Origin of the sequence: [Scytonema hofmanni] UTEX 2349, assembly GCF_000582685.1 — a bacterium.
Taxonomy (GTDB): domain Bacteria; phylum Cyanobacteriota; class Cyanobacteriia; order Cyanobacteriales; family Nostocaceae; genus Hassallia; species Hassallia hofmanni.
In genome coordinates this window covers 376,664-420,309 of sequence record NZ_KK073768.1, presented here as the reverse complement: position 1 = coordinate 420,309, position 43,646 = coordinate 376,664, and the positions used below count along the sequence as shown (strand labels likewise).

The window sequence follows — 43,646 nt, the reverse complement described above, 5'->3', positions numbered from 1 at the left end:
ATGAGGAGGATGAGGAGGATGAGGAGGATGAGGAGGATGAGGAGGATGAGGAGGATGAGGAGGATGAGGGAGACAAGGGAGACAAGGGGGAATTTACTTCCCCTGCTCCCCCTGCTCCCCCTGCTCCCCCTGCTCCCCCATCTCCCCCTGCTCCCCCTGCTCCCTCATCTCCCTCCAGCCGGACTTCTAGCTTTATAGATCCCCCTTCTGGTGTAAACTTGACAGCGTTGCTCAACAGGTTGATCAGTACCTGACGCAGGCGGCGATCGTCTACTTGGATGCTGCCAATATTGTCATAAACGTGAGTATTGAGGCGAATATTCTTTTTCAAAGCCATTTGTTTGACAAAGGCGAGGCTGGCATCACAGAGGCTCCTGACAGAAACATCACTCAATTGCAGTTCCAGTTTGCCAGATTCGATTTTAGACAAGTCTAGAATGTCGTTGATTAGTTCTAGCAAATGTCTGCCACTGCGCTCAATAGTGGCGATCGCTTTTACTTGTCTTTCATTAATGGAACCAAACACACCTTCCAAGAAGCCCTCAGACATACCCAGAATGGCATTAAGAGGCGTTCGCAGTTCATGGCTCATGTTTGCAAGAAATTCGTCTTTGAGGCGGGTTGCGCGGGCAAGTTCCACGTTGGCGTTAGCAAGTTGCTCATTCGTCTGCCGCAGTTGTGCTTCCGCTTGTTTGCGTTCTGTGATATCTTCGTGAGATACCAGTAAGCCAATCACCTCACCTGCGCTATTAGTGAGGGGGACTTTATTAGTTCGCAGCCAGAGTTCTTCGCCATTAAGTCCTCTCGTTGGCTCCTCATACCCTAGTTTAGGTGTTTGGGTATTCATCACCATCGCATCGTCTGCACAGTAGAGGTGTGCCGACTTTGCCCAAGGTAATTCAAAGTCGGTCTTGCCGATGATCTCATCCGCTGTCAGTTGAGAATGGCGGATAAATGCTGGATTGCAGCCGAGAAAGCGCGATTGGCGGTCTTTCCAGAAAACACGTTGGGGAAATGTATCTAGTACCGTTTGCAGCATTTTGCGTGATTCTTCCAGTTTTTGCGCGATTTGTTTGCGTTCACGTAGTGCAGCTTGCTGTTCGCGGATATCAAATAGGGTGCTACGGCTATATAGATAGTTCCCATCTGCATCTTTGACGGCAGTAGCGCTGATCAGCACTGGTAAAACTGTGCCATCTTTACAAATCATGTCAAATTCTAAATCTTTTACCCAGCCCTGCTTTTTGAAGCGAGGATAGTTTTGCGCGAAAGCGAAGCAGCTGGGTTGGGTGAAAAAATTCACTAGGGGTTTGCCAATCATTTCCTCACGGGTATAACCCAACCATTGCAGTTCAGTCTCGTTGACCTTGATCAATATGCCTTCGCTGTTGATGGAATGGTAGCCACAGGGAGCATTCTCGTACAAATCTTCGACCTCACGGGCATATTTCGCCAGTGCTTCTTCAGCCTGTTTGCGTTCGCTGATATCACTTACCCGTACTAGATTCATGGTATGTCCAGCTACAGTAATGGGCTTGGCTGCAATGTTGCCCCAGAAAATTTTACCCTGAAGAGTAACATATTCAATCTCTCGACTCCATACTCCTTTCGACTGGATTTCTGTGATGATCGCAGCCATCTCATCAAAAGAAAATTGACGGCACTGGAGTTTATGTCCTTCAATCAAAATTAGTTCAGATTTGTCAGTAGCCTCAAATAATTCCACCGCCCGTCGATTACAATCTAAGGTGAGCAGCGTTTGCGAATCGACTAAAAACAGGGCATCAGCAGATTCGTTAAAAATTGCTTCTCGCAAATCCCTGTTGCGGACGAGTTCCTGTTCAGCTTGTTTGCGATTTGTAATATCATAGTTAACCCCAATCATCCGTACAACTTCACCCTGGTGGTCACGCTTGAGAATACCGTAGCCTTTGAGGAAACGAATTTCCCCAGTTGGTTGAACGACGCGGAACTCAACATTATATTCTTGCTTGCCTTGGAGAACTTGCTCCATAGTTTCCAGCATATAAGGGCGATCGTCCGGGTGCAGGCAGTTTAACCAAGCATCAAAAGAGTCGTTAAAATCAGTCTTGCTCACTCCATACAGTTCATACATGCGATCGTCCCAAATCTGCCTTGTCTGGACGAAATCATATTCCCAAATGCCGAACCCTCCTGAACTGATGGCTAGGGTTAGCCGTTCGGAGAGGTGATGCAGCTGTTCTTCAGCTTGTTTGCGTTCGCTGATATCTGTTAGTGTGCCGATGTAGCCGATAATGGTGTCGTTGGTGTTGATTTCGGGTAGTACTTGGACGCAGAACCAGTTGATGCTGCCATCCGGGCGTAGATGCCTGCCCTCACTCTGATAAAATTCCCTTGGGTCAACATTTCCTTGCTCAAATTTTAGAGACCATTCCCTCCCTAAACGCTCGCCGTCTTCTGGGTGCAAAGCCTGTACCCAGCCACCCCCCAATGCTGCTTGTGTTGGTCTACCAGTCATCTCACTCCAGCGATCATTCACATAGATGCAGCTCCCAAGGGCATCCAGCTGGAAAATAGCTACAGGAGCAGCTTCTGCCAGATGTGCATAACGGAGTTCGCTGTCTCGAAGGGCTGTCTCTATTTGTTTTTGCTGGGTAATATCTTTGGCAATACTTAGAAAGCCGATATTCTGTCCTTCCAAATCCTTCAGAATTTTCACCGACAGAAATACAGGGAAGCGGGAGCCATCTTTACGAATGTAAGTCCATTCGTTTTCATAGGTGCTTCCGTCTTGAGTAACGATAGTAAAAAATTCCCTACCGGGTGCAATTTCCCTACCTAATTCCAACGATAGTTTTGCTGCCCGTTGTTTGAGTTCCTCCGGGTCGTGAAATGTAGTTGGATTTATTTGCCGAACAACTTCATCGGCTGTGTAGCCCAACATTTTCTGGGCAGCCGCGTTGAAGGTTTGAATGCCCTCTGAGTTGTTGAAAATAATGGCATAGTCGGTGCCATCTAAAATGGCTTGTTGCAAACTAGCGATCGCTAACAATTGAGCTTCTGCCTGTTTGCGTTGTGTAATGTCAATGTGGCAACCAATTATGCGAAGGGGATTGCCGTCTTGATCCCATGCAATGACACGACCGGAACAAATGACCCAAACGGTAGAACCATTCTTATGCCGATATCTCACCTCATTATAAAAGGGGATTTGTCCACGACTTTGGACGTGTTGCTCGAAAAGTTCCAGAACACCCGGTAAATCCTCTGGAAAAATCAGGCGTTGCCAGCTCTCTGGTGTATTTGGCAACTCATGATCTTCATAGCCGAACATCTGCTTAAAAGTTAAGCTCAAATACTCCTGATTGCCCGGAATATCCCAGTCCCAGTAACCTGCTAGACCGACTTCGAGAATCTGCTCCAGAATATGTAATTCAATTCGCAGCATCTCTGCTTGCTGCCGCTCCTCCTCTGAGAGTTTGCGTTCTGTGATGTCCACTACCACGCCCAGCATCCGCAGCAGTTGTCCAGTTTGATCGTAAACTCCCCGTCCTTTTACCGATACCCAGTGAATGCTGTCATCAGGGCAAACAACTCGGTATTCCACAGCATAATCGGTTTGTGTGGCGATCGCCTGCCTCAGTTTCTGCTCAACCCATTCTTGATCTTCTGGATGTAGTTGATTAAGCCACTTTTCATAAGTCCAGTTCACATCACTCAGATCGGAACCAAAACAGCGAATTGCATTCTCACTAGCAAATATTTGATTAGTGATTGGGTTCCATTCCCAATAGCCAATACTAGCAAAACTCAGGGTAAGCTTGAGTTTCTCTTCGCTGGTTCTGAGGGCTGCTTCTGTCCGTTGGCGTTCTGCCAGTTCTGCCTGTGCTTGCTCATAGGCACTCCCCTGCTGAATGGCGATCGCTATTTGCACTGCCAGCTGATCCAACAAATCTAGTTCAACCGCTTGCCAGTCACGAGATGCATTACATTGGTGAGCAATTAATAATCCCCATAATTGCTCTTTGACCAAAATCGGTACTACCAGATTGGCTTTGACTTCAAATTGTTCTAGAAGATGCAAATGACAATTCGTTAAGCCAGCCTGATAAACATCGTCGATTACTCGTTTTTTACCTTGACGATAGTCACTTCCGGCTCTTTGTTGAAAGCAGGTGTCTTGAATCTGCTTCCCCAGAGCCACTGTCCAACCACCAAGCACTGACTCTGCGACAATTGTGCCGCTCATATCCGGCTGAAATTGATAGACCACTACTCGATCTGCTTTCAAAAACTGCCGCACTTCTGTGGCTGTGGCACGTAGAATCTCTTCTAGTTTCAGAGACTGACGAATCCGTAGGGCGATCGCCGCAATCAGTTGTTGTTGTTCCCGACTTTGTTCTAACTGCCGGATTAGATGCATCCGTTCAACGGCATGATGAATTGCGCTTTGAAGAACTTCAGCCGTGAGTTTATCTTTAACCAGATAATCCTGAGCACCGCTTTTCATCGCACGGACAGCAATAATTTCATCGCCTTGTCCTGTCAGCATAATGAAAGCAGTTTGGCTATGGCTATGGCATTGTCGGAATTGTTGAATAAACTCCAGCCCATCCCCATCGGGCAACAAAAAATCTAGCACAATCACATCTGGTATCTCTTGCTGACACCATGTCATTGCCTGTGTTACCGTCTCAAACTCAAAAATGCGATAGTTATACAGGCTATCCTGCTGCAATAAGTGACACAATTTCAGCCGATCTTCAGCGCAATCATCAACCAGGAGAATTGTGAGGGGAGAGCGATGACTCATAAATTAAAAATATAAACGCGATCGCGCTTCCAGATAATTTTATTAAAAAAAGGCAGAGGCAGACGAAATTTATTACATATATTTATACTTCCCAAATAAAGGTTCTGCTATCTAATAGACATCTCCCGAAAAGACGTAGAGACGTAGCACTGCTACGTCTCATCAAGGGTTTCGGGCAACGCATAATTAATTAAATTCTGGAGATGTCTAATGTTTCATAATTTAGTAGACATCAACAGGATATTTTAGTTTCGAGGAACTGCGTTTTACTGTTGCGTGCTATGCACAATTGACATTACTGAAACCCGAAAAGCACAAGAGGAACTCCAGCAGACTCGCAACTTTTTACAGTCGATGATTAATAATCTGCCTGTGGCAGTCTTTGTTAAAGATGCTAAACCAGAAAGTTTTGGGACATTCAAGCTCTGGAATCATACCTACGAAAATATTTTTGGCATTACAGCAGAGCAGGCTATTGGCAAAACAGATTACGAGTTCTTCCCGAAATAACAAGCAAACTTTTTTCGCCAAAAAGACCTAGAAATTTTTGATCGCTTCTCGTCTTGAGCAACAGGCTTTGGTTGAACGCCAAGCTCAAGCTAAACTAGATGAACTCAGAATGAATATTGCTCACTCATTACCTCACGAACTAAATACTCCTTTAAATGGTATTCTTGGTATGTCACAGCTGTTAATAGAAAATTGTGACATCATACCTGGCTCTGAAGAAGTCGAAATTGCAGAATCAATTTACACATCTGCCAATCGCTTGAATGCATTAGTTAGAAGATTTTTATTATATAGTAATCTGGAATTAATAGCCAAAAATCCCGAAAAAATCCATGAAATCCAAGAAAAAAGAGATACATGTCTTGTTGAGACAATTATTAGTGAAGTCGCTCTCAAAAAAGCTACAGAAAATTGTAGACAAAAAGATTTAAAGCTAGATATCCAAGAATGTACCGTACAACTACCAGGAGAAAAATTGAGTATTCTTATTGAAGAATTACTTGATAATTGTTTGAAATTTTCTTTCCCAAGCAGCGAAATTCAAGTTATGAGTAAGATAGAAGGTAACAAATTTAATTTATCTATAATTGATAATGGCAAAGGGATGACAATTGAAGAGATTGATAAAATTGGAGCTTTTGTACAATTTAATCGAAAGTTATGGGAACAACAAGGTTCTGGCTTAGGGCTGGCTATTGTTCAGCATATAGTGAAATTATATGGTGGTGAATTTACAATTGATAGCATTCCTGAAAAAGGAACTATTGTAAATGTTCGTTTGCCTTGCTAGGATATAGTTGCAAATATAACCACAGTAAACTGCGATCGCTTTATTAGTAGCGACTTGAAATAGCTTATTATTAAGTCAGGTTAATTAAGTTTGATGCAAAAATGGCTGTCTGTGGTCGGAATTGGTGAAGATGGAATTTTGGGGTTAAATCCGGTTGCACGTAGCTTGGTGGAGCAAGCAGAGGTGTTAGTGGGAGGCGATCGCCATTTAAATATGCTCCCAGAAAGCGATCGTCGCGAAAAGCTAGTTTGGGCTTCACCTTTAAATGATACTATAGAAGAAATTATCCGCCGTCGTGGGCGATCGCTTTGTGTTCTCGCTAGTGGTGATCCGATGTGTTTCGGAATTGGGGTAACGCTACTACGGCGAATTCCCATTGCAGAGATGACGATTATTCCAAGTCCCTCAGCCTTCAGTCTTGCTTGCGCTCGTTTAGGATGGTCGTTAACAGAGGTAGAGACTTTAAGTTTAACAGGTCGCGATCCTTCTTTATTACATCCGGTGATTTATCCAGGAGCGCGTCTTTTGATTCTCAGTGAAGGCAGAAAAACCCCCGCTATTGTCGCCGAAATGTTGGTAAAACGCGGCTTTGGTAATAGTCAAATTACAGTTTTAGAACGGATGGGAGGAACTCACGAACGCATCGTTAAGGGTGTCGCTGCATCTTGGAATATCAGCGAACTTGCCGATTTAAATACAATTGCCGTTGAATGTATTGCAGATTCACCAGTTATGCTGCTTAAGCGCACTCCCGGATTACCCGATACAGCATATCATCACGATGGACAACTTACCAAACATGAAGTTAGGGCAATTACCTTAGCTGCACTTGCACCCATACCGGGACAATTATTGTGGGATGTGGGTGCGGGTTGTGGTTCGATAGGGATTGAATGGATGCGGAGTCATTATCGTTGTCGAGCGATCGCGATCGAACAAAATCTATCACGATTGCGCTACATTACCGATAATGCCGCTGCTCTGGGTACACCAAATTTGTGTATAATTCAAGGTGAGGCGCCTGCTGCACTTGAAGATTTAGAAGCACCTGATGCCATATTTATTGGTGGTGGTGCTACAGCAGAGGGAATATTTGATATTTGTTGGCATTCTCTTAAATCTGGTGGACGCTTCGTTGCTAACGCTGTAACTGTTGAAAGCGAACAAAAGCTGCTGCAATGGCACAATCAAGTAGGTGGGACATTAACTCGCATCGCAATTCAACGAGCGGAACCCGTCGGTAAATTTTTGGGTTGGAAAGCGATGGCGCCTGTTACACAGTGGGTAGTGGTGAAGTAAGGGACTTCCAAAAACTAAAATCAGCAATAAGATAATCATTTAATACTATCAGTTGAAACCCTTTTATCTCTGGTTCACAATAGAGATAAATGTTGTGAGAGTTACCTTTAATGGCAGAACTACTTTCAAGAATTACAGTTAATCCTCGACAGTGCGGCGGTCGCCCCTGCATCCGAGGGATGAGAATTCGAGTGTCAGATATACTCGATTTATTTGCAGCAGGTCTAAGTGCAGAAGAAATTTTAGAAGAAATGCCTGATCTTGAGGCGGATGATCTCAAGGCATCACTTTTATATGCCTCACGAAAACTTAATCACCCGGTTTTAGTGGCATGACAATCTGGGTAGATGCACACCTATCCCCGGCAATTGCAACCTGGATTACCAGCACATTTGGCGTTGAAGCAGTAGCCTTACGTGATCTTGGGCTAAGAGATGCTGAAGATCCTGAAATTTTCTCCTCAGCAAAAGCCCAGAAATCCATTGTGATGACTAAGGACAGCGACTTTGTGGATCTGGTTGAGCGGCTTGGTTCGCCGCCACAAATTATTTGGTTGACTTGTGGCAATACCTCTAATGCTCGGTTGCGCGAGATTCTGAGCGAGACGTTACCTAGAGCCTTAGAACTTTTAGCGGCTGGTGAGACATTAGTAGAAATCAGCGCAAACAACAACAATTGTTAGTGAGGAAGAAGAATTGAGGAGCGATCGCGAGAAAAAGTTATTCGTGGCATATCTGTGAAACTGCTTTTGGACGAAAACCTTTCTGACAGAATCATTTTGCAAATAACGGATCTGTATCCTGATATCTTGCACAATTCCCAAAACCGCCTCAGAATAAATTCTGAGGCTAATAGTTAAAGTCGTCTAAAGACGACTAGATAAAGGTTTTAGTCCACAAAGCATGGACTTGAGCTATAAGCCCTGAGTTTTAACTCTGGGCGGGACTGGAGGCTAATTGAGAATGGTGCAAGATGTCAGCGACCAAGCTTCATCTGTACAAATCTTGCGGAATAATTACGCCATCATAAGTCAGTTTGGGAACACAGAGCAAGAAAGTATTTTGGTGCTGGCTTGAGGAGCGATCGCACCCTCCCCACCGTAATAGAAATATTGCTTATGAATTACCAAATAAGGTAAACGTTTCTACTTTCTCAAGTTCTCTTAAGTTTAAGCTGTTGAGAATACTAGCTTTGATCGGACGCTTTTCATCCCAAAAAATTAATGATGAAAAAAATCTAGTAGCTGAAGAAGAAGTCAAAAGCTGGAAAGTTTTACGTGCAACTTGCTCATCACAAAAACTGAGAAAGTAAATAGTATCGTCAAAAACTACAGGTTTATTGTTTATTTGCTTTATCAACCGAAAATCCAAGCTTTTGTAAAGTCCACAAATTGCAATTTTCCAAGGTGCGAAAGTATAGTTTCCAACTCCAAAAATAGAGTAGCGTGGATTATTATCATAAATTTTACTTTTTCTCTTATCTAAGTAATTAGCATGACTTTCTAAATAGTACCAAGTTTTAGGAGCAATGCTTTTTATAAGGTCTGTAGACTCACCAATATATTGTTGAGTAACGAGAGTATAACGCTTTGTATATGTTATTCGATTATTTGCTACGTCCGAACCTTTAAGCAGCGGAAAAAGGTAATTTTTTTCTATATCTACTATTTCACCCAATCCATTGATCAGATTATCGTTTACCTGATGAAACTCCATAACTTGTGAACAATCATGCTTAATACCAGAACGCCATTTAATTTCATTGCTACCATACAAATTACTTAATTCTTCAAAATCAGCTAAATTTCTGATAGTAATACCATTTTTATATCCAATTCGATAACTTTTTTTAGTTTCTAGATTCTCAAAAACATCAAATAAATAGTTATGTGAAGCAGAATCAAATTTACAAAATAATAAACAAGCCTCAACAGAAACACCAAAGTATTTCTTGGCATCAATTCCGAAGATACCTGCATAAGCCAGTTGCCGTTTGTTGGTATGAATATATTTTAGTAATTTTCTGGCAACAGATGTCTTGCAAATCATTGCTAAATAACCATTGCGGTTTTGTAGCCATTCAACAGCTTGTATTAACATCCATTCTGATATATCAAAATTACTTTTTCCTGTAATTGCATCAAGTCCAGTATAATTTTGAAAATTCTTTTTTTCTGGCATGTTTAAGCCGTTAATTATTCCGTGCTGTGAATTAGTTACCCAAGGAAAATTACCAATAACTAAGATTGGTTCTGAAAAATGTTCAATTAATGAGAACCAATTAATTTCAAAAAAGTTTCCTTGACTTACTTCCAGAGATAAATGTTCAAAAAAAGAGTTGTTTTGATTAATCTTGCATATATATTCCGGATTTATTTCAATCCCTATAATTTTATTTACAGATTTAAAAGAACACGCTGATGCTTTAATAAAAGCGCCAATTCCGCATGTTGGTTCAATCACCACATCAGGTTTTACGCCTAGTTCTACTAACTTTTGACATATTTTATCTGCTAGTTCTATAGGTGTTTGAAAATCTCCATATTCAATTTTGGCTTTGTCTGCTGTTCGCATTATGGTATAATTTTATAAATACTAATAATTCCATCTTCCTGACCTGCACGTTCAATTAGTCTGCCATACTGAAGTCGCCATTGTAGCGCATTAGAGATGGTAAGAAAACCTTGTTTAGGAAGATTTTCGAGTATTTCATCGGCAATATTAGCAGCTTCGATTTCGTCAACAGGCAGATTTCTATCAAGCATGAAGGCAATAATATCATCTTTATTTCCTTCATTATCAAGAATATTGCGAATTCCCCGTGTCATCTGAAAATCTGCTGTTCTTTCCGCATCTACAAAAATCGTGTGCAAGATTTTTAAAGTAGCAGTCTGATCTATATTATTGTCTGCTTTGTCATATACAAAAATAAGCAGCGAGTACCCAAGTCCATAAATTTTCTGTCTTGCAGACTTAAAAGGACACGAAGATTGTGGCTGTCTAATACTTGTTACCTTCATGTCAACTAATAATCCCGGAAAATCTATACCACTAGCTGAGTTACCTGCTTGAAACTCGTATTTTATCTTCAGATATGCCCTAAATTTATGCTCCACATACGTCCCCACCGCTTTACCATCAGTCACTCGATAGAGTGAAGGTTCTGGGTAGATAGATTCAGTTATTGAAAACTGTACCGCTTCAGCGCAGAGAGTTTCTATAGTCAGTGATTGCATATTAACAGTCCAATTTATAGTGAAGTTTGCTGATTTCTAATATCGTGTCTGTCTTAACACTAAATCTTACTCGTAGTAGGCACTTTAGTGCCTGAAATAAGCGCTTTAGCGCTTACTACGAGTTTATATTTATATTTTTCGTGTGACAGTTGCGTAAATTCTAAATTTTTCGTTTTGAGGTTGTATGCGATCGCACAACAACTACAATTATTAGTGACGAAGAAGAATGTCCGAGCGATCGCACAACAACTACAATTATTACTGAGGAAGCAGAATGTCCGAGCGATCGCACAACAACTACAATTATTTGTCATAAAGCAGAACTCTAGAGCGATCGCACAACAACTACAATTGTTAGTCAGGAAGGAGAATGTCCGAGCGATCGCACAACAACTACAATTATCAGTGAGGAATGAGAATTGAAGAGCGATCGCACAACAACTACAATTATTAGTGAGGAAGGAGAATGTCCGAACGATCGCCTAACAACTACAATTGTTAGTGAGGAAGCAGGACGGAGGAGCGATCGCACAACAACTACAATTGTTAGTGAGGAAGCGCAACGGAAGAGCGATCGCCAGGATAATCCTCAAAGATTGCTCCTTTTTGAATTAAGTCACGTTTTCTGGCTTCAGAAATTCCTATATTATTTCCGAATACAGCATTTTCGACATTCGCACCCCTCAGTTCGGCACCACTTAGGTCGGCACCTCTCAGGTCGGCACTACTCAGGTTGGCACGACTCAGGTTGACACCAATCAAGATGGCATTTCTGAGGTTGGCATCTCTGAGGAATGCAACACTCAGGTCGGCATCAATCAGGTTGGCATCAATCAGGTCGGCATCAATCAGGTTGGCATCAATCAGGTTGGCACTTCTCAGGTTTGCATCACTCAGGTCGGCACCTCTTAGGTTGGCACTTCTCAGGTTGGTATCACTCAGGTTTGCATCACTCAGGTCGGCACCTCTTAGGTTGACACGACTCAGGTCGGCATCAACCAAGTTGGCACCACTCAGGTTGGCACCTCTTAGGTTGACACGACTCAGGTCGGCATCACTCAGGTCGGCAAAACTCAGGTTTCGACCCTCAACTGCATGATTGACAATCTCCTGCACTAGATGCCATTTATCATTCAGTTCATTACTTTCTTCATCATCTGAACTTTCGTTCAAAACTTGAATATCTTCAACAGGAAAACCGCTTAATTCTTTTAGTTCTCCTGATTGAATGCGAGATACAAGCCGTTCGATATCCTCTTGAGAACCCTCTACAATTAATCGAATGCTGCCTGCTTGAATATCTGTAATTTTTATAGTATCTCCTGGATATGTTAGTAAAGCTAATTCCAGGGATACTTTAAAATTACTATTAACTGAATTTATATCGCCTTCTAATACAATAACCGCTTTAATTTTTTTACTTTCTTTATCTATTACAGTTACTTGACGCTGAACTGCTTGCACTTGTACCACCTCATCAGTATCAGGGCTACTGTAATTATTTCTTTCTAAACCTTGTGATTGTCCTTCTTCTATTATCCCCGCAACTTCTGCCCAATTCAATTTCAGTGCCTTACATATCCTTGTAAAAGAATCAAGCTGAATTGGCTGGCATTGAAAAAACTTTGTAACTGTACTGCGAGATAAAAGTTGAGATTCTGCAAAGTTACTTTTTGACTCAAACCCTAGCCTTTGCAAGGCTTTTTCTGCCCTCTCTATACCTTGTATAGATGCTGTGTAAGTTACTTTCTTCTTTTTCCTGGCAAGGCTAGAGTCTGTCATAGTTTAGCTAACTCTTTATCTGCGAGTATTTGTATTTATACCGTTTCTATATAAAGATGCCCCTAATTAGCCCACGCAGGTGGGCTTTGTTCGTATAGCCCCAGGCTTCCAGCCTGTTCGCGTAGCGTGCGCTCGGCGCAGGGGGATTAAGCGCAACATCACAAAAAATTGTATTACGCGATCGCAACTAACGCATACGACAATCATAGAAAACACACAAGTGATTTACAACAGAATCATTGCCTAGTCAGTATTTCCAGGATTTGGCTCGACATTAGAAGTATGAAATTTAAATCCGCGAGCAAAATCCATGAATAACAAACTAACCCCGAATCACTCTACAATCGAATTAAGTATTGCCCAAGAACGCTTGCGACAAGCAACTTACAGCTTTAACCTAGCCTTGATTGCCACCTCAGTATCTTTCTTTATTGGACTTATAGGTGCTGGGCTAATTTTGTCAAATCAAGTTCCAGAAGGAACAGTTGCCGCTGCTGGAGGTTTAGCTTCAAGTGTATGTTGCATATCTCTCGCGAAAGATGCAAACGATAGACTTGACAAGGTTTTAGCAGAAATAAACGACAGCGAGAAGTAGAGAGGGAGGGGGAGGATGGGGAAGCAGGGGGAGCAGGGGGAGCAGGGGGAGCAGGGGGAGCAGGGGGAGCAGGGGAAGAAATTTCTTCTTGTCTCCCTCATCCCCCTCATCTCCCTCATCCCCCTCATCCCACTGCCCCAGCCGAAACAGACTTGGAAATGCCTGAAACTGAAAGTTACACTAGATTAAGAAAACAGTGATTTCAATTCTTGCTAAAAGAATAGACATAAAACTAGCGCTCTGTTATGTAGCAGCAGACAAAGGGTAATTATTATGACAAATTTTCAGAAAAAGGCATTGAGCAAACAGCACTCGTCAAAGCGCATAGCATTGACTGGAGCGCTAGCAGCCAGTTTAATCATGTTGCCAGGAATTTTCGGCAGTAGTCCCGCATTAGCGCAAAAAGCAGAGCGGCAAACTCTAGAGTATGGTGACTTGCTGAAAGCGACTAAAAACAACCAAGTTGAGAAGGTAGAACTTGACGAAACTGAACAACTTGCCACAGTTTATTTCAAAGGGAAAAAAGAGACACCACAAAGAGTAAGGCTTTTAGAAAATAATACAGAGTTAATTAATAAACTCAAAGAGAATAAAGTTGAGTTTGGGGAGGTTTCCTCAGCTAATAGTAGAGCAGCTGTTGGGCTTTTGATTAACTTAATGTGGATTTTGCCACTAGTAGCGTTAATGTTATTATTCCTGCGTCGCTCGACTAATGCCTCTAGCCAAGCGATGAACTTCGGCAAATCGAAAGCGCGTTTTCAAATGGAGGCAAAAACAGGAGTAACATTTAACGATGTTGCAGGCATCGAAGAAGCGAAAGAAGAACTGCAAGAAGTCGTTACCTTCCTCAAACAACCAGAAAAATTTACCGCTGTTGGTGCCCGCATTCCCAAAGGAGTTTTGTTAGTTGGACCTCCAGGCACTGGTAAAACTTTACTCGCAAAAGCGATCGCTGGGGAAGCTGGTGTACCATTCTTCAGCATTTCCGGTTCGGAATTTGTGGAAATGTTTGTAGGTGTTGGTGCATCCCGCGTCCGCGATTTGTTCAAGAAAGCGAAAGATAACGCTCCTTGTATCATCTTTATCGATGAAATCGACGCCGTAGGCAGACAGCGTGGTGCAGGTATTGGTGGTGGTAACGACGAGAGAGAACAAACCCTAAACCAACTCCTTACTGAGATGGATGGTTTTGAAGGTAACACCGGCATCATTATTATTGCTGCCACAAACCGCCCAGATGTACTGGATTCAGCATTATTGCGTCCGGGACGCTTTGATAGGCAGGTAATAGTTGATGCACCGGACATGAAAGGACGATTGGAAATTCTGGAAGTCCACTCGCGGAATAAAAAAGTAGATAAGAGTGTATCATTAGAAGCGATCGCTCGCCGCACTCCTGGTTTTACTGGTGCTGATTTAGCCAATTTACTCAACGAAGCCGCAATTCTCACCGCCAGACGTCGCAAAGAATCTATCACCCTTTTAGAAATTGATGATGCTGTTGACCGGGTTGTAGCTGGGATGGAAGGTACGCCCTTAGTAGACAGCAAAAGTAAGCGCTTAATTGCTTACCATGAAGTTGGACACGCTTTAGTTGGGACATTACTTAAAGAACATGACCCAGTGCAGAAAGTCACCCTCATCCCACGAGGACAAGCCCAAGGTTTAACTTGGTTTACTCCCAACGAAGAACAAGGCTTAATTTCTCGTTCTCAACTGCTATCCAGAATTACCTCAACTTTAGCAGGTCGTGCCGCTGAAGAAATTGTTTTCGGCAAACCAGAAGTAACCACCGGTGCCGGAGATGACCTGCAAAAAGTTTCTGGAATGGCACGGCAAATGGTGACACGTTTCGGCATGTCTGACTTAGGTTTACTTTCCCTAGAAAATCAAAGCAGCGGAGAGGTATTCTTAGGACGTGACTGGATGAATAAATCAGAGTATTCTGAAGAAATTGCCGCCAAAATTGATTCCCAAGTGCGGGAAATTATCAACCATTGCTACATCAAATCAAAAGAACTTTTGCAAGAAAACCGCAAAGTAATGGAGTATCTGGTAGATTTGTTGTCAGACCAAGAGACAATTGAGGGAGATTTATTCCGAAAAATTGTGGGGGAATATACTCAGCTACCTGAGCCAACATTAGTTGTGTCTCAATAGACATTTGGGGTAGGGTTTCCTCACACATTACGTATTGTAAAGACGTTCCGCCGGAACGTCTCTACAAGGGTTTCGGGCAACGCATAATTAATTTCTGGAGATGTCTATTACGTATTGTAAAGACGTTCCGGCGGAACGTCTCTACAACATAATATTATTCGACTAGGTAAAATTAAATAACTTGATATTTAACCGCTCGTTTGCTTGTGTCAGCTATAAACTAGCGGTATTTTATTTTTGACTTTTGACTTTTGACTTCCCTGAAGGGGTTGACCTGTTTCAATTGATAATCGGTCATATACCTAAATCATGTAAATTTACTTAAATTTCATACTTGAGACGTAGAAATATTACTATCATATATAGAAATATCTAAAAAGAAGTAAAGTAGTGTGACTAACATTTAGCATATTTTTTGTTTTACACATAATTACATTTATGTCAATCGCCTGATAGATGTAATTTTGGATGAGCAAATCTTAGCTATGTGTTAGTTTTAACTATTGCAATGTACAAAGTCGTAGCGGAGCTACTTTTAAATCCATAACAAAGGAAAAAATCATGTCTATTACAGGTGCAGGAAAACTTTTCCAGACTAGAGAACCAGATTTTGAAGCAGAGATTGCTAAAATTGCATCTTTAGTTTTTCCAAAAACTCAGTTTCAATTATTATTTCAAACAATTGGAAGTAGTCATGCGGCTTTAGTTCTCCCAAAAGCTCAATTTCAATTGTTATCGGAAAAAATTGGGAGTGATAATTTATGTATAACTTTTAAAGCAAAACACTTTTCCGAAAATTTTAAGTTGAGATTTTTTCGGAAAATAAAAACTCTAACTTTATCAGGATATTACAACGAAGGAATGGCTCACTTAATTTATATTCCGGATAATAATTATAATTGGTTAAATGGTAGAGGATATGAAATAACTTCTCCTGATTCTATTGGAGAAAAGTTTGAATTTTTAGCAAATAAGTTATACCCATTTTTGCAAGAATTTTATTTTTAATAACAATACTGATAAATTAGTTTTATTTAATCTTAACAGAGATAGAGTAGCAAATCAGCCTAAAGGCGGTTGACTTTCTGTAAAAAATCACTTAAAAGGTTGATTTAGCTTTGCAGAACTGACAAAACCCATGCTGACTGATATACTACCTTTCAGAGTTGAGTTAGACACGATCGCGATCGCCGGGACAAGTTTGTGGTCATTGGCGCTATATTTAGCTTTTTCCCCAGTCAGTGAGTGGGTAATTCTGCTTCTTAATCGCTGGTTTAACTTTGCCGAGCGATCGCTCTACATGAGTAAATCAGAATTTGAAAAGACTCGTCAAGCAAGAGAATCTCAAAACGCCTTTTACGCCTCGCTTTTCAGTATAGTGCCGTTTCTAATCTTTGGGGCATTATGCAACTGGGGCGTAGAACTAGGCTTAGGTCGCAGTTGGTCAATCAGCATGGGTATACTTTCCTGTATAGGTTGCGGCGTTTATGAACTCGGACGCAGAGATGGAAAGTCTTCAGAGTAGATAATTGGTCTGTTGAAGACGCGATAAATCGCGTCTCTACATCTTTTGCAACAGATGACTATTATCTGGCAATTTCTTCGGATACTATTTGGGCTAGTTTTTGCGCTGCTCCCGCTTCACCTCGAACACTCCGCAATTTGGCTTGAATTGCTGCCAATTTTTCTGGATTAGCCAAATAATCTAAAACCATCTCCCCTACCTCTTGCGGTTGAAGTTTTCCCACCAATTCCGGGACTATCATTTCCTTTGCCCAAATATTGGGCCATGCTAATAAACCCTTTCGTCTCAGTACCAGCCAATTAATTAACTTCGCAAAGCTAGAACCAAGCAAAGGCATATTTGCCAAAAGCCCGGGTAAACCATCCCAAGAACGCATGGCGTCAAGTTGTTGTGTTGGTAGCAAAACAATCATCGGCACGCCTAAAGAACCGAGTTCAGCGGTGTTTGCCCCGACTGTAGTTAGGCAGATACTGCATTGAGATAATAAATCATAAGCAGGTGTTTGGGTGTAAAGTTCCACACTTAAACCTTTGCCGGTTAGGAATGTTGTAGAGACGCGATTAATCGCGTCTGTAGGAAAGTCAGGATTAATAAGAGAAGCATTGCTAAAGCCGAAAGTTTTCACAAAGGGATTTTTTTCGGGATCGGCAAAACTAGCTAAAGTTGGTAAATCCAAAGTTGGGGCAACAGGAATGACAAACTTAGTTTGAGGTCTTTTGCTGTGAATGTATTCAGCGATCGCTAACATCAAAGGCACTCCCTGTGACAACTTTGCTGCCTTCGATCCCGGCAAAAGTCCAATTATCTCAGTTTTGGGAGATGAGGTAGCAAATTCTTCCTTGTCTTCCTTGTCTTCCTTGTCCCCTTGTCCCCTTGTCCCCTTGTCTCCCCCTCTCCCACTCCCCCCCACTTCCACCATCAAATCACCGACAACGGTAAATTTATCAGCATATTTCTGAGAAACGCGGTTAGCAACTTCAGATTTCATTACTGCGAATCGGTCAATTAAACTATGCCATCTAGCTTCCCATTCGGCGTAAACAACAGTGCGATAATTCAGCTTTTTGCCGATTACCACCGGGAAAAATTGATCTCCACCGAGAAAGACTACTACACCGTGACTTCTCCAATCCCAATTTTCAAAAGTCTTTCCCCAAAGCAAAAACTGCCAAAAATGTTCTGCTGACTGCACTCGATCTACTTCTGGATAAGAACGAGCGATCGCAGCTTCTTTACCAGTAGCATTTGTATCTGGTGATAATATGACAGAAATTCGCACAACAGAGCGATCGCTCCCCAGTTGTTGCCGCAAAGCTTGCACCACCGGACGCACCCAGGTTGTTACCTCCCCAGGACCATTTGAGAGGATGAGAATATCTACTTGACTCATGAGTTAATGGTGAAGAATTAGGGGTTATTAGTCAAGAGGCAAGTATTACCTAATTCGTTCCTAAGTTGCAGAGGCAGTCAAAGCTTATGGCTAGTATTAAATATTGTGATAAAATATATAGCTAAATAGCTATTTAACTATTAAAAATATATTACAAAAAGTTTACGAATAGGTGAGCGAATACTTTAATGTAAAGTCAACAATTACAAAGAAATATTTCGTTTTTTATATCGATTTGTGTCAGTTAGACGATAAAATGCCCAGTGGGTAAGCGTTTTCTGATAAAAAACACATATTGCCTAAAGAGAGGAAGTTTACCAGGAGCATAATTTCCTGTGGAAACTTCCGCCATGAGAACACGCATTAAAGGAGCTTCATAAGCATGTTCACCCACGTCAAGTCCACCATTAGACATATTGCGCCAGATAATTTACGCGGACGTAATTTAATCAAGGTGGTCTACGTCGTGCTAGAGTCGCAGTACCAAAGCGCATTGTCACAAGCGGTTCGCACGATTAACGCGCAACATCCCAACGTGGCGATTGAAATCAGCGGGTACTTAATTGAAGAACTTCGAGATCCAGAGAATTACGAAGAATTCAAGCGGGAAATCGAGACTGCGAATATTTTTATCGCCTCATTAATTTTTATTGAAGATTTAGCCCAGAAAGTGGTCGCAGCTGTAGAACCACATCGAGATAAGCTGGACGTTTCAGTAGTTTTCCCATCGATGCCGGAAGTAATGCGCCTAAGTAAAATGGGCAGTTTCTCCCTCGCACAGTTGGGACAGTCGAAAAGCGTAATAGCACAATTCATGCGAAAACGCAAGGAGAAATCCGGGGCAGGATTCCAAGATGGAATGCTGAAGCTGTTGCGAACACTGCCGCAAGTACTCAAGTTCCTGCCAATGGAAAAAGCACAGGATGCGCGAAATTTCATGCTCAGTTTTCAGTATTGGCTAGGTGGTTCTTCAGAAAACCTGGAAAACTTCTTGCTGATGCTAACTGAGAAGTATGTATTAAAAGGTGTAGAAACACGAAATTTCGCGTCTCTAGAATATCAGGCGCCGGTCGTTTATCCGGATATGGGGATTTGGCATCCTTTAGCGCCGACGATGTTTGAGGATGTAAAAGAATACCTTAATTGGTATACGGCTCGCAAGGATATTTCCGCAGATTTGAAAGATCCGTTAGCTCCGTGTGTCGGATTAGTACTGCAACGCACGCACCTAGTAACCGGTGATGATGCCCATTATGTGGCAATGGTGCAGGAATTGGAATCACTCGGCGCAAAAGTAGTTCCAGTATTTGCCAGTGGTTTGGACTTTTCTAAACCTGTGGAAGCGTATTTTTTGGAATCGACTTCCAAAACAGCGCTAGTTGATGCTGTGGTATCGCTGACTGGTTTCGCTTTGGTAGGTGGACCAGCAAGACAAGACCATCCGAAAGCGATTGAGACGTTGAAGCGTTTGAATCGTCCTTATATGGTAGCGCTGCCTTTGGTGTTTCAAACTACTGAAGAATGGCAAGATAGCGATTTGGGTTTACATCCGATTCAAGTAGCGTTGCAAATTGCAATTCCTGAGTTAGATGGGGCAATTGAGCCGATAATTTTATCAGGTAGGGATGGAAATACAGGAAAAGCGATCGCACTCCAAGATCGAATTGAAGCGATCGCCCAACGTGCTTTAAAATGGGCAAATCTGCGCCGCAAACCAAAACTACACAAAAAAGTTGCCATCACCGTTTTCAGCTTTCCCCCAGATAAGGGAAATGTGGGAACCGCTGCATATTTGGATGTATTCGGTTCCATCTTTGAAGTGATGAAAGCGCTGAAAAATAACGGCTATGACTTACCAGAATTACCAGAATCAGCCGAAGCGTTGATGCAAGAAGTCATCCACGATGCCCAAGCGCAGTATAACAGCCCGGAATTAAACATCGCCTACAAAATGTCGGTGCAAGAATACGAAGCGCTGACACCTTATTCCCACCGCTTAGAAGAGAATTGGGGACCACCTCCCGGACATCTCAACAGCGATGGACAAAATCTGCTGATTTATGGTAAGCAATTTGGTAACGTGTTTATCGGTGTGCAGCCTACCTTTGGTTACGAAGGCGACCCGATGCGGTTATTATTCTCGCGTTCTGCAAGTCCGCATCATGGTTTCGCTGCATACTATACATACTTAGAGCAACTTTGGGGCGCAGATGCTGTACTGCACTTCGGTACGCATGGTTCCTTGGAATTTATGCCTGGGAAACAAATGGGGATGTCTGGGGAATGTTATCCAGATAACCTGATTGGTATGATTCCTAATCTGTATTATTACGCAGCGAATAACCCCAGCGAAGCAACAATTGCCAAACGTCGCAGTTATGCAGCGACAATTTCTTACTTGACACCACCTGCGGAAAATGCTGGTTTATACAAAGGTTTGAAAGAATTAAGCGAGTTAATCGCATCTTACCAAACCTTGAAAGATACTGGACGCGGTGTTCCGATTGTCAACAGCATTATCGATAAGTGCCGATTGGTGAACCTGGATAAGGATATTATTTTTGCCGAAACCGATGCTAAAGATATGACCGCCGAAGAGCGGGATAATATAGTTGGCAGCGTGTATCGCAAGTTGATGGAAATTGAATCGAGGTTGTTGCCTTGTGGATTGCACGTAATTGGTAAACCACCAACTGCCGAAGAAGCGATCGCTACTTTAGTTAATATCGCTAGTTTAGATCGTCAAGAAGAAGAAATCGTTGGTTTGCCGCGAATTATCGCTAATAGCATTGGACGGGATTTGGATGAGATTTATCAAAATAGCGATCGGGGTATTTTAGAAGATGTCCAACTGCTGCAAGAAATCACCCTCGCAACTCGTGAAGCAGTTAGCGCTCTTGTGAAAGAGCAAATCGACGCCGAAGGACGAGTTTCCCTCGTTTCCAAGTTGAATTTCTTCAACATGGGCAAAAAGGAACCTTGGGTAGAAGCATTGCATCAAGCAGGATATCCTAAACTTGATTCAACAGCACTTAAACCGTTGTTTGAGTATTTGGAATTCTGTTTGCAGCAAGTTTGTGCAGATAACGAATTAGGTGCATTACTCAAAGGTTTAGAAGGGGAATACATCCTTCCCGGTCCTGGTGGTGATCCCATCCGCAACCCGGATGTATTACCGACTGGTAAAAATATACACGCACTTGACCCGCAATCGATCCCGACAACTGCGGCAGTTCAATCAGCGAAAGTCGTCGTAGACAGGCTTCTGGCTCGTAATAAGTCTGAAAACGATGGAAGGTATCCCGAAACCATCGCCTGCGTCCTTTGGGGAACCGATAACATCAAAACTTACGGTGAATCCCTAGCGCAAATTATGTGGATGATTGGTGTGCGTCCGGTTCCCGATGCTTTGGGACGAGTGAACAAGCTGGAATTGATACCTTTACAAGAGTTGGGAAGACCGAGAATTGATGTTGTCATCAACTGTTCGGGAGTGTTCCGGGATTTGTTCATCAACCAGATGAATCTGTTAGACCAAGGTGTGAAAATGGCGGCTGAAGCGGATGAACCACCATCGATGAACTTTGTTCGCAAACATGCTTTGCAACAAGCTGAGGACATGGGGATCAACTTGCGTCAAGCCGCAACTCGCGTCTTCTCCAATGCTTCCGGTTCTTACTCGTCAAACATCAATTTGGCGGTGGAAAACAGCACTTGGGACAGCGAAGCGGAGTTACAGGAAATGTACCTTAATCGGAAATCCTTCGCTTTCAATTCTGATAACCCCGGTATTATGGACGAATCGCGGAATATCTTTGAAAGCACTCTGAAAACTGCGGAAGCGACTTTCCAAAATCTCGATTCTTCCGAGATTAGCTTGACTGATGTTTCCCACTACTTCGACTCTGACCCCACCAAGCTTGTAGCAAGTCTGCGCGATGATGGCAAGGCACCAGCATCATACATCGCCGATACGACTACCGCAAATGCTCAAGTGCGGACATTATCAGAAACCGTGCGTCTTGATGCTCGTACCAAATTGTTAAATCCGAAGTGGTATGAGGGCATGTTATCTCACGGTTACGAAGGTGTGCGTGAACTTTCCAAGCGATTGGTAAATACGATGGGTTGGAGTGCCACAGCCGGCGCCGTTGATAACTGGATTTATGAGGATACTAACGAAACCTTCATCAAAGATGAAGAAATGCAGAAACGTTTGATGAATCTGAATCCCCATTCTTTCCGCAAAGTTGTATCAACTTTATTGGAAGTGAATGGACGCGGTTATTGGGAGACTAGCGAAGAGAATTTGAACAAGTTGCGCGAGTTGTACCAAGAAGTTGAGGATCGGATTGAAGGCGTAGAATAGGATTCATGGGCAGGCATAAAGCCTGCCTTAATCTTTCAATCTGGAATATCATCATGAATGCTTTAACCGTCAACCTTCAATCTGTATTGGAACTGACAGATGAGCAGTTTTTTAATTTATGTCAGGCAAACCGTGACTTGAGGTTTGAACGCACTGCTACGGGAGAATTAATTATCATGCCACCCACTGGGGGAGAAACGGGAAATCGTAATGGTAGACTAAATCAACAATTATTTAATTGGTCAGATACCGATGGTACTGGCATCGCTTTTGATTCTTCTACTTGTTTTAAATTGCCTAATGGTGCAGACCGTTCCCCTGATGCTTCTTGGATAAAGTTAGAACGATGGGATGCTTTAACTGAAGAAGAAAAACAAAAGTTTCCCCCCATTTGTCCTGATTTTGTCATTGAGTTACTTTCACCAAGTGATAGTTTGAAGGTTGCACAGGAAAAGATGAGGGAATACATAGATAATGGTGTGCGTTTGGGTTGGTTAATTAATCGTAAATCGCGGCAAGTGGAGATTTATCGAATTGGGCAAGAAGTTGAGGTGATGGAATCTCCTGTTAGTCTGTCTGGGGAAGACCTGCTGCCTGGGTTTGTGTTAAATTTAGAAACAGTTTGGTAGATTATAGCGATCGCAAGGTAAATGAAACCAGGTATTTATGGTCAACAACTAGAATTATTTCAATTATTTCAACCTGTAAATGTTATAAGTAGCAAATCTAAGTTTACATTTGTAGACTTATTTGCTGGTATAGGTGGATTTAGAATTTCCCTAGAAGAGTTAGGAGGAAAATGTTTAGGCTACTCCGAAATTGACAAAGAAGCTATTAAAGTTTATCAAAACAATTTTCTTAAATCTGATAATGGAGACGAAGTTTATTTAGGAGATATTATCCATCTCAATCAACTACCTTTTGAAATAGATGTCATGGTTGGTGGAGTTCCCTGTCAACCTTGGTCTATTGCAGGTAAATTACAAGGTTTAGATGACCCAAGAGGCAAATTATGGCTTGATGTTTTTAGAGTAGTAAAAGCCAATCAACCGAAAGCTTTTATTTTTGAAAATGTTAAAGGTTTAACAGAACCAAGAAATAAACCAAGCCTGCAATATATAATTGATAATTTGACAGCATCTGGCTATGTAATTAAATATCAGGTGCTGAATTCCTATGATTTTGGATTACCGCAAGATAGAGATAGAGTATTTATTGTCGGAATTAGAAACGATATAGAAAATTGTTGGGGTTTTACTTTTCCTAACCCTGTAAATACAAAGTTTAAGCTGTATGATGTTGTTCTTGGTTTACAAAAAGCTAATTTTATTAAAAAAAAGTTTCCAAAAAAGGTTTTATTTGATAGCAAAGTACCTGCTTCTAGAGGTAGATTTCAGAAAATAGATGAATTAAATGATTTCTTTTTATTTGCTGACATCAGAGATGGGCACACTACTATTCATTCTTGGGACTTAATCGAAACAAGTACAAGAGAAAAGTTAATTTGTCAAACTATTTTAAAAAATAGAAGAAAGAAAATTTACGGACTGAAAGATGGGAATCCATTAAGTTTGAAAGTATTAAAAACGTTAATTACTGATTTACAAGAAGAAGAAATTGATAATTTGGTTAATAAAGAAATTTTACGTTTTGTGCAAGGGCAAGGATATGAATTTGTCAACTCTAAAATATCTTCGGGAATTAACGGTGTATCTAAAATTTTCTTACCTCATGCTGATGCTATTGGGACTTTAAGCGCAACTGGAACGAGAGATTTTGTAGGCACAATATCGATAGAATGTCAAGAACCAGAAGCATATAAACAAACATTTATTAAAGAAATTTATCAAAAGAAAAAATTCAAGCCTTTACTAGCACAAGATTACGCAAGATTGCAAGGCTTTCCTGAATGGTTTCAGATTGCTAATAACGAGTCTGCTGCAAAGCATCAATTTGGTAATGCTGTATCAGTACCTGTTGTTTACCATTTGGCGAAAGCTTTGCTAACAATAATTTTATAATTATGCTTGATGCTTTAGCGTTTGGTTTTTAAGAGTTAATGCCTGCTTGAAAGGAATATAATAGTTATTGTATAGCACGCAATATGTTTACCTTAATTTCCTCATCTACAATCTGACTATGAACGCTTTAACAGTCAACCTCAAGCCTATTTTTGAACTAACAGATGAGCAATTTTTCCAGTTATGTCAGGTAAACGAAAATCTCAGATTTGAACGCACTGCTACAGGAGAATTAATAATTATGTCACCTACTGGGGGAGAAACAAGTAATCGGAACGCTGGATTAACTGCTCAAATTTGGATTTGGAATGAGCAAAATAAATTAGGTAAAGTTTTTGATTCTTCTGGTGGTTTTAAACTTCCTAATGGTGCGGATCGTTCTCCTGATGCTTCTTGGGTAAAATTAGAAAGATGGAATGCATTAACTCAAAAACAACAAACCAGATTTTTACCACTTTGTCCTGATTTTGTCGTTGAGTTACTTTCGCCAAGTGATAGTTTGAGAGACACTCAGGAAAAGATGCGAGAATATAGAGATAATGGTGCGCGTTTGGGTTGGCTAATTAATCGCAAGTCTCGTCAAGTAGAGATTTATCGAATTGGGCAAGAAGTTGAGGTGCTAGAATCTCCTGTAAGTTTGTCTGGGGAAGATATTTTACCTGGGTTTGTGTTGAATCTGGAAGCGATTTGGTAATAATACCTTTACTCAGAGATGATAGTGTTATGTTTGCTTAGTGGATTCAAAAAGTTGTGCGATCGCTCTCATATTCAAACATATGCGATCACCTTCTCATCAAAATACTCAAACTATCAATTCATCCAACACTAACACTGATAACCCTGGTAAAGACGGCAACCGCCCATCAAATGTTTAAGAAAGTTGCACAAGCGATCGCATGAAAGTTATATTCATTATTTAATTCGCAATCCCATAATCACTAAATCGCGTTCAATACCGTCAATTTGTGCGACTTTAGGTAAATAACCCCAAGATTGAAAGCTGAATTTTTCAAACAGTTTTAAACTAGGTTGATTATGGGCAAAAATTAAACCTAATAAAGTGTTTAAACCCAAACTAGGACTTTGATGAATTGCTTGTGCTAGAAGTTGCTGCCCTAAGCCACGCTGATGATATCCAGTAGCAATATAAATACTAATTTCCGCAGTGGTATGGTAAGCTGGTCGCCCATAAAACGATTGGAAACTCAGCCAGCCAGCAATCACACCTTCTACTTCTATTACCCAAATTGGGCGGATGTTATGCGATCGCTCACCAAACCAAGGCATCCGACTCGCTACAGACACCGGCTCTAAATCAGCGGTAGCCATGCGGCTAGGAATTGCCGCATTGTAAATCGCTACAATTGCAGGCAAGTCAGTTTCAGTGGCATGGCGAATAGTCATTGCAGCCGTCTATAAGAAAATATTTAAGCATAATACAGCGACTTGAGTAGCAAATCTACGGCTTTCACTCTAATTATCACCACTGTGTCAGAATTTAATCACACCACTTTTATTCTAAAAAACGATGCAGGCACACCATTTAAAAAGCAATTTGTGCTTTGCTTAAAAATGACTCAATTTTCTCCTGGCTTGTGAGAATTACTACTTTTCTGTAAACTATCTGCCAATGCCTCTTGATAAGCCTTAGTTGCCTCAATATGAGTCTGTGCTGCGTCTATTTGCCCCTGTGAAGACTTTAAAAACGCTTCTGTTGAGTAGCCCTTTTCGGGAATTTTCTCTGCCTTGTTTAAGGTTTCCTGCGATTGCTTCTGGATACTTTTTCCTTCCGCTTCGATGCGTTTGCCAAGTTCGATATCGGGATGCTTTTGGTTCTGTAAAGTCTTACCCACTTCTTCAACCGATTTTCCATGCTTTTGTGAAGCAAGAGCGTGTTTTTGTGCAGCTTGTGCAGTCTCTGATGAAATTTTATGCATGATACAATTACTGACTATTATTTAATGAGACAATAGCGCTGAGTATGCTTTTTATATCATGTCCATTTAATTAACAGTAATAAAAACATTGGAACCGTCGTAGAGACGTTCCGCGCAGATGTGTTAATACAATTGTAAGTAATAAACCTGACATGATATTAATTAAGACTTAAATCTTCAGTATCATAAGTTTAGTTATAAATTTAGATTTCTAACTCATCCTTGAGAAATAAGTATTGCTAAAAGTCAATATCCTATAGGACTCATATTTTATTTTGGAAAAGATAGGTAAACGCGCTACCGCGACTTTAGTTGTCGGGCAGTAAAGAAATGTTTTGGCTTCATGCTTTTTAATTAAGCTCGTGCTAGTAAGGGAGCAGCAGCTAGTAAGGTTTTGGTGTACGGGTGTTGAGGATTGGCGAAAATCTCTTTTGTTGCACCTAGTTCGACGATTTTACCACCATTCATTACGGCAATGCGATCGCATAAAAATCTCGCTAACCACAAATCATGAGTGATAAACAAATAAGTTAAATCAAACTCTTCTTTTAATGCCAACATTAGATCCAGCACTTGCGATTGCACGCTAGCGTCCAGCATACTCACTGGTTCGTCGCAAATCAGCAGTTTGGGACGAGTAATTAAAGCGCGTGCGATCGCTACTCTTTGTTGTTGTCCCCCTGATAAATCCGATGGATAACGCTGATAATAAACTTCAGCCGGTTTTAAACCGACTTTCTCTAACATCAACAGTACTTGTTCTTTTGCTTGTTTCGCATCGGTGATATGATGAATTATCAAAGGATCTGCTATACTTTGTCCTACAGTCATCGCGGGATTCAGACAAGCATGAGGGTCTTGAAACACCATCTGCATTTGTCTTCTGGAAGAGCGAATTTCTTGATTTGATAAGTTAGTTAAATCTTTGCCGAAGAACTCGATTTTACCACCAGTGGGACGAATTAATTGCAAAATTGTCCGCGATAGTGTACTTTTACCGCAACCTGATTCCCCAACTAATCCGAGAATTTCCCCTTGATATAGTTCTAAATTAATACCATCGACTGCTTTAATTGTCTGAGTTTCCGCTTTAAATAGGCGTTCAATAAAGTTCGGTTCTATATTATAATGTTGCTGTAATTCTGTTACTCGTAAAATTGGGGTAGAGTGCTTTTCCCCTGTTTGCACTCCCAAGTCCCCACTTTCTAACTCATCTACTGATTGAATGTGTAAAGCTGCTTGCAAAAGCGATCGCGTGTATTCGTGAGTTGGTTGTCTAAATACAGATTCGGTTGCACCTTTCTCTACAATTTTACCGTCATACATCACCCCAATGCGATCGCAATATTCTCCTACCATTGCCAAATCGTGAGAAATTAGCAACAATCCCATATTCTCTTCACCGCACAATCGTGTTAACTCTTGTAAAATTTGTGCGGAAACGGTGACATCTAAGCTTGTTGTCGGTTCATCGGCAACAATTAACTTGGGGTTGAGAAGTAAAGCTAATGCGATCGCTACTCTTTGACGCATTCCCCCGCTAAACTCATGAGGGTACTGATTCCAACGACTGGCAGGAATTTTCACCTTTTCTAAAGTGGCGATCGCTGTTTCTTTGGCTTGTTTAGTTGATAAACTAGGTGAATGCGCCTTGAGTGTTTCTAAACAATGCTTACCGATTGTCATTAACGGATCGAGTCGTGTCATCGGATCTTGAAAAATCAGCCCTACCGCTTCACCGCGAAATTGTCGCAACTGATTGGGATTTAAATCAAATACTGATTGCCCTTGAAACATCACCCGTCCTTCAATACGGCTAGATGAGGGTAATAACCGCATCGCTGCACGTCCCAAAGTTGATTTACCACAACCAGATTCTCCCACCAATCCCATCGTTTCACCGGGTTGCAGAGTCAAAGAGACATCATCAACTGCCCATTTCGGTTCTTCATCCCTACCGTGAGGATAGGCAACGCGCAGATTTTCAATTTTGAATAAATCTTTATTCATATTTTATCATGTAGGCGATCGCTAGCATAAAGAAAGAAATTTCAAATAGTGTATCAGATTCGTGATATCTCCTACGCTGACGGAGTACAGTTCAGCGCAGGCTTTTCGGCCACTCCAGCTATTGCTTCAGACATTGACCGAGGATAGAGTCGAGGGGAGTGTTACCACTCCACCCCTCTCATCCGAAACCGTGCGTGAAACTTTCGCTTCACACGGCTACTGAAAGCGGCTCCCCTTCCCCTCTCCTTATTTCATGCGAGGGTGTCTGGAATTCCCAGGGTGAGGTTCTGTATTGCATTACCCCCGGCAACCCGCTATATGGTTTCCTATATGTGTTTTAGGTTATCTTTCAAAGCTGACGATTTTAGGGAAGTGTCTTTGGAGCAGAATCGCTGCGAAATTAGACAGCAAACAGGTGATTGCTAGCCACATGAGGATATAAGTAGGAGCCATGACGACACCAATCATGAACCAAGTATAGACATGCAATATCATCACTACAGCGAAGAAGGTAGCAATTGCACATGCTTGCCATACTTGATGTGTTGGGCGTCGTAGTGCTACTAAAATGATTGTCGAGCATGTTGCCAGTAAGTTGGCTGGCACGAGAAATGCACAAATAGTCACGCAGTTGGCGCGGGATAACTCAGTTATGGTGTTGAAATCGAGCATTAATTTGTTGGGATAATGTCAACATCTTAAGAATTTATTTATATTTAATATATAACCTGGCTTAGTATAGCATACACATCAAGTGACTAAATTAATAATTTAATATAAATTAAAATACACTGTTCATACCTCCGATATAAGTCGGGGGTATGAGTTATCAAAAAATCAAGTTTTTGAATGCTAAAAGGGAGATAGGGAGATTTACCCTATTCCCTATTTACTCAATTTTTAACGCCAAGATTCAAGAATTACTGCTGCTGCTAACAAACACAAGAGAATAATTCCTAATTTTTGAAAGCAAAATACAACGAAAGGTAGTAGTATTTTGGCAATAGGTAAAGCGTTAAAAGCCGTTGATAAAATGTAGGCGATCGCAAAGCCTAACATGATCAACAAGAAATACTTGAGAATTTTGGAAACCAATCTCATCAAAGGCGTATATTGATTCGTAGTCATAGTTTTGCACTCCAATTATGTTGCTAATTCCAGAAAGTAAATCTCATTAAGCGTTTACAAGATGACGGATGATAAAGAAGATTGATGAAGGCTTTTCTGGCGCTGATTTTTATTTTGCTTCCCATCATTAGATAACAGCGATCCTATTACCAATATGGTGAAAATCAGCAACAAAAAGGAACCAAAATCAAATCCATTTCGATCTATTTGCCTATCAAAACCGCATTTCAGGCAGACATATCTGTTAGGATTATGCGTGTCTTGGGCAAAAGGACAATGATTGCTTTCGCAATCTTGAGGACAGTCTTTTGGGAACATAATTTAACCCCGTAATCAAGAGTTAGCTAGTAAATGTTCGGACATTCTCCTCGATTCAGTCAGTAAATACCTCAGGTAGTTTTAGATAACACAGCTTTAATTAGCCATTTATATATGTACTGTTGGCACAATTACTAATACTCCATCTTTCACCGCAATATCAGAGTTATAATAAATATCTCCTCACCAAAGTAACTCTGAGCATTTCTGGAGATTGTGCCCCTTAAAGCTGCGTAATAAACTTTATCTTTCATACTACAAAGTGTATTGAATAATTTATAGCTTGTCAGCCGGATGAAGTGGGTAGTTTTACTGACTAAATCCGTAGGAAAAAGTAGGTTTATGAGAAAAAGTTGGAAAAAGTAGGATAAATCACGCTACATTGAATAAAAAACGATACTTCAACTTCAATAAGCAATGGGTGCGGAAGAAGCCTTAGAATTTGCTGACAGATTGGTGTTTGTAAAAACAGGGAGACACTTAGAACAACCCCAAAGAATTATATTTTCTGATTTATGGCAGGATCGGCGAAAGACGTATGATAAAATCGCAAACAGTTGTGCGTACTCGTCTGTATATTTAAAAGAAGTTGGTGCAGGACTTTGGCAGCTACTCTCAGAGGTATTGGGAGAAAAAATCACAAAGGGAAGCTTCCAAAGTGCGTTGGAACGACTTTGGAAACAACAATATGGCAACAACAGCGCAAGTATTGAAGAATTGACAAATAGCGTTAGATCAGGTATAGATTCTAACTTTTTGGGACGCGATCGCGAAATAGCTGAACTCCACAACATCATCAACAGTGGTATGAAACTGATTCTCATTCAAGCAGAAGGTGGTGTAGGCAAAACAACCTTAGCTCGTAAGTATTTCAAAGCGCAAAACTTCGACTTTCTTTTAGAACTGTGGATGGCAACAGAAGTCCAAAACCTCACCCCTGTAGAGAGTGTAGTTGAAGAATGGTTGCGGCGAGATTTTAATGAAGAACCAGGAAGAGATTTTGGGATAAACTTAGAGCGACTGCGACGAAAGCTGCGAAATCAATCTCGAAAAATTGGCGTATTTATTGACAATTTGGAAACTGCTCTTGATAAAAATGGTAAGTTTTTAGAATCTCATCGTCGTTATGTAGAACTATTAAGAGTATTCAGCGATTCGGATGTGCATTCAGTTACTTTAGTCACAAGTCGTGAGCGTCTGCGTGAGTCGAGTATAGAAGTTCATCTTTACCCCTTAGAAGGTTTAGATCAGGAGGTATGGCAACAATTTTTTAGTAGTCGTAACATAAATTGTCATTCAACCGTCCTGAATGAAATGTGCAGAGCTTATGGAGGTAATGCCAAAGCAATGCAAATTCTCAGAGGAGCAATATTCACAGACTTTCAAGGTGATATAGATGCATATTGGCAGGAAAACTCTACAGATTTGCTAATAGAAAGAGAGTTAAAAGATTTAGTTGCTAGCCAATTTAATCGATTACAACAAATAGATTTAGAAGCTTATCGTCTTTTGTGTCGTTTGGGATGCTATCGCTATCAAGATATTCGTTCAGTACCTATTGAGGGAATTTTCTGCTTGCTTTGGGATGTACCTGAACAACAACGCAGACGCGTGATTAAAGCTTTGCAAGATTTATCTTTGATAGAAGCTAAAAAAGGACAATATTGGCTGCATCCAGTAATTAGAGATGAAGCGATCGCTAGACTGAGATTAGTAAGTGAAGAATGGGAATTAGTCAATCGAAAAGCCGCAGACTTTTGGACGAAGATAATTACAGAAGTCGTAAATATAACTGATGCGTTAAGTGCTTTAGAGGCTTTTTATCACTTTATTGAAATTAATGATTTTGAACAAGCGGGGGGTGTGATTCTTTATAGAAGAGATAAGAAACAAAAAAATACTTTACCCTTAGGCTGTTCATTTTATCAATTAGGTTTAATTCAAAAAATAATTTCTGTAATTACGCAGATAATCGACAATATTAACTGTCAGGAGAAACGTAGTAGACTTTACAATATTCTCGGTTATAGTTATCGATTAATTGGAAGACTTTCTACGGCTTTAGAATATCATGAAGAGTCAAGGAGAATTGTAGATAAATTTGAACTTAATATCCTCAAAATATCTCCCTTGTTTAATATAGGACTCTGCAAAATGGAGTTATGGGAGCTTGAAGAAGCTAAATTCTTTTTCAATTCGGTTTGCTCGATTGTAGAAAAAACTGAAATATCTTATGAGTATATTGTTTACTCGGAATGCTGTTTAGCTTTCATCAACTCATGTTTAGAGCTAACAGAAGAGGCTTTTTCCCTAGCTCAAAAGGTGGAAACAGCAATGTCTACAACTAAATTGACAGCTTGGGGAACAGGATATAACTTATTATTTTTATGTTTCACTTATAAAAATTTAGGAAATATCCCCAAATCATTCGAGTTATGTGAAAGAGCTATATTATATGCTGAAGAAAATAACTTTATTCCGGTAAAAGCGAAAGCGATAAATTGTTTAGGAGAACTTTATCGAGAACAGCAAGAATTTGATAAATCGCTTTTGCATCATTTAGAATCAATAAAAATGCTTGATAAAATAGGTGCAAAGTCTGATTTAGCTGAAGCTTATTATCAATTAGCGTTAACTAATCAAAAAAAAGGTGAAGTTAACCAGAGTAGAGAAAATTTTGAGAGTGCGATCGCTCTTTTTCATGAAATGCAAGCACCAAAACAAATTGAGAAAGTACAAACAGCTATGGATGCTTATCGCTAATAATCAGTCATAATTTTAGTAACCGCTGTCAAAGGAGAATAGATATTAATGGTAACTTCTACAATTATTGCAAATGCCTCAACATTTTCATTAGAAGATTGGATGCAAAATCCCCCTGATAATACAGAATGGGTGGATGGGCAATTAGTGGAGAAAAACGGATTGACACTCAAGCATAGTCGGATTCAAGCTAGTTTAGGCTATTATTGGAGAAATTACAAAGAGTCTAGCGGACAAGGAGGAGAAGTCTATACAGAAGTACCTTGTCGCACCAACAAACAAGGACGTGTTCCTGATGTTGCTTATCTCACATCAGAACTAATTACCCAGTTTGGTGAACCTGCTGTTTTACCTCAAAGTTTCCCACTAATTGCTGAGATAGTTTCTCCTACAGATTTTGCTGAAGATGTAATTGCTAAATCTCAAGAATATTTGCAGTCTGGATGCGAAGAAGTTTGGTTAGTATTTCCTGAAAATGGTTGGATAATTGTCATTACAAAAAATCAGCGACTTGTATTTACTGATAACGAAATTGTCAGCACTCAAACTATATTAAAAGGTTTCAATGTATCAGTTGATGAATTGTTGGGGTAATAAAATTACCCTCACCCTAGAAGGGTGTGGGCGTTTTTGCGTGCAACAATGTTGAGGACTAACGATACCCCAAAATCTCTGATATTGCTGCCACAATATCAAGATAAAAGTTACCTTGCACTGCTCGAAATAACTCAAATTTAGTTCCAGGGGCGCCAAAAAAAGGTCTGAGAAACCATCCTAATTGCATCCCCACAAAAGCATAGAGAAATAACCAGGATCTTAAAATAGTTGTGCGGGTTAGTTTTCCTACCTCATCTTGTTGAGAAAGTAACTGCATTCCTTCATAAAGAAACTTAACCCCAAATGCACCTGTGATACCAAAAACTAACACATTCAACAGCTTGAAAAATTGATAAGAATTTGGAGCCGTAATCATAAAAAACAGCGTAACTGGTGCCAAGCTGAATAACAAAACACTAATAACTGACACAGCTGTCAGTAATACGACAAAATGCTGTTGAATACTACTACGGGAACCAAACAAAACATTAAAAAAGAACAAAGTTGGAAAACAAATGATGAGCGTTAATAAGTAAAACGCTGGTAATTTAATCGCACCAGTTAACGCTTGTGCCCAACTATGAGATGCACCAATAATTCCCCCATATATAGCAAAGAAAATAGAACTAGAAACAAACAAAGAAGTAGTCTTACTTTGTAACCCAATTCCCTGACGAATTTCTTCGAGAAAATTTTGGCGATCGCGCAATAAGCTAATCAGAACAGCAAAATGTTTGATTTGACGAGATTGCTTATGAAGCATATTAATTTTGATGGTTGTTGGTTGTTGGTTGTTAGTTGTTGATTGTTGGTTGTCAGTTGTTAGTTGTTTGTTGTTAGTTGTTGGTTGTGAGTTGTTAGTTGTTTGTTTGTTGTTAGTTGTTGGTTGTGAGTTGTTTGTTGTTTGTTGTTAGTTCGAGCGTTGCTATCTACTATCCACTAACCACTAACAACTATCTACTAACCACTAACAACTATCTACTATCCACTATCCACTATCCACTATCCACTAACGAAATCCTAAAAGGTAGCCAATAGCTTGAAGAATACTCAAATAAAAATTGCCTTCCCTTTCTCGAAACAGTTGAAAAGCAGAATCAGGTGTGCCGAAAAATGGTCTGAGAGTCCATCCTAATTGACTACCTACGAAAGCATAAAGTAATAACCAAAACTGTAAAATTTTCTTGCGAGTATTACTTCCTTCATTATCTTGTTCTAAAACCAAGCTGGTTGCTTGATATAAAGAAGAAATACCAAAAAATCCAGTTAAAGCAAAGATAAAGACATTTAACAAAATTAAAAACTGGTAATTATTAGTCGTGATCAAGAAAAACAGCGTGATTGGTGCAAAACTGAATAACAACACACTTGTGATTGAAACCGCAGTTAGCACCAATGCAAAATGCTGAGGAAAATTCCGTCTTGAGCCAAAAATAATATTACAAAAATACAACGTTGGCAGGCAAATCAGCAGCGTGATTAAATAGAGAGATGGCAGTTTTACAGCGGAAGATAAAGCTTGCATCCAACTATGATATGCACCGATAATTCCGCCATAAATGGCAATAAATATCGAACTGCAAACTAGTAGAGAAATGATTTTATTTGGTAATCTCGTTCCTTCGCGAATTTCTTCTAGAAATATTTGGCGATCGCGTAATAAACTAATTAGTACCGCAAAGTATTTTATTCCTTGAGATTGCCGTTCTATCATATTATTCTCACAAACCTTGTTGAAGTTGAATTTTTTTCAAACCATCAATCAGAGTAGTCACCACCAGAACCATATTTCCAAGCATCAACCAAACGATGCCAATAATATTGCTGTTCTTTTGGCAAACTTTTTACCCACGGTTCTAGCATTGGACTTAGCCGAAAGAAAACAGAATAAATACCTAAATTGCCATAATGCACCGTCCAATCTAGCAAACTTGTTAAACCCACTTGTGGTATCACTTTGGCAATCAATCCTGGATGCGCTAAACCCGTTTTTAAAAGTGTTTGCGTTAGTGCCGAAAACTGCACCACATCTTGCAAAAAAGGCTTAAGTACTGGTTCACCTAACTGTTGCATTTCTTGAAACACCACCGATAGTAATTTATTAATTTGATCGGGGGCAATTTTTTGATTTACACCTGCACTCATCGCTTTTTGAAACAGCCAAGTTACAGTTAAACTTGGCTGATATGGTTGTAGTATGGAAAGCGACTTTGCAGATAATTGATTTGTATCCAGCGCTTCATAAATACCCAATGTTAAACGCTTTAAGTGACGCACCATTGCCCCAAAACCACCAAAACTTAACGGCGATTGATTGCCACTGCTATCTCCCACTGGTAGAATGCGATTCCAAGGAGTTTTTAGAGGACTTTGACGATAAGTGGGAAAGAAGCCAAACAGCGCTCTTTGCAACTTCAACTGACTCAATGCCACACCCTGATATTCTGGCATCAAGTGAAGATAATCTTCAAAAAGAGCTTCTAAATTCAAGCGTTGTGGATGTGCATCCATGTACGTAAACATGTAAGTGGTTCTGCCATCTTTTGCCGGGAAAGCTTCCCAAAAATACTGACATTGATTCTGCAAGGATGTGAATGATAACAACAAGTCACCAGAATCATTTTCCGGAAATCCTTTCGCACAACTTCCCACAACCAGACAAAGAGCATCTGGTTTTTTTCCTTGTCGTGCTTGCTGCGTGATGGGAGAAAGATGTCCCATCGCGTCAATTAACAATCTGGTTTTGAACTTGCTGCCAGCATCTACCATCACACCATCTGGATGAACCACAGCTTCTGTAAATGGTGTGTTTTCAAACAATTTACCGCCAGTAGCAAGAAATCGCTCTTTTAAGGTATCCAGTAGATATACTGGGTCTACGCCGATATTCAGTACGTTTTCTACCCAGACTTCTGTACCACCTTGAAAGCTGACTCGTGCTGGATTATAAACGGTTGCGATCGCCTGATTTAATTCTCTTTCTGTCAGCAAATTTAATTCCAAGAATACTTCTAACTCTTTGCGAGAAATATTCCACTCTTGTTCTCTACCGCGCAAAATGGAGCGCTCAATCAACGCTACTCGCAATCCCTTCAAAGCTAAAGCACAACCAATTAAAATGCCTAAAGTGCCACCGCAGATAACAACATCCCAATCTACAGCACCTAAAGACTGCTGACTTTCTTTGACTATTATTGGTATAAATGCGTTATTTTCCCTCAGGGATGCTAACGTGCGATCGCTGCGACGCAATCCTTCCAAAACATTGCCCGGTAATTGTGAAAGTATCTCTTCAGTTAAAGACATAAAATTTAATTTTCTAAAGTTAGTAGTCTTAATCGTATCTTTGCTAAATTTCATCTCATAATTGCAACAGTAGTAGTCGTTACAAATATTGATACTTCTAATATCAGTACTACAGTGGTATTTTGACATCCTTTTAACCAGTTTCTTGATATATCTGGGTTTGAAGCATTTTTGAATCTTCGGGGTATTTTCCTTGCCCTGTATAGATTTTAGCCTTATTTCTGCCTCAAAAATGTTTAAGTCCCGATCAGCCTGCTGTCTTCATCAGTTACCCATAAATCTTTTCAAGAAAGGACTTTCGTTGTCTTACTATTTGCGATCGTCCTGTGGTCGATTATAAAAATACCTAATTGGAAATGATTTTTGTAAAGATATAGTAAAGATATACTGAAAAGTATTTTTGTAGTGAAAAAAACAATTAATATTGAAAAAACAAGAAATATCTAAATGAAAATTATAGTAACAAACAATATTGAAATCAAGTACATACTAATTGGTCAAGTATTTCTATGAAAATCGCATTTATAGTTGGATCTTTTCCAGTTTTATCAGAGACGTTCATTCTGAATCAAATTACAGGTTTGATTTCCCGTGGACATAAAATTGATATCTACGGTTATAAACCAGATGATATTTCTAAAGTGCATCCGGATATAGAAAAATATCACTTGTTAGAACACACTTTTTATCAACCGGGTATTCCCGAAAATTACTTGTGGCGCTTGATAAAAGGTCTAGGATTAATATTTAGGCATTTTCATAAAGCTCCTTTAGTATTGCTGCGATCGCTTAACATTTTTCAATATGGTAAGCGAGCTGCTTCCATGAGGTTGCTTTATGCAATTATACCTTTATTAAATACCGAAGCATACGATATTATTCATTGCCAATTTGGCATATATGGAATTGATGGAATGATTTACCGTGATATTGGTGCAATCAAAGGTAAATTAATTACTTCGTTTCGTGGTTACGATATCAGTTGGTATCTCAAAGAGTGCGGCAAAGACGTTTACAACGAATTATTTGTCAAAGGAGATTTTTTTCTTGCAAACTGCGAATTTTTTAGACAACGAGCTATTCAACTAGGTTGTGATGAAAATAAAATTGTTGTACATGGTTCGGGTATAGATTGCAGTAAATTTACATTTAAACCACGATATCCCCACCCCGACGGCAAAATTCGCATTGCGACAACTGGTCGCCTTGTGGAAAAAAAAGGTATAGAATACAGCATTCGCGCCATTGCAAACCTAGCAAATATTCATCCAAACATTGAATATAATATTATTGGCGATGGACATTTGAAAGAACACTTACAGCAAGTTATTGAAGAACTGAACTTAGCCGACGGAGTAAAGCTAGTTGGCTGGAAAAACCAAAAAGAACTCATTGAAATTTTAGATCAAACCCATCTATTTATTGCTCCAAGCGTAACCGCTGAAGATGGAAATCAAGATGCTCCTGTCAACACATTAAAAGAAGCAATGGCAATGGGTTTACCGGTTATAGGAACTATACATGGTGGTATTCCTGAACTGGTAGAAGATGGTATTTCTGGTTTTCTTGTTCCAGAGCGAGATGCTGAGGCTATATCCGAAAAATTAAGCTATTTTATTAAGCATCCAGAAATTTGGGAACAAATGGGTTCATCTGGTCGTGACTATGTAGAAAAACATTATGATATCAACAAGCTTAACGATGAACTAGTAGAAACTTATCGCCAGGTTGCGACAAAGAACTCTCAAGAACGTCAAAAAATATATACCTCAGTTCACATATGAAAATAGCAATCATTGCCGGACAATTTCCCGTATTATCAGAGACATTTATCCTGAATCAAATCACAGGTTTGATTGCGCGTGGACATGAGGTTGATATTTACGCCAGTCACCCAAAAGATTCTGATAAAGTTCATCCTGATGTAGAAAAATATCAGTTATTGAAACGCACCCACTATATACCTGGAATTCCGCAAAATTATTTTTTACGGTTGATAAAAGCACTAATATTACTATTTATTAACTTTTTCAAAGCTCCTTTAGTGTTCATGCGATCGCTTAACATTTTTCAATATGGAGAAAAAGCATATTCTTTAAAATTTATCTACTTAGCAATACCATTTTTAAAGCCAAAAACATACGATATTATCCACTGCCAGTTTGGAGTATTTGCTTTAGATACTATAGTTATGCGTGATATCGGTATCATCAAAGGAAAGTTGATTACATCCTTTCGCGGATTTGATATCAGTCGATACATTCAAGAACATGGAGAAGATATTTATAATCCACTATTTACTGAAGGAGATTTTTTCTTAACCAACTGCGAATTCTTTAGACAACGCGCTATCAAACTAGGTTGCGACGCAAATAAAATAGTCGTTCACGGTTCCGGTATAGATTGCAGTCAATTTCCCTTTAAACCACGGCATCCCCATCCAGATGGTAAAATTAGAATCGCCACAACTGGTCGCCTTATAGAAAAAAAAGGCATAGAATACAGCATTCGCGCAATTGCTAAGGTGGCGAAATTTCATCCCAATATAGAATACAATATCATCGGCGACGGAGAATTAAAAGAACACTTACAGCAACTCATTCAGGAACTAAATGTTGCCAATCAAGTCAAGTTACTCGGTTGGAAAAACCAACCAGAAATTATTGAAATTATCGACAAAACCCATATTTTTATTGCCCCCAGCATCACCGCTAAAGATGGCAATCAAGATGCACCTGTCAACACCTTAAAAGAAGCAATGGCAATGGGTTTGCCAGTTATAGGAACTCTACACGGTGGTATTCCCGAATTAATAAAAGATAATATTTCTGGTTTTCTTGTACCAGAGAGAGATGCTGATGCCATATCCGAAAAGGTAAGCTACCTTATTGAGCATCCAGAAGTTTGGCAACAAATGGGTTCATCTGGTCGGGCTTACGTAGAAAAACACTACGATATGAACCAGCTAAACAATGAACTAGTGGAAATCTACCGCCAAGTATCCAACAACAATTTACAGCCTAGCCAAGAATGTCTAAATGTATTAGTATAGTAAATCCCAAATACGCCAGTTTTTCATAGCAACGAATTGTCTCCACAACCAAAATAGGTGCATTCTACATAAGTCTTTTTCGCAAAAACCTGATTTCATTACTTTCGCGAGGATTTCACAATGAATTTTCCACCAATTGCTGACCCACAAGTTACAATTATTGTCGCTCCGAGAGAGCGTTTTAGCTACACTCGTGAATCTTTAGAAAGCATCTACGAAAATACAGAATATCCATTCAAATTAATTTACGTAGATGGTAATTCACCATCTGCTGTCCGGCGTTATCTTGAAGAACAAGCGCGGGAAAAAAATTTTCAACTGATTCGTACCGATTATTACCTTTCCCCCAACCACGCTAGAAACTTGGGCTTGCGTCAAGTCAACACCAAGTATGTTGTATTCATGGATAACGATGTAGCAGTCACTCCTGGCTGGTTGAAAACGTTAGTCAATTGTGCCGAAGAAACCAAAGCCACCGTAATTAGTCCCCTAATTTGCCAGAACCTTCCACTACATTCAGAAGTGCATTGTGCAGGTGGAGAATCTGGGGTAAAAGTCGAAACCAAAGGCGAGACAACCAGACGTAAAATAATAGAAAAAATTTATAAACAAGGACGAATGGTAGAGGATATTCTTCCTCAATTGCAACGGCAAGAAACTGGTCTTGCAGAGTTCCACTGCATGATTGTACGTACAGAGATATTTGAGCAGATTGGCTTGTTAGATGAAGCTCTAATGAATACCAAAGAACACGTAGATTTGTGTATGCTTGTTAGCAAAGCAGGCGGTTCAGTCTACTTAGAACCCGAATCTCTCGTAACATACGTCCCAGGACCACCTCTGGAGTGGACAGACTTACACTTTTACATGCTGCGTTGGAGCGATGCGTGGGAACTATCTAGCCTCAAACGTTTACGCGACAAGTGGAACCTCACCGAGGACGAGTACTTTCAAAGAAAGTACAACAGTTTGGGAAGAAGACGGCGTGATACAATTGTTGCTCCTTTGATTAAAAGTGTTTTTGGGCGGAGAGTTTACCGCGCAGAGAACTTGCTAATGAAGTTGGATCATGCGCTAAACCGTTACCTCACCAATCGCTATGCTCGCAAACATCTCCACCGGATGCAAAATCAAGTTGCATCACAGCCTGTGAAGTCCGTAATGACGGCTTCCCAAAGATAATGTTATAAAGATTGATTAGTAGAGTGGGCAATATCCGCTCTACAACAACGTACATCTGCATTCTTTACAGCAAAGGGTGAGAAATTTTGAAGCAAAAGAAAAGTCCCAAATCTCAGCCACCTGAGGTTATTTATACACCTGAAAGTCTGCTCAGGCATCCTCTAAATTTATTCAAACAAATGTGGCGAGACTTACTAGCTTCTCGCGAACTTGCTCGACGACTGATGGTGCGGGATATCAGCGCTCAATATCGGCAATCTTTTTTAGGAATAATCTGGGCTTTTATACCGCCAATTTTTCTGGCAACTGGATTTACCCTTGCTAGTAATGCCAATGTAATTAATGTTGGCAAAACAGATTTACCTTATCCAGCTTATGTCATGTTCAGCACTGCACTGTGGCAAACTTTTGTCGAAGCTTTAAACGGGCCAGTGCAAGCAGTGATAGTCGCAAAACCAATGTTAGCGCGAGTCAACTTTCCTAGAGAAGCACTGATTTTGGCAAAGATGGGCGAAGTATTTTTTAACTTTGCTATCAAGCTAATTTTAATCGTAGCGTTATTTATTTGGTTTCATGTATCGGTAAGTTGGACAGTAATTTTAGCTCCAGTGGCATTAATTCATTTAGTTTTATTAGGAACATTTATCGGTCTTTTATTAGCTCCGTTAGGGGTTTTGTACCAAGATATATCTAAGGCATTAACTTTGTTTACAGGCTTTTGGTTGTTTTTGACTCCCGTAGTTTATCCAGTCCCCAATGAAGGAGCCTTTGGGTTTTTAGTGAGACTAAATCCTGTTACTCCTCTGTTAGTAACAGCACGAGAGTTAGCCACTACAGGAGTAGTCTCAGATCCTTCGAGATTTTGGATAGTAAGTGTAATTACTTTAATTGGTATGCTATTAACTTGGATTGTATTTCGTTTAGCTATGCCTTTTGTGGTTGAGAGAGTGAGTTCTTAAAAATGACTAATTTAAAAGAACAAGAGATTGCTGTTCAGCCGAAAGATCCTGATGTAGTCATTTCGGTTGAAAATGTTTCTAAAAAGTTTTGTAGAGATTTAAAAAAGTCTTTATTGTATGGCGTTCAAGACATTGCCACAGAGTTAAGAGGGGCAAATAGAAAAAGCGAAACTCTTCGTCCAAAAGAGTTTTGGGCGCTGAATAACCTCAGTTTTCAACTGCGTCGGGGAGAAGCACTAGGGTTAGTTGGCTCAAATGGAGCCGGGAAAAGTACACTACTTAGAATTATTAGTGGTTTGATTAAACCTGATAGTGGCTGCGTAAAAGTTAGGGGAAGAGTGGCACCATTAATTGCACTAGGAGCCGGGTTTAATCCTATTCTCACAGGTCGAGAAAATATCTATGCAAATATGTCAATTCTCGGTTTATCAACTCAAGAAATCGAAGAGAGATTTGCAGATGTGATAGATTTTGCCGAAATTGCCGATGCGATTGATGCACCAGTACAAACTTATAGTTCTGGTATGGCTGCAAGACTGGGATTTGCTTGTGCAGTTCATATAGAACCAGAGATTTTATTAATAGATGAAGTGCTAGCTGTCGGTGATATTAAATTTAAAATGAAATGCCACCGAAAGTTATCTAAAATGCGAAAAAAAGGTACAGCTTTTATATTAGTTTCTCATAACTCACATAGCATATTAAATATATGTGAAACTTCAGTATATCTTTCTAAAGGTAAATTAATTGCTTCTGGAGATACCGAAGCAGTAATTCGTAAATATGAAGAAGACTTATGTCTAGTTGGGACTGAAAATGCTTTAGGGAAGATGGTTTTACCCGAAAAGTCAGAAAAAGAAAGTTCAGGTTTAGATATTGTTTCTCTTAGTTTTAAAGATGAACAAGGAAATCCAATACAAACACTGCTTTCTGGTGAGCCTGCTTATTTATGCGTAGAATGCAAAGCTTATAAAAAGGTCGATAATGCAAATATAGGTATTTTAGTGACAGCGCTATCAGGAGAAAATGGTCTAGTTTTGTATTTAACTTCCAGCAGTGACAATGAGGAACTAACAATACCTCCTGGCAAATCAGAAATTCAAATGTATATGCCTTATTGTTCTTTCATTCCTGGTGTATACAGCGCCAGAATCTACATTAGAAGGGATGTTTACTCTTTTGATATTGTTGATTCTTTTAGATTTACTGTAAAAACAAATAAAACTATTAGTCGATGTTTATTTTATCAACCACATAAATGGCAAGTTATTAGTAAATAGTCGTTTGCAAAAGTAAAATAATAAAAGCTCAAATTGTGTTAATTCAAAATTTAACAAACGGGTGTATTAAAAATGAGCAACCCTTTACTAACCATCATCATTCCTACTCACAACCGACCTCATCTAGTAAATCATGCTATAAAAAGTGCCCTTGAACAAACTGTAGAGGATTTAGAAGTTATCGTCGTTGATGATGCTTCAACGCAGCCCTTAAACCTGCCCGAACATCCCCGACTGCGATTGATCCGTCTATCAAAACCTCAAGGTGGCGCAGCAGCCCGCAACGTAGGTACTGATGCGGCTTGTGGTCGGTGGGTTACATATCTTGATGACGACGATCGCCTTCTCCCCAATATGGTAGTTACATCACTAAAAGCTCTGTCTAATGCCACTTTACCAGAACCGATAGCAGTAATTTCTGGCGTAGAGGTGGTCAATTCCCAAGGACAAGTCATCATAACGCGTCTACCCCCCCCAGTACGTCCACGCGGCGCTCATTTCTCCTTAGAGGAAATTGAACCAGGTTATTCGTACAATACGAAACAAACGCTGGTTGTGGAGCGCGAAGTGCTTCACCAAATCAATGGTTGGGACGAGAAATTTCGCTCTCGCGTTCACTCCGAACTGTTTTTGCGGCTTAATC

The 43,646-nt window shown here is 40.2% G+C and carries 37 protein-coding genes (1 of these 37 cut by a window edge); 23 read left to right on the top strand and 14 right to left on the bottom strand.

What is annotated here, in order from left to right:
* Positions 1-4,795 (bottom strand): PAS domain S-box protein (locus TOL9009_RS38425; protein ID WP_038296218.1); only part of this gene is annotated, 4,795 nt, incomplete at its 3' end.
* A gap of 276 nt (positions 4,796-5,071) precedes the next feature.
* Here TOL9009_RS38425 and TOL9009_RS0106920 point away from each other — a divergent pair.
* From TOL9009_RS0106920 to TOL9009_RS0106900, 5 genes are all read left to right on the top strand, one after another.
* Positions 5,072-5,305: a PAS domain-containing protein gene (locus TOL9009_RS0106920; RefSeq protein WP_029632097.1), complete on the top strand. Its 234-nt coding sequence runs from the start codon at positions 5,072-5,074 to the stop codon at positions 5,303-5,305.
* Between the two features lie 37 nt (positions 5,306-5,342).
* Positions 5,343-6,095, top strand: a complete 753-nt coding sequence (locus TOL9009_RS38420; RefSeq protein ID WP_051502826.1) for a sensor histidine kinase — start codon at positions 5,343-5,345, stop codon at positions 6,093-6,095.
* Positions 6,096-6,188: 93 nt separating this feature from the next.
* Positions 6,189-7,394: a bifunctional cobalt-precorrin-7 (C(5))-methyltransferase/cobalt-precorrin-6B (C(15))-methyltransferase gene (locus TOL9009_RS0106910; protein ID WP_029632096.1), complete on the top strand. Its 1,206-nt coding sequence runs from the start codon at positions 6,189-6,191 to the stop codon at positions 7,392-7,394.
* 110 nt (positions 7,395-7,504) lie between these two features.
* Entirely contained in the window at positions 7,505-7,729 is a 225-nt protein-coding gene (locus TOL9009_RS0106905; protein WP_029632095.1) for a DUF433 domain-containing protein, read from the top strand.
* A complete protein-coding gene (locus TOL9009_RS0106900; RefSeq protein ID WP_029632093.1) occupies positions 7,726-8,076 on the top strand; it encodes a DUF5615 family PIN-like protein in 351 nt (116 codons plus the stop codon). The genes TOL9009_RS0106905 and TOL9009_RS0106900 overlap by 4 nt, the downstream gene beginning before the upstream one ends.
* A 433-nt stretch (positions 8,077-8,509) precedes the next feature.
* Here the strand turns inward: TOL9009_RS0106900 and TOL9009_RS0106890 are convergent, their stop codons facing one another.
* Positions 8,510-9,970 carry a DNA methyltransferase family protein gene (locus tag TOL9009_RS0106890; protein WP_029632091.1) on the bottom strand — a complete coding sequence of 487 codons (1,461 nt, stop codon included), beginning with the start codon at positions 9,968-9,970 and terminating at the stop codon, positions 8,510-8,512.
* The gene (locus tag TOL9009_RS0106885) at positions 9,967-10,629 is read right to left on the bottom strand and encodes a type II restriction-modification system restriction endonuclease (protein ID WP_029632089.1); all 663 of its coding nucleotides are present in this window, start codon (positions 10,627-10,629) and stop codon (positions 9,967-9,969) included. Before TOL9009_RS0106885 ends, TOL9009_RS0106890 begins: the two co-directional genes overlap by 4 nt.
* Positions 10,630-10,716: 87 nt before the next feature.
* On the opposite strand from TOL9009_RS0106885, the gene TOL9009_RS38415 reads away from it, so the two are divergent.
* Positions 10,717-11,052 (top strand): hypothetical protein, encoded by a 336-nt coding sequence (locus TOL9009_RS38415; RefSeq protein ID WP_038296213.1) that lies wholly within the window; start codon positions 10,717-10,719, stop codon positions 11,050-11,052.
* A gap of 123 nt (positions 11,053-11,175) precedes the next feature.
* On the opposite strand, the gene TOL9009_RS0106875 is transcribed toward TOL9009_RS38415, so the two are convergent.
* On the bottom strand, positions 11,176-12,411 hold the full coding sequence (locus tag TOL9009_RS0106875) for a pentapeptide repeat-containing protein (protein ID WP_029632086.1): 1,236 nt from the start codon (positions 12,409-12,411) through the stop codon (positions 11,176-11,178).
* 310 nt (positions 12,412-12,721) lie between these two features.
* Here TOL9009_RS0106875 and TOL9009_RS0106870 point away from each other — a divergent pair, with 310 nt between their 5' ends.
* The 4 genes from TOL9009_RS0106870 to TOL9009_RS0106850 all read left to right on the top strand — a co-directional run bounded on the left by TOL9009_RS0106870 (position 12,722) and on the right by TOL9009_RS0106850 (position 16,691).
* Positions 12,722-13,006: a TRADD-N-associated membrane domain-containing protein gene (locus TOL9009_RS0106870; protein WP_029632084.1), complete on the top strand. Its 285-nt coding sequence runs from the start codon at positions 12,722-12,724 to the stop codon at positions 13,004-13,006.
* A 273-nt stretch (positions 13,007-13,279) separates the two neighbouring features.
* Entirely contained in the window at positions 13,280-15,166 is a 1,887-nt protein-coding gene (gene ftsH / locus TOL9009_RS0106860; RefSeq protein WP_029632082.1) for an ATP-dependent zinc metalloprotease FtsH, read from the top strand.
* 561 nt (positions 15,167-15,727) lie between these two features.
* Positions 15,728-16,174 (top strand): hypothetical protein, encoded by a 447-nt coding sequence (locus TOL9009_RS0106855; protein ID WP_029632080.1) that lies wholly within the window; start codon positions 15,728-15,730, stop codon positions 16,172-16,174.
* A gap of 130 nt (positions 16,175-16,304) precedes the next feature.
* Positions 16,305-16,691 (top strand): hypothetical protein, encoded by a 387-nt coding sequence (locus TOL9009_RS0106850; protein WP_029632078.1) that lies wholly within the window; start codon positions 16,305-16,307, stop codon positions 16,689-16,691.
* Positions 16,692-16,752: 61 nt separating this feature from the next.
* On the opposite strand, the gene TOL9009_RS0106845 is transcribed toward TOL9009_RS0106850, so the two are convergent.
* Both TOL9009_RS0106845 and TOL9009_RS46975 read right to left on the bottom strand, forming a co-directional pair.
* Entirely contained in the window at positions 16,753-18,081 is a 1,329-nt protein-coding gene (locus TOL9009_RS0106845; protein WP_029632077.1) for a glycosyltransferase family protein, read from the bottom strand.
* A 244-nt stretch (positions 18,082-18,325) separates the two neighbouring features.
* Positions 18,326-18,496: a hypothetical protein gene (locus TOL9009_RS46975; RefSeq protein ID WP_186227707.1), complete on the bottom strand. Its 171-nt coding sequence runs from the start codon at positions 18,494-18,496 to the stop codon at positions 18,326-18,328.
* Between TOL9009_RS46975 and TOL9009_RS0106840 the strand changes: the two genes are divergently transcribed.
* The 4 genes from TOL9009_RS0106840 to TOL9009_RS0106825 all read left to right on the top strand — a co-directional run bounded on the left by TOL9009_RS0106840 (position 18,464) and on the right by TOL9009_RS0106825 (position 25,165).
* Positions 18,464-22,450, top strand: a complete 3,987-nt coding sequence (locus TOL9009_RS0106840; protein WP_029632075.1) for a magnesium chelatase subunit H — start codon at positions 18,464-18,466, stop codon at positions 22,448-22,450. The genes TOL9009_RS46975 and TOL9009_RS0106840 overlap by 33 nt on opposite strands.
* A 53-nt stretch (positions 22,451-22,503) precedes the next feature.
* Positions 22,504-23,079 (top strand): Uma2 family endonuclease, encoded by a 576-nt coding sequence (locus TOL9009_RS0106835; protein WP_029632073.1) that lies wholly within the window; start codon positions 22,504-22,506, stop codon positions 23,077-23,079.
* Positions 23,080-23,100: 21 nt separating this feature from the next.
* Positions 23,101-24,471: a DNA cytosine methyltransferase gene (locus tag TOL9009_RS0106830; protein WP_029632072.1), complete on the top strand. Its 1,371-nt coding sequence runs from the start codon at positions 23,101-23,103 to the stop codon at positions 24,469-24,471.
* A 118-nt stretch (positions 24,472-24,589) separates the two neighbouring features.
* Positions 24,590-25,165 carry a Uma2 family endonuclease gene (locus tag TOL9009_RS0106825; protein ID WP_029632070.1) on the top strand — a complete coding sequence of 192 codons (576 nt, stop codon included), beginning with the start codon at positions 24,590-24,592 and terminating at the stop codon, positions 25,163-25,165.
* Between the two features lie 218 nt (positions 25,166-25,383).
* Here the strand turns inward: TOL9009_RS0106825 and TOL9009_RS0106820 are convergent, their stop codons facing one another.
* The 5 genes from TOL9009_RS0106820 to TOL9009_RS0106805 form a co-directional block, all read right to left on the bottom strand.
* A complete protein-coding gene (locus tag TOL9009_RS0106820) occupies positions 25,384-25,875 on the bottom strand; it encodes a GNAT family N-acetyltransferase (RefSeq protein ID WP_029632068.1) in 492 nt (163 codons plus the stop codon).
* A 173-nt stretch (positions 25,876-26,048) separates the two neighbouring features.
* Positions 26,049-26,408 carry a hypothetical protein gene (locus tag TOL9009_RS0106815; protein WP_029632067.1) on the bottom strand — a complete coding sequence of 120 codons (360 nt, stop codon included), beginning with the start codon at positions 26,406-26,408 and terminating at the stop codon, positions 26,049-26,051.
* A gap of 354 nt (positions 26,409-26,762) precedes the next feature.
* Positions 26,763-28,418, bottom strand: coding sequence for a dipeptide ABC transporter ATP-binding protein (locus TOL9009_RS0106810; RefSeq protein ID WP_029632065.1), 1,656 nt, complete (start codon positions 28,416-28,418; stop codon positions 26,763-26,765).
* 342 nt (positions 28,419-28,760) lie between these two features.
* Positions 28,761-29,090 (bottom strand): hypothetical protein, encoded by a 330-nt coding sequence (locus TOL9009_RS43175; RefSeq protein ID WP_072022107.1) that lies wholly within the window; start codon positions 29,088-29,090, stop codon positions 28,761-28,763.
* A 228-nt stretch (positions 29,091-29,318) separates the two neighbouring features.
* Positions 29,319-29,546, bottom strand: a complete 228-nt coding sequence (locus tag TOL9009_RS0106805; protein WP_029632064.1) for a hypothetical protein — start codon at positions 29,544-29,546, stop codon at positions 29,319-29,321.
* Between the two features lie 735 nt (positions 29,547-30,281).
* On the opposite strand from TOL9009_RS0106805, the gene TOL9009_RS0106800 reads away from it, so the two are divergent.
* Complete coding sequence (locus TOL9009_RS0106800; protein ID WP_029632063.1) at positions 30,282-32,627, top strand: ATP-binding protein; 2,346 nt, start codon at positions 30,282-30,284, stop codon at positions 32,625-32,627.
* 48 nt (positions 32,628-32,675) lie between these two features.
* Positions 32,676-33,221: a Uma2 family endonuclease gene (locus TOL9009_RS0106795; RefSeq protein ID WP_029632062.1), complete on the top strand. Its 546-nt coding sequence runs from the start codon at positions 32,676-32,678 to the stop codon at positions 33,219-33,221.
* 58 nt (positions 33,222-33,279) lie between these two features.
* Here TOL9009_RS0106795 and TOL9009_RS0106790 read toward each other — a convergent pair whose 3' ends face one another.
* Positions 33,280-33,987, bottom strand: coding sequence for a hypothetical protein (locus tag TOL9009_RS0106790; RefSeq protein ID WP_029632061.1), 708 nt, complete (start codon positions 33,985-33,987; stop codon positions 33,280-33,282).
* Positions 33,988-33,997: 10 nt separating this feature from the next.
* On the opposite strand from TOL9009_RS0106790, the gene TOL9009_RS46970 reads away from it, so the two are divergent.
* The gene (locus TOL9009_RS46970) at positions 33,998-34,138 is read left to right on the top strand and encodes a hypothetical protein (protein WP_038296773.1); all 141 of its coding nucleotides are present in this window, start codon (positions 33,998-34,000) and stop codon (positions 34,136-34,138) included.
* A 95-nt stretch (positions 34,139-34,233) separates the two neighbouring features.
* Here the strand turns inward: TOL9009_RS46970 and TOL9009_RS0106780 are convergent, their stop codons facing one another.
* Both TOL9009_RS0106780 and TOL9009_RS0106775 read right to left on the bottom strand, forming a co-directional pair.
* Positions 34,234-34,938 carry a hypothetical protein gene (locus TOL9009_RS0106780; RefSeq protein WP_029632060.1) on the bottom strand — a complete coding sequence of 235 codons (705 nt, stop codon included), beginning with the start codon at positions 34,936-34,938 and terminating at the stop codon, positions 34,234-34,236.
* A gap of 44 nt (positions 34,939-34,982) precedes the next feature.
* Positions 34,983-36,530: an FAD-dependent oxidoreductase gene (locus TOL9009_RS0106775; RefSeq protein WP_029632059.1), complete on the bottom strand. Its 1,548-nt coding sequence runs from the start codon at positions 36,528-36,530 to the stop codon at positions 34,983-34,985.
* 509 nt (positions 36,531-37,039) lie between these two features.
* Here TOL9009_RS0106775 and TOL9009_RS0106770 point away from each other — a divergent pair.
* The 6 genes from TOL9009_RS0106770 to TOL9009_RS0106745 all read left to right on the top strand — a co-directional run.
* Complete coding sequence (locus TOL9009_RS0106770) at positions 37,040-38,314, top strand: glycosyltransferase (RefSeq protein WP_029632058.1); 1,275 nt, start codon at positions 37,040-37,042, stop codon at positions 38,312-38,314.
* Entirely contained in the window at positions 38,311-39,582 is a 1,272-nt protein-coding gene (locus TOL9009_RS0106765) for a glycosyltransferase (RefSeq protein ID WP_029632057.1), read from the top strand. Before TOL9009_RS0106770 ends, TOL9009_RS0106765 begins: the two co-directional genes overlap by 4 nt.
* Before the next feature lie 120 nt (positions 39,583-39,702).
* A complete protein-coding gene (locus tag TOL9009_RS0106760; protein ID WP_029632055.1) occupies positions 39,703-40,764 on the top strand; it encodes a glycosyltransferase family 2 protein in 1,062 nt (353 codons plus the stop codon).
* Between the two features lie 86 nt (positions 40,765-40,850).
* On the top strand, positions 40,851-41,723 hold the full coding sequence (locus tag TOL9009_RS0106755) for an ABC transporter permease (protein ID WP_029632053.1): 873 nt from the start codon (positions 40,851-40,853) through the stop codon (positions 41,721-41,723).
* A 2-nt stretch (positions 41,724-41,725) separates the two neighbouring features.
* Positions 41,726-43,003 carry an ABC transporter ATP-binding protein gene (locus TOL9009_RS0106750; RefSeq protein WP_029632051.1) on the top strand — a complete coding sequence of 426 codons (1,278 nt, stop codon included), beginning with the start codon at positions 41,726-41,728 and terminating at the stop codon, positions 43,001-43,003.
* Between the two features lie 72 nt (positions 43,004-43,075).
* On the top strand, positions 43,076-43,646 hold the 5' portion of the coding sequence (locus TOL9009_RS0106745) for a glycosyltransferase family 2 protein (protein ID WP_029632049.1). Its footprint extends 320 nt past the window's final position; the window shows 571 of its 891 coding nt (coding positions 1-571); its start codon is at positions 43,076-43,078; its stop codon lies off the right edge, out of view.

Coding starts and splice junctions, on each gene's coding strand:
- TOL9009_RS0106855 (WP_029632080.1), top strand. CDS start 15,728: ATGTCTATTACAGGTGCAGGAAAACTTTTCCAGACTAGAGAACCAGAT.
- TOL9009_RS0106775 (WP_029632059.1), bottom strand. CDS start 36,530: ATGTCTTTAACTGAAGAGATACTTTCACAATTACCGGGCAATGTTTTG.
- ftsH (WP_029632082.1), top strand. CDS start 13,280: ATGACAAATTTTCAGAAAAAGGCATTGAGCAAACAGCACTCGTCAAAG.
- TOL9009_RS0106910 (WP_029632096.1), top strand. CDS start 6,189: ATGCAAAAATGGCTGTCTGTGGTCGGAATTGGTGAAGATGGAATTTTG.
- TOL9009_RS0106790 (WP_029632061.1), bottom strand. CDS start 33,987: ATGCTTCATAAGCAATCTCGTCAAATCAAACATTTTGCTGTTCTGATT.
- TOL9009_RS0106905 (WP_029632095.1), top strand. CDS start 7,505: ATGGCAGAACTACTTTCAAGAATTACAGTTAATCCTCGACAGTGCGGC.
- TOL9009_RS0106825 (WP_029632070.1), top strand. CDS start 24,590: ATGAACGCTTTAACAGTCAACCTCAAGCCTATTTTTGAACTAACAGAT.
- TOL9009_RS0106780 (WP_029632060.1), bottom strand. CDS start 34,938: ATGATAGAACGGCAATCTCAAGGAATAAAATACTTTGCGGTACTAATT.
- TOL9009_RS0106900 (WP_029632093.1), top strand. CDS start 7,726: ATGACAATCTGGGTAGATGCACACCTATCCCCGGCAATTGCAACCTGG.
- TOL9009_RS0106840 (WP_029632075.1), top strand. CDS start 18,464: ATGTTCACCCACGTCAAGTCCACCATTAGACATATTGCGCCAGATAAT.
- TOL9009_RS0106850 (WP_029632078.1), top strand. CDS start 16,305: ATGCTGACTGATATACTACCTTTCAGAGTTGAGTTAGACACGATCGCG.
- TOL9009_RS0106835 (WP_029632073.1), top strand. CDS start 22,504: ATGAATGCTTTAACCGTCAACCTTCAATCTGTATTGGAACTGACAGAT.
- TOL9009_RS0106830 (WP_029632072.1), top strand. CDS start 23,101: ATGAAACCAGGTATTTATGGTCAACAACTAGAATTATTTCAATTATTT.
- TOL9009_RS46970 (WP_038296773.1), top strand. CDS start 33,998: ATGGTTGTTGGTTGTTGGTTGTTAGTTGTTGATTGTTGGTTGTCAGTT.
- TOL9009_RS0106885 (WP_029632089.1), bottom strand. CDS start 10,629: ATGCAATCACTGACTATAGAAACTCTCTGCGCTGAAGCGGTACAGTTT.
- TOL9009_RS0106805 (WP_029632064.1), bottom strand. CDS start 29,546: ATGACTACGAATCAATATACGCCTTTGATGAGATTGGTTTCCAAAATT.
- TOL9009_RS0106875 (WP_029632086.1), bottom strand. CDS start 12,411: ATGACAGACTCTAGCCTTGCCAGGAAAAAGAAGAAAGTAACTTACACA.
- TOL9009_RS0106810 (WP_029632065.1), bottom strand. CDS start 28,418: ATGAATAAAGATTTATTCAAAATTGAAAATCTGCGCGTTGCCTATCCT.
- TOL9009_RS0106770 (WP_029632058.1), top strand. CDS start 37,040: ATGAAAATCGCATTTATAGTTGGATCTTTTCCAGTTTTATCAGAGACG.
- TOL9009_RS0106760 (WP_029632055.1), top strand. CDS start 39,703: ATGAATTTTCCACCAATTGCTGACCCACAAGTTACAATTATTGTCGCT.
- TOL9009_RS0106820 (WP_029632068.1), bottom strand. CDS start 25,875: ATGACTATTCGCCATGCCACTGAAACTGACTTGCCTGCAATTGTAGCG.
- TOL9009_RS0106765 (WP_029632057.1), top strand. CDS start 38,311: ATGAAAATAGCAATCATTGCCGGACAATTTCCCGTATTATCAGAGACA.
- TOL9009_RS0106795 (WP_029632062.1), top strand. CDS start 32,676: ATGGTAACTTCTACAATTATTGCAAATGCCTCAACATTTTCATTAGAA.
- TOL9009_RS0106870 (WP_029632084.1), top strand. CDS start 12,722: ATGAATAACAAACTAACCCCGAATCACTCTACAATCGAATTAAGTATT.
- TOL9009_RS0106800 (WP_029632063.1), top strand. CDS start 30,282: ATGGGTGCGGAAGAAGCCTTAGAATTTGCTGACAGATTGGTGTTTGTA.
- TOL9009_RS0106815 (WP_029632067.1), bottom strand. CDS start 26,408: ATGCATAAAATTTCATCAGAGACTGCACAAGCTGCACAAAAACACGCT.
- TOL9009_RS0106845 (WP_029632077.1), bottom strand. CDS start 18,081: ATGAGTCAAGTAGATATTCTCATCCTCTCAAATGGTCCTGGGGAGGTA.
- TOL9009_RS46975 (WP_186227707.1), bottom strand. CDS start 18,496: ATGTCTAATGGTGGACTTGACGTGGGTGAACATGCTTATGAAGCTCCT.
- TOL9009_RS43175 (WP_072022107.1), bottom strand. CDS start 29,090: ATGCTCGATTTCAACACCATAACTGAGTTATCCCGCGCCAACTGCGTG.
- TOL9009_RS0106750 (WP_029632051.1), top strand. CDS start 41,726: ATGACTAATTTAAAAGAACAAGAGATTGCTGTTCAGCCGAAAGATCCT.